This window comes from Actinopolymorpha alba DSM 45243 (genome assembly GCF_000373925.1).
Lineage (GTDB): Bacteria > Actinomycetota > Actinomycetes > Propionibacteriales > Actinopolymorphaceae > Actinopolymorpha > Actinopolymorpha alba.
In genome coordinates, this window is record NZ_KB892760.1 from 1 (window position 1) to 57671 (window position 57671).

Below are 57671 nucleotides of genomic sequence, written 5' to 3' on the forward strand. Positions count from 1 at the left end.
CGTGCCGGCATCGTGCACACTGATCATCGAAGCCCTTGGTGTGATCTTCCGTCTGTCGCAAGAAGGAATGATCAACCAAGGGCTTCATCCATGATCAACAGGGGTCGTGTCCCAACCGCACCTGGTTAAACAACAAGCTAAGGGACTGCCGTGGGTGGCGGACCAGGCGTACAAGTCCGGTTCGTTCGGCTGGGTTGGTACGTCGTCGGTCCTGACGGCCAAGGATTCGGTCGACATCCGTAACACCGACGACGACCCGTTGTACCGCAGCCAGCGCGAGGGTATGGACGCGTACAAGTTCGACGAGCTTCCCGCCGGGAAGTACGAAGTCACCCTCGACTTCGCCGAGCTCGGCCCGTCGCCGAAGGTCAACTGGCGCAAGTTCGACGTCGACATCAATGGCGAGAACGTGCTCGTTGGGTACGACATCGCCCAGCAGGTCGGCGGGCAGGCGGCTGACCGGCGCTCCTACGTCGTCGACCTGCCGGAAGGAGGAACTTTGCAGGTGTCGTTCCACGACCGGCGTTCCTACCGACCCTCGGTCGTGAACGCGGTGCGCGTGGTGCAGCGGCCGGACCTGTGATGGCTGGCGAGGAGTGAACGCCTGGTCAGGTTGATCCGGGCCTGACAAATGGAAACGAGATCGGGGCGGCGTGAATGTCACGCCGCCCCGATTCTCATGCGGTTTTGTGGCTTACCTAAAAAGGGCTTGCTCCCGGGTGGCGGAATTATCCGCCAAAGCAAAACAAACCCCGCTCGACTCCTCCGTATGTCGCCAGGGGGCCTTAATCGTTAGGGACCACCGCTCCTAGGCGTTCCCCGTCACGAAGCAGAGGCTGGCAGTGGAGGAACGGGGGAGCATATGGGTGTCCTGTCGACGCGTGGACGCGTCTTTTGCCGGGCCAAAAGGTCTGGCATTGTTTTATGTCTGGCAATTCTTGGTGTCATTGTCGGTGGATGCGCGGGATCGCGTCCGCTACCGGCCGGCGAGGGTGACCCGGTCGTGACAGCGTCATCGATCGCGTCCAGGGCGCCGAAGAGTTCTGCGCCGACCAGCAGTCCAGATCCGAGTTCCACAAACGCGCCGGGCAGCGTCACCACTGTTCCGCCGGCCTCGCCTGGGATGAGCCCCCCGAACGAAGGTACGCCCGGAACCAATCCCACCTCGACGGTCGCACCCGGCGATCCGACCGCCTCCAACGGTGCCTCGCCGGCTGCCAAGGCGTCACCGCAAGCCAAGGTCGTGTACCTCACCTTCGACGACGGGCCCAGCGAGAAGTGGACGCCGCAGGTCCTCACGATTCTCGCCAAACACAAGGCGAAGGCGACGTTCTTCCAGCTGGGTTCGGAAAGCCGGCGGCTTCCTGACCTGGTGCGCCAGGTGCGCGCCGCCGGGCACACCATCGGTGACCACACGGACGTCCACCGGAACCTGACCAAGCTGTCGTCTGACCGCATCCGGGAGGAGATTCGACGTGGCCCGGCCTCGCGGTGCCTCCGGCCGCCGTACGGTGCCGTCAACTCGCGGGTCCGCAAGGTCGCGGCCGAACTGAAACAGCAGATCGTGCTCTGGGACGGCGACACCCTGGACTGGAGACGCCCCGGAGCCAGCAAGATCACGCAGCGGATCGTGAAACATGCCCAGCCCGGGGCCATCATCCTCATGCATGACGGTGGCGGGAACCGGTCGCAGACGGTCGCCGCTCTCGACCCGGCTTTGACCAAGCTCGCGAAGAAGGGGTACAGCTTCAAGGCCCTGGACTGCTGAGCAACTGCGTCCGTTGGCGGTCAGGGATCCTCGCTCGTCAAGGCACCCTTGCGGCAATCCGGCTCGAACGGAGTGGAGCCCACCTGGCGGAGGTGCGTCGGCAAAGAAGCCGAAGCGCCTCCGCCAAGTCATCGCAACCTCTGTGGGCGCTCTCGCATAGTGAGGAGCTCTCGACCCGGACCAAGATCATTTCGACGAAAGTGGTGTGGCGGGCCCGGGTGCCCATGCTTGTCGAACCTTGCTCCGCTGCCCGCGTTCGACCGGGAGCGAGCTTGCCCGGGTTGTCAGAGGTATCTCGGCTAAGAGACCGAGAAACCTCTGACAACCCGGCACCCCCCACGCGCAGAAGCTTCGGACAAGGCGCGGACGCACTCGCGGGCAGCGGGTTCTCTCACGAACCGGACAGTCAGCACCGGCTCCCGGCTCAATCAGCTCCAGCAGCCTGCCCGGCGCCAGAGGTTTGAATGAGCCCTGCATAAGCCTCGCTGGAGTTCACGACATGATGTCCTGAACCGGCACTTCGTTCAACTTGTGAACGCAGCCTCCACTCGTCCTGGCCGTACCTGGTCACGTCGTACGAACCGCGATGGTCGCGATCGCTTGTAGCGTTCTTCCTTCCCGGTGGAGATCGGTTCTTTCCGGGGCTGGCCCCTCGCCGCCACTTCGGTGGCGACGAGGCCCATGTCAGGCTCCAAGGAGAGTTTCGGCCTGGGAGACACTCCCGAGGAGGTGTGCAAGAGGTGCTGCACGGTGACGGCTTCAGCAGGCGAGGTTTTCTTTACGGCTCCGCTCTCGCCGCGGGTTCGGTCATGCTGGTCGCGTGTTCGAGTTCTGAACCAACCAAAGAATCCGGTGGTCCTGGAAAGCCCAAGGGTAAGCCCGCAGGGGCGGCTCCCAAGGGGTCGGAGACCAAACCCATCACCCCGCCCGCAGAGTTCCAGGAAGCGCCGACGCTGGCCGAGCAGGTCAAGGCCGGAAAGCTGCCGGCGGTCAAGGAACGCCTGCCCGAGTCGCCGTACGTCGTTCCACACCGCTGGACCAAGTCCGGAAACTACGGTGGCCGGCTACGGATGGTGATGGGTAAGAGTAACTCCTCCGCCATCAAGGAATACATGTACGGCCGGTCCTTCCTGCGCTTCCTCAACGACGGCCTCGACATCGGTCCGGGGCTGGTCGAAAGCTGGGAGTCCAACGACGATGCGACGCAATGGGTGTTCCATTTCCGCAAGGGCCTGAAGTGGTCGGACGGTCAACCGTGGAGTACCGACGACATCATGTACTGGTGGGAAGACATGGTGCAGGATGACGCCTACACCGGTCTCAACCCACCTGATGATGTGCGTTCTGGTCGAGACACCGTTGCCAAGGTGACCGCACCAGACAAGACGACGCTCATGCTGAAGTTCGACGCGCCGGCGCCGATCACTCCGGAGCGGTTGGCGGCCTGGGTCAACAGCCCGGGTGAGACCGGGAGCGTCGGGCCGCTATGGATGCAGCCCAAGCACTACATGTCGCAGTTCCATCCGAAGTACAACAAGAAAGTCACCAGGAAAGACTGGTACATCAACCACGACCTCAAGGGCGACTTCGGCATCAACCCCGAATGTCCCACCCTCACAGGATGGCGGTTGAAGACCTACCAGGAGGGCCGCAGCGTTCTCTGGGAACGCAACCCCTTCTACTGGTGCGTCGACAAAGAGGGCAAGCAGCTTCCTTACCTGGACGAGGTCCAGTTCTCCGTGGTGACGGAGGACGAAGTCCAGAAGCTGCAGATGACCGAGGGAAAGGTCGACTACGTCCACGGCGGTCACCACGGACTGGTGCTCGGCGACATCTCCGGATTCAAGCAGTCCGAAGAACGCACCAAGGTGCGGGTGCTCTTGTGGGACAGCGGGTCTGGGACCGGTTCCATCGTGTTCTTGAACTACGACTATCCAAAGAAGAACATGCGGGATCTCATCCGCAATCCCGACTTCCGGCGGGCGTTGTCCCACGGAATCAACCGACCTGATGCTCGCAAGGCGATCTACTACGACACCGGTGAACTCACCACGGGGACGCTCAGCCCCAAGGGCACGATGTTCACCATCAACGACGAGGCGAAGCAGAAGTACGTCGAGTGGCGGGACGCCTACGTCAAGTACGACGTCGAGAAGGCGAAGTCGATGCTCGACGAGCTTGGTGTCGTCGACAGCAACGGCGACGGCAAGCGCGAGCTACCCGACGGGTCCAAGCTCGAGATCCTCCTCGACTACCCGGCCGACGCCAACAACGAGCACATGCAGAAGAACAACCACTACAAGCGGGACTGGGAAGCGATCGGCGTCGCGACCAAGCTCAACCCCATCCCGCCCGCTGAGTTCGGCGACCGCTGGGGACGCGGCGAGCTGATGACCACCACCGCCTGGGAGGTCGGCGACAACAGCCCGCTGGTCTACCCGGGCTGGGTCATCCCTGTCGAGCGGGGCCACTGGGCGCCGCTGCACGGCCAGGCGTTCGTCATGCAGACGGGCGACCCGAAGAAGCTTCAGGAGCAGAAGGACATCTCGCCCTGGAAGCGCACTCCGCCGTGGCTGCTGCCGGAGCCCGGCGACCCGATCGACCAGCTCTGGAAGCTGTACGCGCAGGCGCGGGTCGAGCCCGACCAGATGAAGCGCATCGCGCTCATGTGGGAAGTCCAGAAGATCCACATCGAGCACGGCCCGTTCTTCTACGGCGTGGTCGCGAACTATCCGCGGATCGTGTTGGTACGTGACGGTCTCAAGAACGTCCCGACGCGGGACAACCTCGCGCTGGGCGGCTGGGTGAACCCGTGGATCCTGCCGTCGCCCGCGGTCTACGACCCGGAGACCTACTACTGGGAGAACCCCGCCGAGCACACGTGAGACGGTATCGGTCCCGAGGATCTTCCTCGCAGGCTCCCTTGACGTCTCGTCGAGGAAGATCCTCGGGCCGAACGCCGTGGCACGGGCGGGCCGGCCGGTCGGGGGCGGTTTGTCGGTGGCCGATCGTAGGCTTGTCATCAAGATGAGCGCTCTCTCCGAAGACCAGCTGACGTTGTCCACCCACGACGGTGACAGCCGCACCGAGCGGCCGCCGCGGCGCCGCGACCCCGAGTCCATCCTCGAGGGCCTCAACCCCTCGCAGCGGGCGGCGGTCCTGCATGAGCGCCATCCTCTGCTCGTGGTCGCGGGTGCGGGTTCGGGCAAGACCCGGGTGCTCACCCGGCGGATCGCCTGGCTGCTCGGCGAGCGCAACGCCCGACCCAGCTCGATCCTCGCGATCACCTTCACCAACAAGGCGGCGGGGGAGATGCGGGAGCGCGTGGCCGCACTCGTCGGGGACCGCGCGGCGGCGGCGATGTGGGTGTCGACGTTCCACTCCGCCTGCGTACGCATCCTGCGCCGGGAGATCAAGCGGTTCGGGATGTCCTCGTCGTTCTCGATCTACGACGACGCCGACTCCCGCCGGCTGATGGCCCTCGTCTGCCGCGACCTCGATCTGGACTCCAAGCGCTACAACCCGCGCGCGATCCTCAACTGGGTGTCCAACCTCAAGAACGAGCTGATCGACCACGAAGAGGCCGCGCGGCGGGCCGAAAACCACCTGGAGCGCACGTTCGCGGAGTGCTACGAGCTCTACCAACGCCGGCTCCAGGAGTCGAGCGCGCTCGACTTCGACGACCTCATCATGACGACCGTGCACCTGCTGCAGGCGTTCCCCGAGGTTCGTGAGCACTACCGCCGGCGGTTCGCGCACGTCCTGGTCGACGAGTACCAAGACACCAACCACGCTCAGTACGCCCTCGTCCGCGAGCTCACGGCCCCCGAGTCGGACGGCGGTCCGCACGGCGAGCTCATGGTGGTCGGTGACGCCGACCAGTCGATCTACGGCTTCCGCGGCGCGACCATCCGCAACATCCTGCAGTTCGAGGAGGATTTCCCCGACGCCCGGGTGATCCTGCTGGAGCAGAACTACCGCTCGACCCAGACGATCCTCTCCGCGGCCAACGCCGTCATCAGCCGCAACGCCGGCCGCAAGCCCAAGAATCTTTGGTCCGATTCGGGTGCCGGCGAAGCAATCGTCGGATACGTCGCCGACGGCGAACATGACGAGGCGCAGTTCGTCGCCGAAGAGATCGACCGGCTCGGCGACGAGAGTGGGCTCCAGGCCAGGGACATCGCGGTCTTCTACCGCACCAACGCTCAGAGCCGGGTGTTCGAGGAGATCTTCATCCGGGTGGGGCTGCCGTACAAGGTGGTCGGCGGAGTCCGCTTCTACGAGCGCCGCGAGGTCCGCGACGCGCTCGCCTACCTTCGGCTGCTCGCCAACCCCGAAGACACGGTCTCCCTACGGCGGATCCTCAACGTCCCCAAACGCGGCATCGGCGAGCGGGCCGAAGCCTGTGTGGAGGCGTTCGCGCAGCGGGAACGGATCACCTTCTGGCAGGCGCTGCGCCGGCCTGACGAGGTGCCCGGGCTCGCGACCCGCTCCGCCAACGCCATCCGCGCCTTCGTCGGTTTGATCGACGAGCTGCTGGGCGCCGTCGGCGAAGGTCTGCCGCCGGCCGAGATCCTGGAGCAGGTCCTCACCAAGACCGGCTACCTCCACGAGTTGGAAACCTCCGGCGATCCGCAGGACGAGACCAGGGAGGAAAACCTCTCCGAACTCGTCGCCGTCGCCAGGGAGTTCTCCGAGGCGGCAGAGTCCGAAGGCACCCCCGCGACGCTCGCGGACTTCCTCGAACGCGTGGCCCTGGTCGCCGACTCCGACCAGATCCCTGACCCGGACGGCAACAACGGCGGCGTCGTCACGCTCATGACGCTGCACACGGCGAAGGGGCTGGAGTTTCCGGTGGTCTTCCTCACCGGGCTCGAGGATGGCGTGTTCCCCCACAACCGCTCGCAGAGCGACGTGAAGGAGTTGGAAGAGGAACGCCGTCTCGCCTACGTCGGTATCACCCGGGCCCGGCAGCGCCTCTACGTCTCGCGGGCCGTCGTACGCAGCGCCTGGGGCGCGCCCCAACACAACCCCGCCTCGCGGTTCCTCGACGAGATTCCCACCGAGCTGGTCGAGTGGCGGCGTACCGAAGCCGACCACACCACCTGGAGTTCGCAGTCAGCGTCGACCCGCCGCTCCGAACGCCAGGCCGCTCGTTCCGGCCAGCAGGCGGTGATCTCCCTGTCGCCTGGCGACCGGGTGGTGCACGACAGCTTCGGCATGGGTTCGGTGGTGAGCACCGCCGGCCAGGGCGACAACGCCGAGGCGACCGTCGACTTCGGCTCCGGCGGCGTCAAGCGCTTCCTGCTGAGGTACGCCCCGCTCCAGAAGCTCTGAGCGGGGCCGTCACGAAACAAAGGGCAAGAGGCGCGGGGCCACCCCGAAACAAAGGGGAATGAGGCTCAGATCGGCAGGCCGAGCTGGCGAAGCCACGGGAGCGGATCGATGGGATCGCCGCCGCCTGGGTGGACTTCGAAGTGGAGGTGCGGCCCCGTCGAGTTACCAGTGCTCCCGACGTAACCGATCGTCGTCCCGGCCTTGACGTAACCGCTCCTCAGCGCGTATCGCGACATGTGGCAATACCACGTCTCGGTGCCGTCGTTGTGGCGAAGGACGATGCGGTTGCCATAAGGGCCGTCATAGGAGGCCGAGATGATCTCGCCGTCACCCACCGCCCGGATCGGCGTGCCCATCGGGGAGGCGAAGTCCTGACCCGTGTGATTGGCCGACCACATGGAGCCCGACTGCCCGAATCCGGAGGAGAGCCGGTAGGCGCGTACGGGCAGGACCCAGGCGATCACGCGCTCGAGCACCTGCTCGTCCTTGGCGTCGGCGGCCTTGCGCTCGACGGCCTGCAACTCCTTGTCGCGCTCCCGCTCCCAGGCGGCGCGCTCCCGCTCCGCGGCGAGCTTGGCGGCCCGTGCCTTCGCGGCTTCGGCCTCGGCGTCGCTGCTGTTTGTCGGTGAGGGCGTACGGCGGGATCGGTTGGCTCGGTCTGCCGCCGCCGACCGCGCTTCCTGAAGCTGCCCGGCGTTCAGGGAAATCGAGCGGGGCATGGCCTGCTGCTGATCCGAGGAGAGAGATGCCGGGATGTCCACGGCGTTGAGGGCAACGGCCCCGGAGGCGGCGACCACGAACGTTGCGACGCCGGCGACCGCTGGGGCCGTGGGAAAGGATCGGCCGGTCGTCGCCTTGCGATGCCCGCCGGGCTTCTTGCGTTTGCCCGGCTGTGTCGCGCGCTGCGACGCGACGGAGCCGGCCGCGCGCTGGTTGCCGCCGTTGGACGTGCCGGCACCACGACTGGACTGTCGAGAGCGATCCGCTGGCGCCGTGCCGCCGCGATGCTTCGCGGGCTCAGCCACTGGCGTGAACCTCCCTCGACGAGTGCCACTCGACCGTAGTTTGAGTCGCGGCAGACGATAACGGATCGATCAACCGGTGCCAAATCATTGCGCACAGAACGTGCCGGATCCGGCCTTTGAAATTGCCACTATAACGGACATACCACCCATGGTGACAGCGCAGAGTGACTGAAAGCAGTCGGATCGTTACATTGGTTTCGAACCGAATGTCCCGGTCTCCGGCGTGTCCGCTGGTGGTGTCGCACATAGATCCCGCCTCCTCGCTGAGCGAGATGCCTTAGGTTCGTGGAGTCGAGGCAATGCCTCATCGACCACGGCCACCGCGCGTTGGAGGATCCGGCCATGACAACGCAAGAGACACCCGGACCTGGTCGTGACGCGCCCGCACCGCAGGCGCGGCCTGACCACTCGCCCCCAGAGGGGCGGTCGCCGATCCGGGTGGTGGTCGCCAAACCCGGACTCGACGGCCATGATCGCGGCGCCAAGGTGGTCGCCCGGGCGCTGCGGGACGCCGGCATGGAGGTCATCTACACCGGCCTGCACCAGACGCCGGAGCAGATCGTCGAGACCGCGCTCCAGGAGGACGCCGACGGCATCGGGCTCTCCGTACTCTCGGGCGCGCACATGACGTTGTTCGAGCGCGTCATGGAGCTGCTCCGGGAGCGCGACGCGAGCGACATCGTGGTCTTCGGCGGCGGCATCATCCCGACGGAGGACATCGCCGCCCTGGAGGGCATGGGCGTGGCGAAGGTCTTCACGCCGGGAACGTCGACGCAGGACATCGTGGACTGGGTACGCACGCGTCTCGGCGAACCCGCGGAACCAGCCGCCTCCACATCCGCCCCCTAGACACGCCAGGTCCACCCGCGTACCACGCCATGAGCGCAGAGTGCGCACCCGCTCGCTGCCCTCGCATCGGCCGGGGTTAGGCTCGCCGCGGCTTCCGAGCGGGAGCCAGACACAGCCAGGCGTACGCGAACCGACCAGGAAGAGCGCGCTCGTGGACCTGATGGAGTATCAGGCGAAGGAACTCTTCGCCAAGCACGACGTACCGGTCACACTCGGCCGGGTGGTCGAAACGCCCGAGGACGCCAAGGCTGCTGCCGAGGAGTTCGGTGGGCAGGTGGTCGTCAAGGCCCAGGTCAAGACCGGTGGCCGCGGGAAGGCCGGTGGAGTGAAGCTCGCCGCCAACCCCGACGAGGCGGCGGCCCGGGCCAGCGACATTCTCGGTATGGACATCAAGGGCCATATCGTGCACCGCGTCCTGGTCGCGCCGGCGGCCGAGATCGTGGAGGAGTATTACTTCTCGTTCCTCGTCGACCGGGCGAATCGTTCCTACCTCGCCATCGCCAGCGTGGAGGGCGGTGTCGAGATCGAAGAGGTCGCGCACACCAACCCCGAGGCAGTCGCGAAGGTCGCGATCGACCCCGTGGCCGGCGTCGACGAGGCGAAGGCCCGGGAGATCGTCGAGGCGGCGAAGTTCCCGGCCGAGATCGCTGACGACACGGTCGCCGCGATCATCCGCCTCTGGCAGGCGTTCGTCGCCGAGGACGCGACCCTCGTCGAGGTCAACCCGCTGGTGAAGCGCCCCGACGGGCACGTCGAGGCGCTGGACGGCAAGGTCACCCTCGACGACAACGCCGCCTTCAGGCACCCCGAGCACGCGGCGTTCGAGGACAAGGCGACCACCGACCCGCTGGAGCAGCGGGCCAAGGAGAAGCACCTCAACTACGTCAAGCTGCAGGGGCAGGTCGGCATCATCGGCAACGGCGCGGGTCTTGTGATGAGCACCCTCGACGTCGTGGCCTACGCCGGCGAAGCCTTCGATGGCGTCAAGCCGGCGAACTTCCTCGACATCGGCGGCGGCGCCTCCGCCGAGGTGATGGCGAACGGCCTGGAGATCGTGCTCTCCGACACGGACGTCAGCTCCGTGTTCGTCAACGTCTTCGGTGGGATCACCGCCTGCGACGCGGTGGCCAACGGCATCGTCGCGGCGTTCAAGCTCCTCGAGGAGCGCGGTGAAGCGGTGACCAAGCCTCTCGTCGTACGCCTCGACGGCAACAACGCCGAGCTGGGCCGCCGGATCCTCTCCGACGCCAAGCTGCCGGGCGTCGAGCAGGTCGACACGATGGATGGCGCCGCGCGTCGCGCGGCCGAGCTGGCCGCGGCGCGGTAAGGAGTTCCGGAAACCATGGCGATCTTTCTCACCGAGAACAGCAGGGTCATCGTCCAGGGCATGACCGGCTCCGAGGGCAGCATCCACACCCGCAAGATGCTGCGTGCCGGCACCACCATCGTCGGGGGCACCAACCCCCGCAAGGCCGGGCAGAAGGTCGAGATCGAGGGCGTATCCCTGCCGATCTTCGCGACTGTCGGCGAGGCGATGGCCGAGACCGGTGCCGACGTGAGCGTCGTCTTCGTGCCGCCGGCGTTCACCAAGGACGCCGTCAACGAGGCCATCGACGCCGGCATGCCGCTCGTGGTCGTCATCACCGAAGGCGTACCGGTGCACGACACCGCCGACTTCTTCACCCGGGCGCAGGCGTCGGGACGCACCCGCATCGTCGGGCCGAACTGCCCCGGTGTGGCCTCGCCGGGCAAGTCGTACGCCGGAATCATCCCGGCCGACATCAGCGGCCCGGGCCGGATCGGGCTCGTCTCCAAGTCCGGCACGCTGACGTACCAAATGATGTACGAGCTACGCGACATCGGCTTCTCGACGTCGGTCGGTATCGGCGGCGACCCGATCATCGGGACGACCCACATCGACGCGCTGGCCGCGTTCGAGGCCGACCCGGAGACCGAGGTCATCGTGATGATCGGCGAGATCGGCGGCGACGCCGAGGAACGCGCCGCGGAGTTCATCAAGGCCAACGTCACCAAGCCGGTGGTGGGCTACGTCGCCGGCTTCACCGCGCCCGAGGGTAAGACGATGGGCCACGCCGGAGCGATCGTGTCGGGCTCGTCCGGCACCGCCCAGGCCAAGCGTGAGGCGCTGGAGGCCTGCGGGGTGAAGGTCGGCAAGACCCCGAGCGAGACCGCCCGGCTCGTCCGCGAGGTCGTCGAGAGCCTCGGCTAGGTCGAGAGCCTCGGTTGGAACGTATTGGCCACGGGGCCGTCAACTGCTTCACCGTGAGGCCGGTAATGATCACGTATACGTGGTCATTACCGGCCTCACGGGGCATCGGCACCATGTTAGGCGTGCAATGACCACGTATACGTGATCATTTTCCGTGTACGACTCCCGTCAGGAGCCGGCGTACGACGCCAGGAGGTCGCTCGAGGCCTGCAATGACGGGGCCATCGGGTCGCTGTCGTAGATGAGGTCCTGGCCACCCTGGTGCCAGACGATGACGGACAGGGCCGGGCCGTTGCGTACCAACCCGACAACCTCGATCTCGCCGCTACCGTCGGCCGTCTCGTGCCCGAACCACCACCAGCTCGCGGTGCCGCTGGTGACGGAGCCGTCCGTCGGCCCGTGCTGGCTGCCCCACGTGCACCCACTGAGCGAGTCAGCGTAGGCGTCGTAGGCGGCGCTGGCCTCGTCGGAAGACTTGAAGACGCCCACCACGTTGGTTCCGCTGACCGTGCCGTCGGGGCCCCAGGTGTAGTCGCGGCGCACTGTGTCAACCGCGCCCAGGCTGGTGAGGTCACCAGCCTGGCAGACGGATGCGGGCGTCGAACCCTCGCCATCGCTGGAGTCGATCGTGCTCCAGGTGACCTCGGAGTCGTTGACCTTTGGCATCTGCTCGGGCGCCAGCAGGGCGTCCTGAGAGACCTCGGGCAGGGCGTTGCTCGGTGGTGGTGCCGGGGTCTCGGAGTCGGTGGGCGAGGGAGTGCTGGACGGCGTGCCCGTGGTCGGCGCCGGCGGAGCGGCAGTCGGGCCGCTCGAGGGTGTGCCGGGTTGGGTGGGCGTGCCCGGCGTGCCTGGCACGCCCGGCGACGTGGTCGAGCGGGGCGACGAGGGGGAACGAGGCTGGCCTGGCGCCGACGGCCGGTAGGTCGTACGGGATGGGCTCTCCGGGTGAGCCGACTCTGACGGGCTGACCGGCGGCGTCGAACGCGCCACCGTCGAGCTTCGCGACGGCGACCCCTCGGGAAAGAACTGGTTGACCGGCGAGATGGGGGTGCCCGGAATGCCGACCGCGGCGCTGTAGCCCAGGATGCTGATGCCGGCGGCGACGGCGAGTCCGGTGGTCGCGGTACGCCCCACCTGCCGCCGGGCACCGCGTTGCCGGACCCTCGCATCGTCGGCCCACGTGACCTGGTCGACATCGGAGCGCAGACGCGACAGGTGTTCGGTCACATCAGGCTCGAAGTCAGCGGGCATTCTCGGTCTCCTCTGCGGCGCTCTCGTCCTGCACTTCACCCTCGCGCAGGAGTACGGCGAGGGCGTTGCGCCCCCGGGAGAGCCGGGCCTTGACGGTGCCGCTCGCGACGCCTGTCTCGCGGGCGACCTCCTCCACCGACAGCCCCACCAGGTGATGGAGCACGATCGCGCGGCGCTGCGCCTCCGGGATCTCCTTCAGCGCGGCGACCAGAGCGACGTTGTCCGGGCTGGGTTCCGGGGCGTACCCCGGCGGCCCGTGCCGAGCCATTGCCGCGATTCCGTTCTTGAGCTTGCGCCATCGGCTGGCGGCTATCCGCCAGGCGACGGTGCGGAGCCACGCCTCTGGATTGACGTGCTCCGACACACGGCCCCAGTGCTGCCAGGCCCGTGCGTACGCTTCTTGAACGCAATCTTGAGCATCAGCCAGGTTTCCGGTCATCGCGTACATCTGGTGGAGGAGCCGCTGACGGGTGGCATGGTAGAACGCATCGAACTCGTCGGCATTCCCCATGAGCCCTCCGCCACGGCCGACTCTCACCTCACATGACACGTCACCTGGGCTCGAGGTTGCAGTTTGACCACATCTCAACCCACGACTGGCGGGCGCAGCACCGCAGAAGCCCAGTGTCGGGATGAACCTATCCATACTGGACGGGGTCCCGCTGCGAGCTCCTTCGATTCCGCGGGAAGTTGTGCGAAAAATCGAAGATATTGCGCCCTGCCACGATGGAGTGTAGGCCGAGGGTGGTACGCCTTGCTTAGAGGTCGCGTGGATGCCGGGGGCCCGCGCCACCCCGGCGCCGGCCGCAGATCGGCACAGTCCCTATCCGCACGACCTCTGAGCCGCGGCTCTGGTCGCGGCGTGTCCAGAGCGACCAGATGATGTCCAGGCTGCGAGCATGGCAGCGATGACCGAGCTGCTTGCGCCCACACCTGTGCGTGACCCTGGCCAGCCACCGGAGGGGCAGAGTCCTCGGCCGGCGTTCGTCGGTGGCCTGTTGGCGGCTGGCTGGGCGTTCCTCGCGGGCGCTCTCCCGTGTGCCGCGGTGGCGGTGATCGGGTGGTTCGCCACCAGTGGCGGGACGGCCGCCTGGGCACTGCGCGTGGGCGGTGACGCCTGGCTGCTCGCGCACCGGGTGCCGATCGAGTTGGCGGACGGTGAGATGGGTCTCGCGCCGTTGGGGCTCACGCTGTTGCCGCTGATCCTTCTGTGTCGCGCCGGCGCGTGGATCGGTCGGTCCTGCGCGGTCACCAGGCGGGTGGACGTGCCTGTCGGCGCGGTGGCGTTCGCGGTCGCGTACGGCGGGCTGGCCGCCCTCGTGGCGGTGGTGTCCCGGACCGCGGAGGCGGCGCCCGACGTGTCGCGGGCGTTCATCAACGCGGGGCTGATGGCGGGGGTCGCCGGGGCGGCCGGGATCATCCGGGCGCGCGGGTACGGCGCCACCTTCTGGGGGTCGCTCCCGGAGGAGGTGCACGCGGCGGTCCACGGCGGGGTGACGGGGTTCGTGGCGTTGTTCGCGGGCGGCATCCTGCTCGTCGGGGCGTCGCTGGTCGCGCACGCGGGAACGCTCCTCGACCTCACCAGGGGGCTTGCGCCTGGGCCGGTCGGCCTGGTCCTCCTGCTGTTCATGTGCCTGGCGTACCTGCCGAACGCCGCCGTCTTCGCGGCCGCGTTCGCGCTCGGGCCGGGGTTCGCCGCGGGGACCGGCACCGTCGTGGCGCCGACCGGCGTCGCGCTGGGCCCGCTTCCGGCGTTCCCGCTCCTCGCGGCGCTGCCCGCGGGGGAGGCCCCGCCGGGTTGGGTGATGGGTGTGCTGGTGATGCCGATCCTCGCGGGGGCGGTCGCGGGCGTGGTCGCCGTACGCCGGTATCCCACGTACGGCGTCGACACGTCCGCGCTGCGCGGTGGCCTCGCGGGGGTGGCCGCGGGCCTGATCTTCACCGGGTGCGCCGCAGTCGCCGGGGGCGCTGCGGGGCCGGGCCGGCTCGCCGACGTCGGCCCGTCGGTCCTGCAGGTGGGCGTGGTCGCGGTGAGCACGCTCGGGATCGCCGGTGCGGTCGGTGTCCTCGCCACCCGCGGGTGGCGCTGGGTGCTTGCTCGCCAGCGGGCCACGAGGGCGCGCGACGAGGACGCTAGTCCAGAGTCGCCACGCGCTTGAGGACGCGTTCCTGCAACTGCTGCTGGCAACTCTCCATGGCGGTCAGGGTGTTAGCTCCTGAGGAACACTCCTGCCAGGCGGCGATCTCATTCCAGAAGACCGCCGCGGTCAGTGCAAGGACGCTGGCGAAGACGGTGGCGATGACGCCGAGCACGAGGCCGGGTGCGGCGCCGGGGACGACCAGCCGGACCCGCCGGCCGCCGCGGCGAGCCAGCGTTCCGAGCACGATCGCGACAATCCCCAGGAGCAGACCAAGGGGGAATGCCAGGATGCACGTCAGCAGCGCACCGATCCCGAACACCAGTGCCAGCCGGCCGTGATCGCGGAGGCGTCGCAGCTCGTCCTTCGCGGGCGCGGGAGTTCCGGTCGGGCCGGTGGTTGGTCCGCCATCGGGTCCCGCGCCCGGAGCACCACCTGGCCCGCCACCCGGACCGCCAGCTGTGCCGTCGGTCGGCGGAGTGCCGTTCGCCGGGGTGGTCGTAGTGGAGGAGACGATCCGGGCGAACGCCGACGTGGGGGCCGGCCGGCCGAAGACCCGCTCCGCGTCGGCGGGCGCGCTGGTGCCCTCTGGCGGGATGGGAGCGAGCAGCGGCGTTTCGGGGTCGCGGTCCTCGCCGTCGTCGCTCGCCGAGCGGTCAGACGGCCGGTCGCCGGCTGGTTCGTCGTCCGGCCGGTCACCAGCGGGTCGATCATCAGCTGGCCGGTCGTCGAGGGTGCCGCCGCCTGGACGCTCCTCCGGGCTGCTCACAGGGCCTTCTCCTGTCGTCATGTGCGCTACCGCTATCGTGACGGAACGTCCTACTCGACGTGAACGTGCCCCGGGTAGGTCGCTGATCGTCCATCCGTTCCGCGGCTCTCACCGGCCAGCGAGGAGCTCATCCTGACCGCCCGTCTCGTCGTCCTGGCCTCCGGCTCCGGCACCCTCCTGCAGGCCCTGCTCGAAGCGGCGCGGGATCGGTCGTTCGGTGCGTCGGTGGTGGCGGTTGGGTCTGACCGCCCTGGTGTCGAGGGCCTGGCCCGGGCTGAGCGGGCAGGCGTTCCGACATTCGTTCACAGCGTCAAGGAGTTCGCCACTCGGGAGGAATGGGACGCCGCGCTCACCGAGCGGGTCGCCGCCTACGAGCCGGACCTCGTGGTGTCGGCCGGTTTCCTCAAGCTGGTGGGCAAGTCGTTCCTGGCGAGGTTCGGCGGGCGCTACGTCAACAGCCACAACTCCCTGCTGCCGGCGTTCCCCGGCATGCACGGTCCTCGGGACGCCCTCGCGTACGGCGTCAGGGTCACCGGCGCGACGCTCTTCGTCGTCGACGAGGGAGTGGACGCCGGGCCGATCATCGCCCAGGTCGCCGTACCCGTCGAGGACGACGACACCGTGGAGTCCCTGACCGAACGCATCAAGGTGGCCGAACGCCGGCAGCTCGTCTCCGTGGTCGGTCGGATGGTTCGGGAAGGTTTCACCGTCGAGGGCAGAAAGGTCACCATCCCGTGAACGACTCCGTGAACCAGCCCGCGGGCGAGGGCCGGCGACCGATCCGGCGAGCACTCGTCAGCGTTTATGACAAGACGGGGTTGACCGAACTCGCCCGCGCCCTCGCCGACGCAGGGGTCGAGATCGTGTCGACCGGTACGACCGCGGCGACGATCGAGGCGGCTGGCCACCGGGTGGTCCGGGTCGAGGAGCTCACCGGGTTCCCGGAGTGCCTGGGTGGGCGGGTCAAGACGCTGCACCCGAACGTCCACGCGGGCCTGCTCGCCGACCTGCGCGATCCCGACCACCAGCGCCAACTGGACGACCTCGACATCCCGCCGTTCGACCTGCTGGTCTCCAACCTCTACCCGTTCGCGCAGACCGTCGCGTCCGGCGCCGGGCCCGACGACGTCATCGAGCAGATCGACATCGGCGGGCCGGCCATGACCCGGGCCGCCGCCAAGAACCACGCCAACGTCGCGGTGGTGACCTCTCCTGACAGGTACGCCGACGTCGTGGCGGCGTTGGCCGCCGGCGGCTTCACCCTCGAGCAGCGGCAGCGGCTGGCGGTCGAGGCGTTCGTCCACACGGCGACGTACGACGTGGCGGTCGCGTCGTGGATGGGCACGGTGCTCGCGCCGACCGACGACGGGAGCGGGTTCCCGGCCTGGGCGGGCGCCACGTGGAACCGCGCGGCGATCCTGCGGTACGGCGAGAACCCCCACCAGCCCGCCGCCCTCTACACCGCCGGCTCGGTGGCCACGCCCGGACTCGCCCAGGCCGAGCAGCTGCACGGCAAGGAGATGTCGTACAACAACTACGTCGACGCTGACGCGGCCCGGCGGGCGGCGTACGACTTCGAGGCGCCGGCGGTGGCGATCATCAAGCACGCCAACCCGTGCGGGATCGCCGTGGGTGCCGACGTGGCGGAGGCGCACGCGAAGGCGCACGCCTGCGACCCGGTCTCGGCGTTCGGTGGCGTGATCGCGACGAACCAGCCCGTGTCGGTCGAGATGGCGCGGCAGGTCGCGGAGATCTTCACCGAGGTGGTGGTGGCGCCCGACTACGAGCCCGAGGCGCTGGAGATCCTGTCGCGGAAGAAGAACATCCGTCTGCTCCGCGCGGCTCCGGCGGCGCGCGGTGGCGTCGAATCGCGGCCGATCTCCGGCGGCCTGCTGATGCAGAGCGCGGACGCGGTGGACGCGCCCGGCGACGACCCGGCCACCTGGCGGCTGGTCGCGGGGTCGCCGGTCAGCGACGAGGTGCTGGCTGACCTGGCGTTCGCCTGGCGGGCGGTACGCGCGGTGAAGTCCAACGCGATCCTGCTCGCCTCAGGCGGCGCGACAGTCGGGGTCGGCATGGGGCAGGTCAACCGGGTCGACTCGGCACGGCTCGCCGTCGCGCGGGCGGGGGAGCGGGCGGCGGGGTCCGCGGCGGCTTCTGACGCGTTCTTCCCGTTCGCTGACGGGCTGCAGGTCCTGCTTGACGCGGGCGTGCGCGCGGTGGTGGAGCCTGGTGGTTCGGTGCGGGACGAGGAAGTGATCGCGGCGGCGGAGGCGGCTGGCGTACCCCTCTACTTCACCGGCACCCGCCACTTCTTCCACTGAGCGGGTTAGCGGGTATGACCGGCTCTGCTGGGGCCGGGGGCCGCGGCGTAACAGGAGCCGGGAGCCGAGTTCCGGGACTTGGTGGAGGGGACCTCGGTGAGCCGTCTCGCATAGTGAGCGATCCTCGACTTGACCATGATCAACATGCAGAAAACGACCACGATCCGCGCGGGGCGTGGTCGTTTTCTGCATGTTGATCATGAAACGGTTGCAGCCCGTCCGGTTCGTGAGACGCTGGGGCGAGCCTCCCGCCTGCCCCATTTCGGCTACCCGGCGAAGAGCTTTGAACGTGGGAGCGAAGTTGATCAACGGTCCCGAATTCGGACACCCGCTGCGGGGAATGCCCGAATTGCGGACCGTTGATCAACTTCGCGGAAGCCTGAAGGCGTCGCAATCGATCATCCATCGTCATGCCAGGGGAAGCCGTCAGGGTCCGCGGCTGCGCGGGCATGGAGCGCCGCGTCGTCGTGGCCGCGGATCTGGCGTAGGAACGGGAAGTCCTCCGGCCGCACGCTGAGCTTCGCGGTCGGGCGTACTGGTGCGGCGTTCGCCAGCTGAGGCGAGTGGATCTCGATGCCACGGACTGTGAAGGGCGGCTGGGCTTCGAAGCCGTCCGCGGGGAGCAGGTAGACGGTGCCGGCTCGCCACGGACGATGGTCCAGCGCGGCCCGGCTGATCGAGAAGTAGTAGAAGGATGCGCGACGCGTCCCGTCATTGCCGCCAAGGCGGATGCAGGCGTTACACAACGACATCGGGTACCGGTCGCGGTCGAGGATCGCGTAGTACATCGGCCAGATGCCGTCGGACGGGCATAGACAGCGCTGCGGTTGCCGAAGTCAAGGTGATCGTTGGCCTGGCGTGGTTCGACGCTCGTGATGGTGGGGTCGCCGGTGCCATGGAGCACGAAGTCGCCCCGATCGGCGGCGTACGACAGGAACTCCCACTTCGGCGCGTCGAGTCGATGTCGATCGGATGATCCAGGCCGTCCTCCCTGACCTGGTCCAGCACCTTGTCGAACTCCTCCGACCTCTCAGGCTCAGGGCCGGTCGTCGACGGCGGACGCGGCAGCCAGTACGAGGGGATCTCCACGTGATCAACGTAGCTACGCCTCGCGACGGCGTACATAAGGTGGTCGAGTCCGGTCCGGCGGCCCGGCGGCCCGGCGGCCCGGCGGCTCTGTGGATAAGCGTTTGCGGCGCGGGTGGCGGGCGGCTTCGATGTCGGGCGTGAGTACTACAGAGGTCGAACGGATCGAGACACGGTTGCGGGCGCGCTTCGCGGAGTACGCGTGGACGCCGATCCAGCATGGGATGTCTGGTGCGTCGACGTACCGCCTCACCGACGCCAACCGCCCGACCCTGTACGTCAAGATCGCGGCCGCCTCGAGCCATCCTGACGTGCGTTCGAACCTCGCCACTGAGGCGGAGCGGATCAGCTGGCTGGCTTCGACCGGATTGCCGGTCCCGGAGTTGGTCGACGCGGGCATCGAAGTCGGCCCCGACCCGGAACACGGCAGGGCTGCCGACGGCGGGGCGATGGAATGGCTGGTCATGACGGGGCTTCCCGGCCGGGAGGCGTCCGCAGCCTGGCCGCGGCACCAGCGGATGGCGGTCATGGACGCGCTGGCCGATGCCCTGCGCGCGCTGCATGGCGTACCCGTGGCGACGTGTCCGTTTGACCGGCGCCTCGACGTAATCCTCGGCAACGCGCACACCGCGATCGGCGCCGGCATCGTTGACGACCTGGCCCTGTCGGCTGAGCCGTGGAAAGCGGAGCAGGAGCGGGCGCTGCTCGCCGAGTTGGCGGCGACCCGCCCCGCGCGCGAGGAGGCCGTCGTCTGTCACGGCGACTACTGCCTGCCGAACATGCTGCTCGACCCGGAGACGCTCGAGATCACCGGCCTGATCGACCTGGGTCGGGTCGGCATCGCGGACCGGTACAACGACCTCGGCATCGCGACCCGCAGTATCAGTTCGCCGACCCTGAACCCGCAGTACGGCGAGGAGCACGCGGCCCGCTTCCTCGCGAGGTACGGCGCCGACCCCGAGGACCCGCGGATCGGCTACTACCGCAGGCTCGACGAACTCTTCTGGGAACGCGTGAGGACCGACCGATAGCGGCTCGACGGGCGCCGGGTAGGGATTCGCCGTGAGCCCGGTGGTGCCCGACAACCGACTCGCCGACGGCCAACCTAAGGCCCTTGACCGCCGGCGAGTAGCCTGCGGTTCTGCGAGGAAAGTGAGCACAGCAGCAGGAGGCCGTCGATGGTCGACCAACCTGGCCGCGGCGCGGTGTCCGCGGGTGGTGCCGCCGAGCCCACCGCTGCCAGAGGTGCCCAGGGTGCCGGGACGGCTCAGGTCGAAGGGCGCGTCGCGGGTACGCCAGCCAGCCGCTGGGCGTTCTGGTCGCGCTGGCGCCGGGACCGCAGTCGCCCGCTCCCGCCGATCCGTCCGTGGCCACGACGTCAGTGGCCACTCCTGGTCGTCCTCGTGGGCGTGTTCGTCTCGCTCGTGGTTGTGGTGCTCGTTGACTTCCGCCCAGGGACCGTGCTCCTCGCGGGGTCGGTGTTGCTGGCGGCGGCGTTCCGGCTGGTGCTGACGACGCGCCGCGCCGGGCTGCTGGTGGTGCGTAGCCGGATGGTTGACGTGATGACGCTGACGATCATGGGTGTCGCGACGCTCCTGCTGGCCCTCGCGGTGCCGGACATCCGATGACCCCGGACGGCGGCGGGAGCGGGTGCTCGGCTACGCTCACAACAGATATCTCGACGCCAAGACATCTTCACACCAGCTCGGTCCCGCGGCGGTTCGGGACTTCCAGGAGGCGAGCACACCATGGCGCGTAACGGCAAGGTCGCCGTCGTCGGGGCCGGCTTCTACGGATCCACGACAGCCCTCCGACTCGCGGAATACGACATCTTCGAAGAAGTCGTGATCACCGACATTATCGAGGGCAAGCCTGAAGGCATCGCCCTCGACATGAACCAATCGCGGCCGATCGAAGGCTTCGAGACGAAGGTCACCGGCCAGACCACCGGGCTGGCGGGCGAGGGGTACGAAGTCCTCAGCGGCTCCGACATCGTGGTCATCACCGCCGGTCTGCCCCGTAAGCCCGGCATGAGCCGGATGGACCTCATCGAGACGAACGCGAAGATCGTCCGCCAGGTCTCCGAGAACGTCGCCAAGCACGCACCGAACGCCGTCGTCATCGTCGTGTCCAACCCGCTCGACGAGATGACCGCGCTGACCCAGATCGCGACGGAGTTCCCCAAGAACCGCGTCCTTGGCCAGGCCGGCATGCTCGACACCGCGCGGTTCTCCTACTTCGTGGCCGAGAAGCTCGGCGTCCCCGTCGGCGCGGTCAAGACCCTCACCCTCGGCTCGCACGGCGACACGATGGTGCCGGTCCCGAGCAAGTGCACCGTCGAGGTGGGCGGCACGCCGAAGCCGTTGACCGAGTTGCTCGCGCCGGCCGACGTCGACGCCCTGGTCGACCGCACCCGCAATGGCGGTGCCGAGGTCGTCGCGCTCCTCAAGACCGGCTCCGCCTACTACGCGCCGTCCGCCGCGGCTGCCCAGATGGCCCGCGCGGTCGCCGAGGACTCCGGTGCGGTCATGCCGGTGTGCGCATGGGTCGACGGGGAGTACGGCATCGAGGGTGTCTACCTCGGTGTGCTCGCCGAGCTTGGTCGTGGCGGCGTACGCAAGGTCGTCGAGACCGCGCTCACCGACTCGGAGCTGGCGAGCCTCAAGGAGGCTGCCGCAGCGGTCCGCGCCAAGCAGGCCGACGTACAAAACCTATAAAGCCCTCTCGCGGGATCACGTCCCCCCAAGAACGTCCCCGCCCGCAACTGCCGGAGTACCAGAAAGCCTGGACCACGCAACCTGTCCCCCTGCGGGGCTCCGCCCCGCTCCCGGCCGGAGGAGCCACCCTTGTCCAAGATCACCGTCAAGAACCCCGTCGTCGAACTCGATGGCGACGAGATGACCCGCGTCATCTGGAAAGAGATCAAAGAGCAGCTGATCCTGCCCTATCTCGATGTTCAGCTCGACTACTACGACCTTGGTATCGAGCACCGTGACGCGACCGACGACCAGGTGACCGTCGACGCGGCGAACGCCATCAAGCGACACGGCGTCGGCGTCAAGTGCGCGACGATCACGCCGGACGAGGCACGGGTCGAGGAGTTCGGCCTGAAGAAGATGTGGCGCTCGCCGAACGGCACGATCCGTAACATCCTCGGCGGGGTCGTCTTCCGTGAGCCGATCATCATCGATAACGTCCCCCGGCTCGTGCCCGGCTGGACCAAGCCGATCATCATCGGCCGGCACGCGCACGGCGACCAGTACAAAGCGACCGACTTCGTCGTTCCCGGCCCCGGCACGCTCACCGTCACCTACACCCCGGCGGACGGCAGCGCGCCGATGGAGTTCGAGGTCGCGAAGTACCCCACCGGTGGCGTCGCGATGGCGATGTACAACTACGACGACTCGATCCGCGACTTCGCCCGGGCCTCGCTCAACTACGGCCTCCAGCGCGGATTCCCGGTCTACCTCTCGACGAAGAACACCATCCTCAAGGCGTACGACGGTCGCTTCAAGGACCTCTTCGCCGAGGTGTTCGAGTCGGAGTTCAAGGACAAGTTCGAGCAGGCCGGCATCACCTACGAGCACCGGCTGATCGACGACATGGTGGCGCAGGCCCTCAAGTGGGAGGGCGGGTTCGTCTGGGCGGCCAAGAACTACGACGGTGACGTGCAGTCCGACACCGTGGCGCAGGGTTTCGGCTCGCTCGGGTTGATGACCAGCGTGCTGCTGACGCCCGACGGCAAGACCGTGGAGGCCGAGGCGGCGCACGGCACGGTGACGCGGCACTACCGGCAGTGGCAGAAGGGCCAGAAGACCTCCACCAACCCGATCGCGTCGATCTTCGCGTGGACGCGCGGCCTCGCCCACCGTGGGAAGTTGGACGGTACGCCTGAGGTGAGCGAGTTCGCCCGCACGCTGGAGCAGGTCTGCATCGAGACGGTCGAGTCCGGCAAGATGACGAAGGACCTCGCGTTGCTCGTCGGTGACGACACGCCCTGGCTGACCACCGACGAGTTCCTGGGTGCCCTTGCCGACAACCTCGCCGCCAAGGCGAAGGCCGCCAACTAAGAGGTCGCACGACCTCTGGGCAGCACCCCCGAAATCAGGACCGCGCCCACCGGCTGGGTTTGCGAAGCGCTTCCAAGGCGCCGGTCAGACCCAGCTCGGTGGGCGCGGTCGTACGTGGAGGGGCATGAGTCGACTGCAGGTCGTCCCGTAAGCCATCCAGAATGTGGACGGCTCGATGATCGGGTTCGAGTGTCGCTCACTATGTGAGATCGCTCGCGAGGTTGCCGTGACTTGACGGAGGAGCTTCGGTCCACGAAGTTGATCAACGGTGCTGGTTCGGGCGTTTGCCGCTGAAGGTGTCCGGTTCGACCACCGTTGATCCACTTCGCTCGACGAAGAACCGAACCGTCGCAGCACCGTAGAAGGCGAGCGGCAGCGGTCGTCAGCGGGGGAGGAGTGTCAACGGCGGCCTGCCGGGCACAAGCAAGCCGTCCTTGACATAGCCCTCCGGCCGGTCGCGCAGCTCGTCAACCAGGGCTTGCCGCCACCGCGCCAGGTCGTCGGAGTACGACGGATTGTCAACCAGGTCACGGAGCTCGTGCGGGTCGGCTACCAGGTCGAACAGCTGCTCGCGCCCCGGGCCGGACTGCCAGACGTACTTCTGCCGCCCGTCGGTCAACCACTGCAGCGACTGGCCGAGCAGAGCGTGTTCCCCATGCAGGTAGGGACGCCAGTCGCCCGCCGGCTCACCTGCGGCCAGGCTGAGTACGCTACGCCCCTCGACACCCGGAGGGATCGCGACGCCGGCGCAGTCGAGCAGCGTGGGCATCACGTCTCGGAGCTCGACCACCTCGTCCCGGCGTACGTTCTCACCGGTCCGCGGTCCCGCCAACAGGAACGGGATTCGCGCGGAACCCTCGTAAGGAAAGCCCTTCCGGAAGAGATGGTGGTCGCCGAGCATCTCGCCGTGGTCGGAGACGAAGCAGACGTAGGTGTTGTCGGCCAGCTCGAACTCGGACAGCGCCTCCAGGAAGCGGTTGATCTGCAGGTCGATGTGCGCCATGTGCCCGTAGTAGCCGGCGCGGGCGCGCTGGAGGATCCGCGGCGGGAACTGAGCGACGAACGGGTCGTGGCGGTGGTCCTGCCGATGTTCGGCGTACTGCTCCCACCAGTCGCCGACCGGCGGGTCGTACTGCGGAGCGTCGAGATACTGCTCGAACGCCCATGCTGGCGGGTCGAACGGCGGATGCGGCCGGTGGAACGACAGGTAGAGAAAGAACGGCACCGTAGGGTCGCGGCGGTAGAGCCAGGAGATCGCCTGGGTGCCGAGCCAGCTTGTCGGATGGAGCGCCTCGTCCTTGTCCCAGGGGCGCGCGACGTAGGAGTTGCAGTTGACGCCGTTGTCGACGTAGTCGGCGACCGCGCTCTGACCCGCCTGGGCACGCAGCCAGGGGATGTAGTCGTCGTACGACTCGACGGCCTGCGACCGGCGGCGATTGTGGTGCAGGTAACCGTCGTGGAGGAGTACGTCGTCGAATCCGATGCGGCCACGGACCGGGGAGTAGTGCATCTTCCCGATCGCCTGGGTCTGGTAGCCGTTCGCGCGGAGCACGCCGGGCAGCGTCGTCTCGACGTCGAAGGGCACGCCGTCCTGGTACCCCACCCGGCGGTGGCCGGTCTGCGACAGACCCGTCATCAGGGCCATCCGGGCGGGTACGCACGTGGGCGTTGCGGAATAGGCGCGGGAGAACCGCGCGCCGCGGAGCGCCAGCTGGTCAAGGTGCGGCGTGTGGAGGACCGGGTGCCCCTCGATGGACAGGCAGTCGCCGCGCCACTGGTCGACGCAGATGAGCACGAGGTTCGGCCGGTCGGTGGTCATGGGTTGTGCCTCCTGGCGAAGTGGGAGATGCCATCGAAATCAGGACGAACGGGAACCCCGCGCTCGCCCGGAGCGTTGGGCCGGGCAAGCCGACCTGGCAGCCCGCTGCTCACCGGTCGGCTTTGTCACGTTGGCGCACGCTCGATGTCTGACAAGGAGAGAGACGAGCCTTGGGTGCTGTGGACCTGCTGATGAGCCCTGAGATCTGGATCGCCTTCGCGACCCTGCTGTTGCTCGAGGTCGTCCTCGGCGTCGACAACGTCATCTTCATCTCGATCCTTGCCGGGCGGCTTCCCCAACACCAGCAGGCGAGGGCGCGCACTGTCGGGTTGGTGTTGGCGCTGGTGACCCGGCTGGCGTTGCTCGCCTCATTGTCGTGGGTCATCGGACTCACTGACCCGCTCTTTTCCGTGCTCGGACAGGAGATTTCCGGACGCGACATCATCCTCATCGTCGGTGGGCTCTTCCTGCTCGGCAAGGCCACCTATGAGATCCACGAGAATCTCGAAGGAGGCGAGCACACGAGTGGCCGGCGGGTCGCGTCGTTCGGTGCCGTCATCGCGCAGATCGTCATTCTCGACCTGGTGTTCTCGCTCGACTCGGTGATCACCGCTGTCGGGATGGTGGACGAGCTCGCCGTCATGGTCGCGGCGGTCGTGGTGGCGATGGTCATCATGCTCGCGTCCGCGGGTGCGATCAGTGCCTTCGTCAACCGGCATCCGACCGTCAAGATGCTCGCTCTGGCGTTCCTGCTCCTCATCGGCGGCAGCCTGGTGGCCGAGGGATTCGACCAGCACATCCCCAAGGGGTACGTCTACGGCCCGATCGCCTTCTCGATCTTCGTGGAGTTCCTCAACCTTCGCGTGCGGGCCAAGCGGGCGAGCAAAGCGCCCGTCCACCTCCACCAGAAGTACTCCGCCGAGGACGACGACCGTACGCCCACGAGCGCCGCCACCGAGCGGGGATAGCTCGGCGGCGGCACACGCAAGCATGCAGGCGTGCAGACGGCATCGTCAGGTGGCCGTCGAGACCTCCCGGTGGGCGTTACGCAGGAAGTACGGCGTCACCTCAACACCCCAGCCGGGAGCCGTCGGCACCGGCACGGCACCGTCGACGACTTCGAGGGCGGGCTCGTAGATCCCGCGGGTCCACTGCGTGTCCTCGATGCTCCACTCGTGGTACTGAAAGCAAGCCGGCATTGACGCCGCGAGGTGGAGGGTGAAGACCTGCAGCATCGACTGGTTGGCGCAGTGTGGTGTGCAGGGGATGCCGGCGTCCTCGGCCATCCGGGCGACGCGGCGGGCGCGGGCCACGCCGCCGATGTAGCCGATGTCTGGTTGGACGATATCGACGGCGTTCATCTGGATCATCCGGCGGAACTGCACGAGGGAGTTGTCCTGCTCGCCGCCGGCTACCGGGATGTCGAGCGCCGCGGCCACCTGGGCGGTGTTCTCCAACAACGGGTAAGGGCAGGGTTCCTCGAAGTGGAAGTAGCCGTTGTCCTCGAGGATCCGCCCTACTCGGATCGCCCGGGAGACCGAGAACCCGCTGTTGGCGTCGGCATGGATGTGGAAGTCGTCGCCCATCGCCGTGCGGATGTGTGGAATCAGTTTCTCGGTCCGTCCCGGTGAGGCATCCCGGTCGTCCGCCATCACGTCGCCGATCCTGATCTTCGCGCAGCGAAAACCGTGCTCCTCGCGAAGGCGCAGCAGCCGCTCCGCCTCGGCCTCGGGGGTGATCGACCGGCTCATGCTGGACGCGTACATCGGGACGGCGTCACGGACCTGCCCACCGAGCAGCTTGTAGACCGGCTGGCCCGTCACCTTGCCGAGCAGGTCCCACAGCGCGGTGTCCATCCCGCACAGGGCGCGATAGAGAAACGAGCTGGGAAACTTGTACTCGCCACGAACGCAGCGTTCGACCAGTGCCTCGAGGTCCCACGGATCCTGGCCGAGGAAGTACGCCGCGGCCATCTCGTGCAGCGCCCGGACCGTGAGGCCCGCCCGATAGGGCGAGGTCTGACCGATCCCTTCGGCTCCGTCGTTCGTACGTATCCGTACGATCGCCACTTGGTCGGCAAGGAATGTCTCGATGCTCTCGATCTTCACGGTTGTCCTCACGCACCTTTCCGGGCTTCGTGACCTCGTCGATCCTCGTTGAGTCGCGCGGCGATCGGAAGTGCGGACGTGGCGAGGTGGTGTTGTTCGGGCGCGTTCAAAGGCATCGCCGGCGCCGCGACCGCGGATGAGGTGAGCTGACCGAGTTCGGTCATGACCCACTTGAGGGCGGCTATCGACGCGATCCACTCGGTGCGGCCTGGTATCTGAAGGGCTTGTACGAGGGCGACGATGTCACGTTGATGGGAACGCACCGCCGTCCAGTCCTGACGGGTGGCCGCCTGCCACAAGCCGACGAACGTGTGCGGGATCAGGTTCACCAACGTGCACACCGCTCCGTGTCCCCCGGCGAAAAGGCTCACGTCGACGAGCGACTCCACGCCCATGAAGAAGCGAAACGGTAGGCCCGCGGCATCCACCTGGTGGATGAGGCCGCGGTACCACGAGAAGTCGCCGCCGGTGTCCTTGATGCCGACGGCGGCGCCCTCGTGCGCGAGCCGCAGGACGGTCTCGTGTTCCAGGCCCACCTTCACCATCTGGGGGAGGTTGTAGAGAAGGAGTGGGACGGTCGATGCTCTCGCCAACTCCTGGTAATGGCGGCCGATCTCGATTGGACTGAAGCTCGCGTAATAGGGCGCTACGGCACCGATGTGCGTGGCTCCCGCCGTGACCGCGGCCTCTGCATGGCCGATGGCAAGTCTCGTGGACGTGTCGCCCACATGTGCGACCACTTGGCCGCGGCCACGCACCACGTCGGCGACCTCGCGCACGACGGCCGCGCGTTCGCCGGCCGTGAGGCTGTGTAGCTCGCCGGTCGAGCCGTTCACCCAGATTCCGTTGACGCCGGATTCGAGAATGGAGCTGGTCAGCTCGCGCAGTTTGTCGAAGTCGGCCTCGCCATCCGGGGTCATCGGGAGAACGATCGGAACGAGTATCCCCCGTAGGCCCTCTTCTCCGTCCACCGTTCTTTCCTCTCTGGTTGGGTTGCGATGCGTACGGCCTACGCCTTCAGGCCGGTCGAGGCGAGGCCGGCGATGAAGTAACGCTGGCAGAACACGAAGACCAGCAATACCGGCACGATCGTCACCGTGGCCGCGGCCATCAGCGCACTCACCTGCGTGAAGAACTGTCCCTGGAACAACGCCAGCGCGACCGGAAGAGTCTGGAGTTCCGGGCTGTTGATGAAGATCAACGGGCCAAGGAGGTCGTTCCAGGACTCCACGAAGGTGAAGATGCCGATCGCGGCGAGGGCCGGTTTGGCAAGGGGCAGCATGATGCGCCAATAGACGGTGAAGGTCCCCGCGCCGTCGATCTTCGCCGCGTCCTCCAACTCCTGGGGTAGGGCCTTGAAGAACTGCCGCATCAGGAAGGTCCCGAAGATCGGAGTGAATGCCCGCGGGACCCACAGCGGATACTGCGTGTCAAGCCAGCCGTAGTCCCGAAAGACGATGTACTGCGGGATGAGATAGGCGACATGAGGAATCAACGCGCTGCCGATCAGAACGAGGAAGAGCGCGTCCCGGCCCGGAAACCGCAGGCGGGCAAAGGCATAGCCGGCCAGGGGAGCGGTCACCAGGAGTCCGCCGACGCTGAGAGCCGCGACCTTTACGCTGTTGAGGAAGTACGGCAGGATCACCGGCCAGGCCTGGACGTAGTTGGCGAACGTCACCGTGCTCGGAAGGAACCGCGGCGGAACGGTGAGGATGTCCGCCTCCGGCTTGACGGATGAGCTCACCATCCAGATCAGCGGAAGCAGGAAACCCAGCGCCAGCAGGCTCATCGCGAGGTAGTAGCTGACGGTCGCCGCGCGGTCGAGCACGGACTTCCAGGAGGTGGCCGCGCCGACTGAGCGGCCAGGAGTTGGACCGGTCGTCACCGACATCGCTGGTGTTCTCCCCTCGCCTCACGAGTGGATTCAGTCGTAATGCACCCAGCGGCGCTGGAGCTTCCACTGGAGAAGTGTGCCGGCCGCGATCACGACGAACATGATCCAGGCCATCGCGCTGGCGTAGCCGACCTTCCCGGCCCCGAAGGCCGTTTGGTAGAGATTCAGCATGAACAGGTTGGTGGCGTTGTTGGGCCCGCCCTGTGTCATCACGAAGACGATGCCGAATGCCTGGAAGGAGGCGATGAACTGCGTGATGAGCACAAAGAAGGTCGAGGGTGTGAGCAGGGGCAACGTGACGTGCCAGAGTCGGCGCCAGGCGGATGCCCCGTCGACCTTGGCGGCGGCGTACAACGCTTCGGGAATGGTCTGGAGTCCGGCCAGGAAGACCACCATCGGATATCCGATTCCCTGCCACACACTCGCCACGATGAGTGCGACCATCGCCCATCCGGGCTCGGCCAGCCAGGACACGCCCCTGACACCGACGCCTGCGAGCAGGCCGTTCAGAACGCCGTTGTCCGGTGCGTAGAACCAATACCAGACGAAGCCCACGGCGACGGAGTTGGCGACGAAGGGCACGAAGTACGCCAATCTGAAGACCGCCATACCGCGCAACCTGCGATTGCAGAGCAGCGCCAGAGAGAGCGCGAGGATGGTCGTGAGTGGAATGACACCCAGCATGAAGAGGAGGGTGTTCCCAACGACCTTGTGGAAGCGCTCGTCGCTGAACAGCAGGTTGAGGTAGTTCTGCAACCCGACGAAACGTCGTGCGGAGATGCCGTCCCATTCCGTGAGCGACGTGTAGGTCGTGATCAGGATCGGGTACAGCTGGAACACCGCGATCCCACCGAGGACAGGGGCGATGAAGAGGTAGCCGTACACCGCCTCCCTGCGCGCGGCCAATCCACGCCTGGGCCCGTGCCGGGGCTTCTGGCCAGGTGTCGAGGTGGGGCTCATCATCTGGGCCGTCATGGCGACCCGCTCAGCCGCTTCCACGCATGGCGTTCTCGACCTGCTGGCGCAGCGGGGGGAGTACGTCGGACGCGGCGGCCTTGCAGTTGTAGACGTCGTCGAGTGCTGGCCGGTAGATGTTCTTGGCTCCCTCGGCACCTTTGATCTTGCCGGGAAGGGCGGAGTGTTCGGCGGCGTCCACGAACAATCCGACGTGTGCCGGTGGCTTGTCGTTGGGCTTGAGCAACGCGGCCGCTTCGCGTGCGCCGGGGACGAAGAAGTTGGTCTTCGCGAAGAGCGCGGCTCCTTCGCCTTCGGAAAGGAAACGAAGGAGATCCCAGGCGGCGTCGGGATTGGCGGCGCGTTTCGGGATGCACCAGGTGAGTTGGCTTCCGTAGGTCATCTGCTTCTTGATCGCCGGCACCGGAGCGATATCCCATTCGAAGTTCTTGACGTTCTGGCTCGCGTACGCCGTGAAGGTGGAGGTGGACTCGATCATGGCGAGTTGCCCGCCGACGAACATCTGGTTCGCGCGGTCGGGCTGTTTCAGGGTGGTCCACTGAGGTTGGACACGCTGCTCGCAGCTCAGGTCGGCGACTCGCTGGACCGCCTCGATGGCGGCCGGGTCGGCCAGAGCGAACTTCTTTCCGTCGGCAGAGAAGGGGCCCTCGCCGCCGTTGTTGACCGGATGGATGATCTCGTATCCGGAGTCCTGGAGTAGTGCGGCGCCCCATCGACCGTCCGGCGTGGTGAGCTGCCGGGCGCGGTCCAGGAAGTCGTCCCACGTCCAGCCATCCGCGGTCCAGGTCGTGGGTGGTAGAGGAACCTTCGCCCGCTCGAACATCGTGCGGTTGTAGAAGATCACCCGGGGCTGGATTCCCACGCTCCACGCGGGAAAGCTGCCGTCGGCCTGGCGGCCCATCTCGTAGACGACCGGGAAGTAGGTGCTGGGTTCCAGCTTGTCGCGTTTGAGGTACGTCCTCAGATCCAGCAGCTGGCCGGTCGCGGCGTAGGTGGGAATGTTGTCGTCGTCGACCCGCATGAGGTCGGGCGGGTTTCCCGAACCCAGAAGCGCCCGCGTCTTCGCCCAGTAGTTGGTCATCGTGGGCGTGTACTGAATCTTCACCTGGATGCCGGTCTTTTCGGTGAACCGGTCGAAGGCTTGGTTCCACGGTGTTCCGGTTGGGGGATCCCAGTTGAGGACCGTCAGGTCCTTTGTCGACGAACGATCGCTGCCACCGCAGGCGGTGGCGAATGAGGCCGTGGCCAGCGATCCAGCGAGGAGGGCAAGGTCCTTGAGGACCCGTCGGCGGTTTGGTACTGGCAGTGTCATGGCGACCGTCCCTTGGAGGGTAGGGAGTTCGCTACTGATCCAGAAGTCCCGGCGAGGGCGGGGCGTACCGGGCTATCCGATGCATTCGCATCTCCAGTTTTCGCATATGCGAATGGAATTTCTCTATGCGAATACACGTTGATGGTAAGCATCGGTGTCGACGGCAGGCAAGGGCGCCCCCGTGCGCTCGGGTGGCCGGAGTCGGGCACCATGCCATGACGTGGATCCGGCAGTCAGGTGATGGAGGTGAGTCGTGGCGGCGTTCGACGACGCGTCGGGAGAGAAGGCGTCGGCTTCGCGGTTTCGTCCGGTGAAGTCGGCTGATCGGGTTCTTGCCATCCTCGAATGGCTTGCGGCACAGGGCGGCCGGCAGAGTCTCAGCGAGATCAGTCGCGGGCTTGGCATTCCGGTGAGCAGCTTGCACGCGATCCTGCGGACCATGGAGCGGCGAGGGTGGCTGGAGGCGGATGAGACGGGAATCCGCTTCGGTATCGGAGTCGAGGCCCTCCGGGTCGGTTCGTCGTACGCTCGGACCGACGACGTGCTGGTCCGAGCCGAACCCGTCCTCGACTGGCTCAGCGAAGAGACCGGCGAGACGGTGCACTACGGCCGGCTCGAGGGTGCGCACATCGTCTATCTCGCCAAACGCGAGTCGCGGCACCCGCTGCGTATTTACTCCGCCATCGGGCGCCGGATTCCCGCACACGCGGCCGCTCTTGGCAAGGCGATCCTGGCCGGACACAGCGATGCTGAGGTTCGATCGATCCTGACGGCGCCACTTCTGACGCTGACGAAGCGGACGCGCACCAGCATCGAGGCTCTGTCGAAGGATCTCGCCCGGACGCGGCGCATCGGCTACGCGACGGAAACCGAGGAAAGTGACCAGGGCCTCGGCTGTGTCGCGGTCGCGGTCCCTGATCGCCTGCCGCCGCGGGACGCCATTTCACTCGCGGTTCCCACGGCCCGCCTCAGTGCGGCGCGGACTCGCGAGCTCGCCGAACTCCTCCTTCGGGCGCAACAGATGCTTGCGGAGCGGCTCGCCTCGCCACGGCCAAGTACGGACAGTGGCTTCCTCCGCGATCTGGAGTAGACCTACTCTGACACCGATCCTCAGATAAGAAATGCCTTCACATACATGAAAACGATCCAGTGCCGATGAGCGCTCGCGACGCGATTGTGGAAGGCCATGACAACCGAGGTTCACGTCCCCTCGCGCATCGTGAAGGGGAGTCCGCGTAGCCGCCGCCGAGGCGGGTTCACCGGGTGGTTGTACGTCGGTCCGGTGATCCTGGGTGTGATCGCGTTTCAGTTCCTTCCGGTCTTCATCTCGCTCTACGCGTCGCTCACGGACTGGACCGGCCTCACGCCGCCAAGGTTCGCCGGTGTGTCCAACTACGTCGAGCTTCTGACCAGGGACCCGTTGTTCTGGTTGACCCTCAGGAACACCGCGGTTTTCACTGTGGGCAGCGTCGTTCTCAGCATCGCTGTCGGTCTGGCGCTCGCGGTTCTCGGCAACCAGAAGGTGCCTGGAATCAGCATCTTCAAGGCCGCGTTCTTCGCCCCAGTGGTGACGAACGCGGTCGCGGTGGGATTCGTGTGGTTCTGGCTTTACCAGCCGCAGGAAGGGCTCATCAATGGGTATCTCGCCGAACTCCACATCCAGGGACCTGCCTGGCTGACGAGTAACCGATGGGCGATGGTGGCGGTCATCATTGTCGCCGTGTGGCAGGGCGTGGGCTATCCGATGCTCATCCTGCTGGCTGGTCTGCAGGGAATCCCCGAGTCACTCCACGAGGCGGCAACGGTGGACGGTGCGTCGGCGTGGTCGAGGTTCTGGAAGATCACGCTGCCGCTCCTCACCCCGACGTTGTTCTTCTTGCTGGTCACGCAGTTCATCACGTCGTTCCAGGTGTTCGGGATCATCTTCGTGATGACACATGGAGGCCCGGCGAACGCCACGAACGTCTACATCTACCAGATCTATCAGAGCGCGTTCTCCTACGGACGGCTCGGATATGCCGCGGCGATGGGATGGATTCTCTTCGTCATCGTCGGTGTCGTCACGTTCTTTCAGTGGAAGCTCGAGAAACGCTGGGTGTTCTACGGCGAGTAAGGCTGAGGTCGGATGCTGGAGACCGTGAGCGCGTCCCGGCACGCCGCCGGTGCGGGCACCGGCGGCCGCGGGTCGCCGGCGACAACGCGCAACCGGCGTGTCCGCCGAGCCGCCAGGCGACTGCTTCTGTACGCGGTCCTGCTCGCTCTCGGGTGGGCCTTCGTCCTGCCCATGGTCTGGATGCTCGGCGCCTCGCTCAAGCCTGAGAACGAGGTCATGGTGGTGCCGCCGGATCTGCTTCCGTCGGTCCCGCAGTGGGCCAACTACGTGGCTGCGGCGGACGCGGTGCTGCCCTTCTTCTGGAACAGCGCCAAGCTCGCCCTGCTCAACGTGGCGTTCCTGCTGCTCTTCGCCTCGCTGGCGGGCTTTGGGTTTGCCCGGCTGGAATTCCGTGGCAAGAATGTCGCGTTCGCCGCGCTGCTTGCCACCGCGATGATCCCAGGCATCGTCTACCTGATCCCGCAGTACATCATGTACCGCCAGATCGGCTGGATCGACACACATTACCCGTTGTGGGTGCCGAAGGTTCTGACGCCGGTGTTCGGGACGTTCCTCCTTCGCCAGGCGTTCAGAACAATTCCTCGTGAGCTTGAGGAGGCGGCCGCCATCGACGGTGCCTCGACCTTCACCGTCTATTGGCGCATCATGCTTCCCCAGGTCAAGCCGGCCCTTGCGGCGGTGGGTGTCCTCACGTTCCTGGAGTCGTGGAACGACCTCTTCGGTCCGCTGATCTTCGTCAACTCCCAGCACCTTCAGACTCTCCCCGTCGCACTCGCGCTCTTTCAGGGTGAGTACTTCACCCAGACAAACCTGATGATGGCCGCGGCCACGATCTCGGTCGTTCCGCCGCTGGTGTTGTTCGTGCTCGCGCAGAAGTACTTCGTGCAGGGCGTCACCATGACGGGTCTGCGCGGCTGAAGTCTTCGAGCCAGTCGCTCCATGACGTCGAGAGTGGAGGGGTCATGTTCACACGGCGGAGCTTTCTAAGGACGTCGGCGGCCGTTGCCGCCACCGGGCTCGCCGGTGCCGCGGGATGCGGCGGGGGCGGGTCCACCTCTGCCGACGATGGCATCACGTTTCTCAACTGGGATCCGGTCGAGAAGGGCACGCCGCTGGCCAACGCGGTGAGGGCTTTCCAGAAGGGGTCCGGGGTGAAGGTGGCCATCCAGCCGGCACCGAGCTCCGACTATGACACGAAGCTTCTGACGATCATGGCGTCTGGATCGCCCCCTGACGCGATCAGGATCAACGATGACTTCGTGCTGGGGTACTCCCAGCAGGATCAGCTGCTCGACCTGAACCCCTACATCAAGCGGGACGGGCTGAAGGAGTCCGACTATTTCGAGCATCCCTTCACGTTTCCGATCCAGTCGGACGGCCGGCACACCGCCTGGGCTTCGGGTACGCAGCCGAACATGGTCTTCTACAACGTCGATGCGTTCAGGGAGGCGGGACTCCCGTTGCCGCCGACGACCTGGAGCGACGAGAACTGGCAGTGGGAGGACTTCCTCGCCGCGGCCACGAAGCTGACCATTCCGGGCAAGCGCTGGGGTGTGCTGGTCTTCGACGACACGAGTTCTGAGACGACGTTCACGGTCAACAACGGCACCGACGGGATCTACTCCAAGGACGGTAAGCGATTCACGTTGGCGGATCCTGCTAGTGCCGAAGGAATCCAGTGGCTGGCGGACCTGTCGTTGAAGCACAAGGTCCAGCCGCCCTGGTCGACGATCCAGGCAGGTTCGGGAAATCCCAACTATGCGCTCTCGTTGTTCGCGACGGGCAAGGTCGCGATGATGACGAGGAACTTCGGTGCGGCGTCGTACCTCCGCCAGAACATCAAGGACTTCACCTGGGATCTCGCTCCCATTCCGGCCCGAAAGAGCCAGCAGACGATCAGCACGTTGATCGTCTGGGCCATACCGGCGAAGGCCAAGCATCCTGACCAGGCCTGGAAGCTGTTGCGCTCGTTCACCGACCCGGAGGGTGCGCAGGAACTCGCGGAGCAGCAGAACCTTGTCCCGGCGAGCAGGCAGGCAGCCACGCTGCTGGAGAAGGCGGGAGCGACACCAGAGCATCTCCCGCTCGTGATCGCGGCGACCGAGCACGGTGTCAACGAAAACTTCAGCCCGCATATCCAGCAGGCGCGGGCGATCTACCGGCCTCAGCTGGATCTCATCTATACCGGTCAGAAGTCCGCCGCCGACGCCCTGGGCGAGGTCAGGGACCGGGTGGAGCAAGCGCTGGCCGGGCGCCGCTAGTCAGCGAACCGAAGACATGGAAGGGGAATCATGCGGATCACGCGGGTCGAGTCGATCGTGCTTCTCGGGCGCTTTCAGCTGGTGAGGGTGCACACCGACGAGGGCGTCACGGGAGTCGGTGAGGTCAGCCCGATGAACGTCGCGGTCACGCACACGTTGGTCGAGAAGGCGCTCGCCCCGCTCGTGGTGGGTGAGGACCCGGCAAACATCGAACGGCTATGGCATCTGATGTACCACAAGCCATACAAGCTGGGTCCGATGGGCGCACAGCTGGAGGCCATCGCCGGGATCGACATCGCCCTGTGGGACATCGCCGGCAAGGTCGCGGGCAAACCGGTGTATGACTTGCTGGGTGGGAAGTTCCGCGAGGCGCCGGAGGTCTACGCCAGCTCGATGCGCCGCGACATGACGCCGAAGGAAGAAGCGGCCCGCGCCGTGGGCTTTCAGGAAGAGGGCTATCGGGCGTACAAAATCCACTCGGCCTCGCCCTGGATGTACGACGACGGGTTCGACCAGACTCTCGACACGGTGCGCGAGATGCGGGCGGCGGTGGGAGAGGACTTCGACATCCTGGTGGACGTCAACAACTCCTATTACCCCCACACCGCGACCAGGATCGCGCGGGCCCTCGAGGACTACCGCGTCTGGCATTTCGAGGAGCCACTCGCGGCGCACGACTACGACGGTTACGCCGCACTCGCGGCGGCGGTGGACATCCCGATCGCGGCGGGCGAGCAGGAGTACACCCGGTGGCAGTTCAGGGACCTGATCCTGCGCGCGCAGGTGGACATCCTCCAGCCCGACGTCATCAAGTGCGGCGGTATCACGGAATTCAAGAAGATCGCCGCGCTGGCCCAGACGTTCAACAAGCCCATCACCGTCCACAACACCCAACCCACGATCGGAACGCTGGCACACCTGCATCTGTGGATGAGCACCCCCAACTGCGTTTACCCGCAGGAGTACAACATCGAGCCGCACCCGCTGCGAGACGAGTGGCCGATCTGGCAGGAACCGGTGCTGGTCGAGAATGGTCGCATGCGTGCGCCTGAGCGACCCGGTCTCGGCGTGGACCTGGACGAGGACGTCGTACGCCGGCTCGCGGATGCCAGCGCGTCCTGAACAGCGGGTGAGGCCCGAGTTGTCATAGGTTTCTCGGCTAAGAAGGCGCCTGAAAGGATGAGGAATCTCGTGCACATCAAGGAAGTTCGGGTCGAGTACGCTCGGCGCCCGCACGCGGAGCGCCCGATCCGTGATGCGTTGCAGACGTTGAGCGGCGGCGGCCACGTGGCTGTCGAGGTGATCGCGGATGACGGCCTGGTGGGGCAGGCGACGACGTCGTTCGGTCGCGGTGACGGTGCGCCGCACACACTGGCGGTCCTCATCGAGGAGGAGTTGGCGCCGAAGGTCGTCGGCCAGGACGCCGAGCGGATCGGCCAGATCATCGAGTCGCTCAAGGCGGAGACGGAATACCACGGCACCGATGGGATCGCGACGTTCGGGATCAGCGTGCTCGACGTTGCCCTGTGGGACCTACTCGGGAAGGCGCACGGGGTTCCGACCTACCAGCTCTGGGGCGCCTACCGTGACCGCATCCCGGCGTACGCGATGGTGGGCTGGTCCAACTACTCGGTCGACGAACTCCGTCGCCAGTGTGTCCTGGCAGTGGAGGAAGGCTTCCGGGGCGTGAAGCTCAAGGCAGGTGCGCCGACTCTGGAGGAGGACGTGCACCGGATCGAGAGTGTGCGCGCCGAAATCGGGCCTGACATAAAGATCATGGTCGATGCCAACCAGGTCTTGACAGTCAACGAGGCGCTCCGTCGTGGCGAGGCCTTCGGGGACCTTGGGGTGGGATGGTTCGAAGAACCCCTGCGGGCCGACGACATCGACGGGTACGCCGAGCTGACCCGGCGGCTCCGGATACCGGTCGCGACCGGCGAGAACCTCTACGGAGCAAGGGCATTCCGGCGGTTCTTCGAGCGGCGGGCCATCGGAATCGTGCAGCCGGACCTGCGTCGCGCCGGTGGACCGACGGAGATCCGTGCGATCGGGGCGCTGGCGGCGGCGTTCGACGTTCCGTACGCATCCCACGGCGGCGGTCCCGCCGCGCTGAGCCTCCTGCTGTGCGCGCCCTCTGCGATCTGGCTCGAGACGGGGCTCAGGGCTTCACCGGAGGCATTCCCGAGGCTCGAGGACGGCTGCGCGCTCGCGCCGGCAGGGCCCGGATTCAGTTGGGAGTAGCGGTTGCCGGAAGGTCCGCGGCGCAGCGGAAGCCGGTGTTGCCGGTGGAGCTGTCCGGGGTGTTGCTGGTGCGGGCCGCGACGCGGTACCGGTTGCAGTACGACGCGTGGCACAGGTAGCTGCCGCCGCGCATCACCCGGGCCACACCGGTCGCTGGCCCGGCCGGATCGACCCGTGTCTCGCGACTCTCAGCCACGTGCCAGTCGGTGCTCCACCAGTCCTGGCACCATTCCCAGACGTTCCCGGCCACCTCGTACAACCCGAACCCGTTGGGGGCGAAGGACTTCACGGGTGCGGTCCCGACGTGCCCGTCCTCGGCCGTGTTGACGCGGGGGAACTGGCCCTGCCAGATGTTCGCCCGGAAGCGTCCGCGCGGGGTGAGCTCATCGCCCCAGGCGTACGTCGCGTGCGGGAGGCCACCACGGGCGGCGCGCTCCCACTCCGCCTCGGTGGGCAGCCGCTTGCCGGCCCAGCGGGCGTACGCATAGGCGTCCCGCCAGGAGACGTGGACGACGGGATGCTGGGGACGGGTCGTGACGTCGGACCCCGGGCCCTCCGGCGTACGCCAGGACGCGCCCTCCACCGCGCGCCACCACGGCGCCCCCGGGACCGACGCGTCCATCACGTGCCGTCGCTGGGCTGGACCGATGAAGAGGTGGAACACGAACGACCACCCGAACCGCTCGGCGTCGCTGACCCACCCCGTGGCCCGGACGAACGCCGCGAACTGCCGGTTGGTCACCGCGGTCGCGTCGAGGAGGTACGGCGTGAGCTGGATGGTCCGGACCGGACCCTCGCCGTCCTCGGGGAAGGCGTCGGGATCGTCGCCGCCCATGAGGAAATCCCCGCCCGGGATCGCGACCATGCCGCGGGCCGCTTCGCGTGGGTCCCGGTGGGGCACCTCGAACCCCAGCTCCGGCACCGGATCGGCCCCATGGTCAGCTGGCGCCTCTCGTCCCGCAGACGGTCCACAGCAGCTCGACATCAGCGGCAACCCCCGCGGCCTAGACCAACCGCCGTGCGCCAGCCGAGGCCTGGGCGACGAACGGCGCCGGAGCCGCGAAGCCCGACGCGGCGAAGGTGTCGGCCACCCGGCCCGCGACCACCTCGATGGCGTCGGCCTCGACCAGTGCGATGACGCAGCCACCGAAACCGCCGCCGGTCATCCGCGCGCCCAGGGCACCAGCCGACAGCGCGGCGTCGACGGCGGTGTCGAGTTCGGGCACGGTGACCTCGTAGTCGTCGCGGAGGGACTCGTGCGACGCGGTGAGGAGCGGGCCGATCTCCCGGGTGGAGCCAGCGCGGAGGAGGGTGACGGTCTGCAGGACCCGCGCGTCCTCGGTCACCACATGCCGGACCCGCCGCCGGGCAACCTCGTCAGGGAGCCGGTCGAGGGCGCCCTTGAGATGGTCGGGCTCGATGTCGCGCAGGGCCGGCACCCCGAGCGCTGCGGCGGCCTCCTCGCAGGTACGCCGGCGAGCGGCGTACTCACCGTCGACCAGCCGGTGCGGCGCGCGGGTGTCGATCACGAGGAGCGCCAGGCCGTCGGCGCCGAGGTCCAACGGCACCTGCTCGGTCTGGAGCGTGCGGGTGTCGAGGAAGAGCGCGTGGTCGCGGACGCAGAGGAGCGAGGCGGACTGGTCCATGATGCCGCACGGCATGCCGACGAAGTCGTTCTCTGCCTTCTGGGCAAGGCGGGCGAGCGTGGAGGGTTCGATCGCGAGGTCATGGAGTTCGGTCGCGGCCAGGGCGGTCGAGCACTCCAGCGCGGCTGAGGACGACAGGCCCGCCCCGAGGGGGACGTCCCCGTCGACGAGGATGTCCATCCCGCCGACCTCGTGTCCGGCCGCGCGCAGGGACCACACGGTGCCCGCGACGTACGCCGCCCACCCGGTGACCGAGCCCGGCGTCAGGGTGTCCACGGGCACCTCGATCCGGCCCTCGGCCTGCAGGGAAGCCATCCGCAGCAGACCGTCCGACCGGGTTGACGCGGCGGCGACCACGCCCTGGGGGAGCGCGAGCGGGAGGACGAACCCGTCGTTGTAGTCGGTGTGCTCGCCGATCAGGTTGACCCTGCCGGGCGCCGCCCACACCCCGTCCGGTGCGGTGCCGAACGCCGACTCGAACGCGTCACGGAGGTTCACTGCTGCCCGCCTTCGGAGGTGGCTTTGTTCGTGGAGTCGTTGTACGTGGAGCCAATTCCGGCTCGCCGCTGCCGGAACGCCCAGGCGTCGGCGACCATGCTGTCAAGGGAGCGTTGCGGTGACCAGCCGAGTTCGGTGCGGGCGCGGTCGTACGACGCCACCAGAGACGGCGGGTCACCTGGCCGGCGCGGGCTCTCCACCACCGGGACGGCGTGACCGGTGATCCGGCGTACCGCGTCGAGGACCTCGCGCACCGTCGAACCGGCGCTGGTGCCGAGGTTGCAGACCAGATGCCGGCCCGGCGTTGCCGCGTCCAACGCCCGCAGGTGTGCGTCGGCGAGGTCGACCACGTGCAGGTAGTCGCGGACCGCCGTGCCGTCCCGCGTGGGGTAGTCGGTGCCGAAGACCCGCGCGTGCGGGACCTCCCCAGCCGCGACCGCGAGCAGGTTGGGAATGAGGTGCGTCTCGGGATCATGTCGCTCGCCGTAGCGGCCGTAAGCCCCAGCGACATTGAAATACCGCAGGCTGACCGCCGCCAGATCGTATGCCCGCGCCTCGCCCTCGAGCATCCGGTCGACCGCGAGCTTCGAGGCGCCGTAGGGGTTTGTCGGCACCGGGGGAGTGTCCTCGGTGATCGGCATCGTGGCCGGCGCGCCGTACGTCGCGGCCGTCGAGGAGAACACGATCCGGCGTACGCCGTGCTCCCGCATGGCGTCGAGCAGCGCCAGCGTGCCGCCGACGTTGGTCCGCCAGTAGAGATCCGGCTTCTGGACCGACTCGGCGACCAGTGACTTGGCGGCGAAGTGCAGCACGCCGTCGTACGACCCGTCGAGCACCTCCGCGGCCCTGTCAACCCCGGCTTGCACGAAGCTCGCACCGTCGGGGACGCCGTCGAGGTGCCCGGTCGACAGGTCGTCGAGCACGGTGACGTCGTGGCCCGCCTCGACCAGCAGTGCTCCCACGATGCCACCGATGTAGCCCGCGCCGCCGACGACGAGCAGCTTCATGATCCGCTTCTCCTTCACCGCGGGGCGCCGTCGACGTCGATCGCGTCAACCAGGTCGCGCAGCCGGGCCGCGACGTCCTCGGGGCGTACGTCGTTGATCCAGACACCCATCGCCGACTCCGACCCCGCGAGGTACTTCAGCTTGTTGGCCGCCCGCCGGATCGAGAAGACCTCGAGGTGCAGGGCGGCGAGGTCCCGGCCCACCCGCACCGGCGCCTGATGCCACGCGGAGATGTACGGCAGGGCCACCCCGCCATCGAAGTACCTGTCGCAGGCGCGGAGCAGGCGGAGGTAGAGGGGCCCGAAGTCGTCGCGTTCGGCGTCGGTGAGCGCGGGCAGGTCGGGCACCCGTCGGCGCGGATAGAGGTGGACCTCGACCGGCCACCGGGCGGCCGCCGGGACGAACGCCGTCCAGTACTCCGTCTCCGCCACGACCCGGACTCCGGCGGTCCGCTCAGCCGCCAGGACGTCCTCGAACAGGTTGCGCGACGTCCGGCCCGCGTACGCCTCCGCCGAGGCGAGCATGCGCTGGGTCCGCGGTGTCACGAAGGGGTAGCCGTAGATCTGGCCGTGCGGGTGGTGCAGGGTGACGCCGATCTCCTCGCCGCGGTTCTCGAAGCAGAACACCTGCTCCACGCCGGGCAGGTCGCTGAGCTCGAGGGTGCGGTCGACCCACGCCTCCATCACCGTGCGTACCCGCGACGGCGTGAGCGACCCGAACGACGTGCCGTGGTCAGAGGTGAAGCAGACCACCTCGCAGCGCCCGATGCCGGGTCGCCGGGCGAACAGCTCGGCCCCGTCCACCGTCGGGCCCACCACCGCCGGCGCGTCCATCGACAGCGAGGGGAAGCGGTTCTCGAAGACCGCGACGTCGTACGCGCTCGCCGGGATCTCGGACGGCCGCCCCGGACGGGACGGGCAGAGCGGGCACTGGTCGGCCGGCGGCAGGAAGGTACGCGTCTGCCGGTGCGAGGCGAGCGCCACCCACTCGTCCATCACCGCGTCGTAGCGCAGCTCCGAGCCGCCGGAACGGGCGGGAAGGTCCCGCTCGTCGACCGCGTCGCGCACCACGTCGTCGGCCTCGTCGAAGTAGATCAGCTCGCGCCCGTCGGCCAGTCGAGTCGTCGTCTTCTTCATGCCTGCCCGCAATCTCCCTGCCCGCCAGCCACGCGCCGTGGGACCAGCGACGAGCCGCCCGGACATGCCCGACGCAACCAATCCGGCCGCGCGTACGTCGGAGAAACCCTAGCGTCGCGTCACCGAGCTGGTTCCGGAGCGGTGCGCCGGCCTGAAGGGAGTCGTTAGTCTTGGGCTCATGGCGAAGACCCGCCGTCCTGGTTGGGATACAGGACGCCCGCGCGACCTCTGAGCGGGCGGTGAAACACCCATGAACGACGTTCTGGCCGATATCGGACTGGCCCTGATCTTCGTCCTTATCGGCGGCGTGTTCGCCGCGGCGGAGATGGCGCTCGTCTCGCTGCGGGAGGGCCAGGTCAAGAGCCTCGCCCAGCGCGGCAAGCGCGGGGCCCGGGTCGCGCACCTGACGAGAGACCCCAATCAGTTCCTCTCCTCGGTGCAGATCGGCGTCACCCTGTCCGGCTTCCTCGCCTCCGCGTTCGCCGGCGCCAGCCTGTCGGCGAACCTCGCGCCGGTGCTCCGCGGGCTCGGCGTACCCCGCGGCATCGCCCAGCCGGTCGCGCTGATCCTGATCACGATCGCGGTGTCGTACGTTTCGATCGTCGTGGGTGAGCTGGCGGCGAAGCGGCTCGCGCTGCAGCGGGCCGAGACGTTCTCGCTGGCGCTGGGCCCGCTCGTCGACCGGATCGCCCGGCTGTGCCGACCCATCATCTGGTTCCTGTCGAAGTCGACCAACGTCGTCGTCCGCCTCCTCGGCGGTGATCCCAACCTCGGGCGCGAGCAGATGTCTGATGAGGAGCTGCGTGAGCTCGTCTCAGGCCACGAGACTCTCGGCGTGGAGGAGCGCGCGATCGTCGACGAGGTCTTCCGGGCCGGCAGCCGGCAGCTGCGTGAGGTGATGATGCCGCGGACCGAGGTGGACTTCCTCGACGCGTCGACGCCGGTCTACAAGACCGTGAAGCTGGTCAGCGAGCGGCCGCACTCCCGCTATCCGGTCACTCGGGAGTCGGCTGACGACGTGGTGGGGTTCGTCCACGTCCGCGACCTGCTCGACCCCGACATGGCCACGCGTTCGGTCCGGGTAGGTGACCTGGCCCGCGAGGTGCTGTTCCTGCCGGGCACCAAGCGTGTCCTCCCCGCCCTGTCAGAGATGCGCGCGACCCGCAACCACCTCGCGATCGTGCTCGACGAGTACGGCGGTACGGCTGGCATCGTGACGCTCGAAGACCTGGTGGAGGAGCTGGTCGGCGATATCCAGGACGAGTACGACACGGTGGCGGAGGCGTCGTCGCGGCGGCTTCTGTCCGGCGAGATCGAGGTGGATGGCCGGCTCGGCCTGGACGACTTCGCCGAGGAGACCGGGGTCGCCATTCCTGACGGGCCGTACGAAACCGTGGCCGGCTTCGTGATCGCCCGCCTCGGCCACCTGCCCGCGGTCGGTGAGTACGTCGACGTCGACGGGCACAGGTTCACGATCACCGAGCTGGACGGGCGCCGGGTGGCCCGGTTGCGGTTCGCTCCCCGGCCGCCCGAAGATTCGACAGGGGCCGAGGACACGGCCGCGACACCGGCGGCCGAGCGGGGTCCGGCGGCGTCGCGGGATCCGGTGTCGGAGCCCGATCGGGAGCACCCGGCGACCGCGGGACGACCCGACCCGGGAGCCGATGACGAGGAGGCCCGGTCGGTCGGCCAGCGGTGAGCGAGGTCGCTCGCGGACGGCGCGCCGCCCGGCCCGCCGGAATGATCACGTATACGTGGTCATTACCTGCTTCGCATGGTGCCGATGCCATGTGAGGCATGCAATGACCACGTATACGTGGTCATTTTGGGGCAGCGGCTGTAAGCGGTCGGCGACTGGTCGCGAACGCGCCGTCGGGATCGATCAGTATGCCGCACGCCCCCTCCGTCCGGGAGTGGACGGGCGGTCAACCCGATCTTGTGGGGCTGGCACAATTCACATCATGTCGCGACCGCGCGTGCTCTCGGGCATCCAGCCCACCGCCGACTCGTTCCACCTCGGCAACTACCTGGGTGCCGTCCGGCAGTGGGTCGGGCTCCAGGACACGCATGACACCTTCTACTGCGTGGTCGATCTGCACGCGATCACCGCCGGCCACGACCCGGCTCTGCTGCGGGAACGCAGCCTGCGTTCGGCGGCCCAGCTCCTCGCGGCCGGTCTCGACCCGGAGCGCTGCACGCTCTTCGTGCAGAGCCATGTCGCGGAGCACTCCCAGCTCGCCTGGATCCTCGGCTGCCTGACGGGCTTCGGCGAGGCCAGCCGGATGACGCAGTTCAAGGACAAGGCGCAGAAGCAGGGGGTCGAAGGCGCCACCGTCGGGCTGTTCACGTACCCCGTCCTGATGGCGGCCGACATCCTGCTCTACCAGACCAACGCCGTTCCGGTGGGCGAAGATCAGCGGCAGCACCTGGAGCTGACCCGGGACCTGGCCCAGCGGTTCAACAGCAGGTTCGGTGAGACCTTCGTGGTCCCGGAGCCCTACATCCTCCGCGAGACCGCGAAGATCTACGACCTGCAGGAGCCGCACGCCAAGATGAGCAAGTCGTCGTCGACGCCGGCGGGAATCATCGAGTTGCTCGACGATCCCAAGGTGTCGGCCAAGCGCATCCGCAGCGCGGTCACCGACTCGGGGCGGGAGATCCGCTTCGACGAGAACGAGAAGCCGGGTGTCTCCAACCTGCTCACCATCCTGTCCGCGCTGACCGAGCGCGGCATCGCTGAGCTCGAGGAGTCGTACGCCGGCCGGGGCTACGGCGACCTCAAACGCGACGTCGCCGACGCGGTGGTGGATTTCGTGACGCCGTTCCGCGAACGCACGCTCGCCCTGCTGGAGGATCGGGAGAGCCTCGACAGCATCCTTGCTCGCGGCGCTGACCGCGCCCGGGCGGTGGCGGCTGAGACCCTGCGCGCCGTCAATGACCGTGTCGGCTTCATCTCCGCGAAGCGTTAGGTGGCCGCCGCGTGCGCACGATCGGTGTCGCCATCGCGATTCCCGAGCCGTACGGCGGGGAGCTGCAGCGTTGGCGAGCGGCACTTGGTGATCCGCTGGCTGACGCCATCCCGACCCACGTGACCTTGCTGCCGCCGACCAAGGTGCGTGACGAGGAGATGCTCGCCATCGAGCGGCACCTGCTGGCGGTGGCAGAGTCCTCCCGGCCGTTCCTGATGCGGCTGCACGGCACCGCGACCTTCCGGCCGGTCTCGCCGGTGGTCTTCGTCGCGCTCGCCGAGGGCATCTCCTCCTGCGAACGCCTGGCCGACGGCGTTCGCAGCGGGCCGCTGAACCGGGAGCTGGCGTTCCCCTACCACCCGCATGTCACCATCGCGCACGACCTGCCCGAGCACGTGCTCGACAAGGCGTACGAAGCGCTCGACGGCTACGAATGTGCGTTCAACGTGCAGGCTTTCAGCCTCTTCGAGCACGGTGCCGACTCCGTGTGGCGGCCCCAGCGCGACTTTGCCCTGGGTGGCCCGCTGCCCGGCCCGATGCTCGAGCCGCTCGACATCTGATCCACTCGCTCGGCACCAGAGCCGCGGGTTCACCGGGGCGTGACGAACCCCGACTCGTAGGCGGCGATGACGGCCTGCGTGCGATCCCGGGCGCCGAGCTTGGCCAGGATGTTGCCGACGTGGGTCTTCACCGTCTCCGGACTGACGTACATCCGTCCGGCGATCTCGGCGTTGGACAGGCCCTCGGCCATCAGCCGGAGCGTCTCCGCCTCGCGTCCGGTGAGCGGGTGCGGCGGGCGCGGCGTGCCGTGCCGGGCGGCCAGGCTCCGGATCGCCGCGGGGAACAACAGGGAGTCGCCGCTCGCGACGAGCCGGACCGCCTGCAGTATCTCGGCCGGCCGGGCCCGCTTGAGGAGGAAGCCGCTGGCGCCGGCGCGCAGCGCCTCGTAGACGTATTCGTCGTTCTCGAACGTGGTCACCACGAGGACCTTCGGCGGGTCGGCCACCGTGTCGAGGAGAAGCCGGGTGGCCCGCAGGCCGTCCAGCTCGGGCATGCGGACGTCCATCAGTACGACATCCGGCCGGAGGTTCCGGACCAGCGGGACCACCTCGGCGCCGGTCGCGGCCTCACCCACCACGGGGTGAGCGCCTGGGCGACGAACCCGGTGTAGACGACACCGAACACCCAGGGCCGCACCGGGCTGTCCGGTGACACCGCGGCGTTGCCGGTGGTCGCGACGAACACCCCCGCGAGTGGGCCGACCACGGCGATGGGTGCGAGGAATCCGGTGCCCAACCAGATCGGGAACAACACCAACCACGACGGCAGGCCGACTCGACCGGTGACAACGGGTCCAGCTCTCAACTGACGTCGATGTTGGCCATCATCGCCATGTCCTCGTGCTCGAGGTTGTGGCAGTGCATGACGTACCGGCCGCGGAACCCGTCAAAACGCACCAGGATCTGGACTACCTCATAGGGGCGAACGTCAACCGTGTCCTTCCAGCCGGTGTCCGAGGCACGCGGCGTCCTGCCGTTGCGGCTCAGAACCTGGAAGTGCCCGAGGTGGACATGGACCGGGTGGTGGAAGTCGGAGGTCAACGTCCACAGTTCGGTCGTACCGAGTTCGGGACTGGCCAACGCGCTGGCCGGGTCGAACGGTTGCCCGTTGATCATCCACAGCTTGCCGTGCGGGCCGGGGCCGCTGAGTCTGAAATCGAACCGGCGCCTGCGTACCGCCTGGTCCGCCGAGAGGCGGCGGGCGTCGGCGAGTGTGGCCGGTACGGCGCTGTCGTCCCTGGCGCGGCGAGTGATGTGGAAGCGCATGACATCACGGGTCGTGCCGGCACCGAGATGGTTACGCAGCACCACGTGGGTGCCGACCGGGTATGCCCCGAAGTCGACGATGACGTCGGCGCGTTCGGCGCTCGCGAGCACCAGCCGGTCCAGCGGCTGCGGTCGGGCGAGCAACCCGACATCGCTTCCGATCTGGGTGAACGCCGCTCCCGACGGTGGTGGCGGGTCCAGGCGAAGGTCGAACCGGCGAGCGTTGTTGGCGTTGAGGATCCGCAGCCGGTACCGGACCGCCGCAACCTCGGCTTGCGGCCACGGCGCCCCGTTGACGAGGATCACGTCACCTTCGACACCCTGGTGGTAGGGGCCGGTCACCCCCGGCGTACCCAGCAGTGACGGATCGGCGGACGGGTAGAGCATCGAGCCGTCCTCGCCGAACGCGCGGTCACAGATCAGCAAGGGAATCTCCCGGTCGCCGCGGGGCAACGGCAGTGCGTCCTCGACAGCGTCGCGAACGAGGAACATGCCGGCAAGTCCGCGGTAGACCTGTGGTGCGGTGAAGTCCATCCGGTGGTCGTGGTACCACAAGGTGGCGGCTGGCTGGTCGAGCGGAAACTCGTGCACGAACTCCGCCGGAGTGAGCTTCCACGCCGACGGAGCGTGTGCGGCGTGGGCACCGGAAGGTTCGAATCGCTCGGTCAGCTGAGGCGGAACGACCAGATGGGTGGGATAGCCGTCGAACTCCGGCGGGGTGACGCCGCCGTGCAGGTGCGTCGACGTGGGGACGGGTAGCTTGTTGACGACCCGCACTTTGATCGGCTGCTGACCACGCACATCGAACGTCGGTCCGGGAAACACGCCGTTGTAACCCCAGATTTCGGTACGGGTGCCCGGAATGATCTCCACTCGGGCCGGCTCCTGGACGAATTCGTACGTACCGTCACGGGTGGGTTCGGCGGTCGCGGGGACAGCCAGCGGCACGGTGAACGGCGTTGGGAGCCGGAGCCGACTGGGGAGTGGGACAGCGCTGCGTTCGGTGGTGAGCGACCCGCAGCCGCTCACCCCGACAGCGGCGGTCGCGAGGGCACCGAGAAAGCCGCGCCGGGACAAACGTCGCGACGTCATCGTGCTGCCCCTCGTTTCCGGCTTGGGCGGCGGTGACGCAGACGCGGAGACCACAGCGTGATGAGGAACGCCACCGACAACCCGAACAGCAGGACGCCGAGCGGGATGTGCAGCGCGACGACGCGGGCGTACCCGAGCCCGGCCTGCAGTTCGGCCAGCACGAAGGCGGCCGCACTCGCGGCGATCGGCCAGGCGGGACCCCGACCCGGACGCCACACCAGAATCGCCGCGACGACCTGGAAGAAGAGCAGCGCGACCAGGAACGACGCGGTGGCGCTGTGCAGGTCGAGCATGCCGACGTCGCCAGTGACGAACAGCCCGGCAAAAACCGGTTGCGCGAGGATGAGGAGGGTGACGAGCAGCGCGGGGCCGCGCAACGACCACACTGCCCAGCGGGGTACGAGAGCCACGGATTGTCGTACCAACGCGGTGGTCATGGTGCGTCCCGCGACTTCCGATCGATGATCACGGCGATGACCGCGCCCGCGACGCCCAGGACGGGCATCACCATCCCCAGGAGGATTCCAGCGCTGATCGAGATGTCCCCGCCGCCGGCCACCATCGGTCGGCCGAGGGCCGAGGTCAGCAAGGCGCCAGCGACCAGGCCGATGAACAGACCAAGGATGGCCACCCCAAGTGTTCTCATGATCTGAGAAGGTACGCATGAGCCGGCCGCTGCGTCGTCCCTCCTGAATCAACAATCGGGTGTCGCAGCTTGGGGTATGTGTCTTCGCGGCGAGTACGTCAGCTGTCGACATCAAACCGGCTACCGACGAGATTTCCCAGGACCCGTTGCCGCGTCGACTACGCTGGCTGGGCGTGGGTGTGAGCAGACGACAGGTCGTGCTCGACGCCTGCCTCGGCGGCGTCGTGTCACTGGTCGTCGCGGTCGCGATCACCGCGAACGTCGGTGGGAGCCGTGGACCCGACGTCGGTGCGTACATGTTCGCGGTGGGTCTCGGCCTGTTGATGCTCGTCCGGCGCCACCATCCCTCGCTGGCACTGCTCGCGACTGCCGTGGGACTGACCGGCTACTACATCGCCGACTATCCGCCGATCGGGCTCGCCGTACCCCTCGCCGCCGCGCTCTACTCCGCTGCTGAACACGGCAAGGTCCTGCTGGCCACCAGCACGGCCGTAGTCCTGGTGGCGGCATCGAGTTTCTTCCGACTGCGCGAGGGTACGGCGCTCGGCTACCTGTTCGGCTACGAACTGCCGTGGTCAGTGGCAATCATGGCCGGCGCCATCGCGCTCGGCGACGGCGTACGGAACCGCCAGATCCGCACGGCGCAACAGCGTCAACGCGAGCAGGACCTCCTACGCACGAGCCAGCAGGAAGCCGTCAGGGTCATCACCCAGGAACGCCTGCAGCTCGCTCGCGATCTGCATGACGTGTTGGCTCACACCACGACGATCATCTCGATGCAGGCCGATGTCGCCCGTGAGGCGCTCGACGACCGCGATGTCGACGCCACGCAGGCCGCTCTCGCCGTCATCCGCTCCGCTAGCGGACAGGCCACTCAGGAACTGCGCTCCACGGTCACTCTGCTACGGCAGCCGGCCGAACACACGCCGCGTGCCCCGGTGGGCACCCTGGAACATCTCGACCGTCTGGCCGCCGCCACCACCGACAGTGGGCTGCCCGTCGCCGTTCACCTCGAGGGGCAGCAAGCACCGCTGCCCACCGTCGTCGACGTGACGGCGTACCGCATCGTGCAGGAGGCGCTCACCAATGCCGTACGCCACGCCAACGCGACCCACGTCGATGTGTACCTGCGTTATCGGTCCGACCGTGTCGACATCGCCGTGAAAGACAACGGCCACGGCGGTGGTACGAGCACGGACGGTGGGCACGGGTTGGCCGGCATGCGGGAACGGGCGGAGTTGGTCGGTGGCACACTCACCGCGACGGCGGCCGACGACGGCTTCGAAGTCTCCGCCTCACTGCCGATCGAGGGAGTGCGATGATCCGCGTGGCCATTGTCGATGACCAGCAGCTCGTTCGTGCCGGACTACGTGCGCTGCTGGAACGCGCGCCTGACATCACCGTCGTCGGCGAAGCAGCCGACGGAGAGGACGCGCGGGCACTCTGTCAGGAGCAGCGCCCTGACGTGGTCCTCATGGACATCCGGATGCCCGGAACGGACGGCATCGAGGCGACCCGCCGCATCACCGGTGACGAGCAGCTGGCCAACATCCAGGTCATCATGCTGACCACGTTCGACACCGACGAGCACATCTTCGACGCGATCAGCGCCGGAGCCGCTGGGTTTCTTCTCAAGGACGCACACCCAGACGATCTGCGCCGGGCCATCCACGTCGTCGCCGGCGGCGAGGCCTTGCTGTCGCCTGCTGTGACTCGCCGGGTGATGAACGCCGCCGCTCGCACGGTCGTCCAGCCGCCCCGCACCGACCTGGTCGCCGGGCTCACCGAACGCGAGCGAGAGGTGCTCTATCAGATCGGATGCGGTCGGTCCAACGACGAGGTCGCCGCCGAACTCCACATCACGTCGGCCACCGCGCGCACCTACGTGAGTCGCCTCCTCAGCAAGCTCCACGCCCGCGACCGCTCCCAGCTCGTCGCGCTCGCCTACCAGGCTGGCCTCCCTCAGCTCAGGAACTGACTGGACAAGGGCACCGGGCATCACGTCGAACGGACGGGTCGGCGCCCGAGTCCGCACCCCGTTGTTCCAACTCGGCATCGAGCGCGCCCAGATGGAGGAGGACACCGGCAAGTCCACTCATGTCGGGCGTGACCGGCGGCGGCCCAAAGGCGAAATCGCCTACGGCCTTTGTAGGGGAACCAAGGACGTCAAGATCTTTGGTCGGGTCGCACACTGGGTAGCGGTGATGTCATGCGGGTCAGCCAGATCAAGCAGCGAGTCGAGGCGCTGGTCGGGCGTACCCGCGAACGCTCCCGCCTCCTCGATCACCTCGCGCGGGCTCTGGCGCACTACCAGGCGGTCCTGGGGAGCCAGCTCGCGGCGGCCGCGACGTACTTCGCCTTCCTGTCGTTCTTTCCGCTGATGGCACTGACGTTCGCCGCGGTGGGGTACGTCGTGGTCTACGTGCCGGGCGCCGAACGCCAGGTCACCGCCGCCCTGACCGCCGCCTTCCCCGGCATGATCGGGACGGGCCCGAACCAGATCAACGTCATGGCGATCGCGAGCCAGAAGGCCGGCGTGGGGATCGTGGGTCTGCTGGTGCTGTTGTACTCCGGCCTCGGCTGGATCTCGGCTCTGCGGAGCGCGCTGCAGGCGGTCTTTGAGGCCGTGGCGGTCAAGAAGCGGAACTTCCTTGTGAACAAGGCCCATGACCTGCTCGTCCTGGTTGCCGTCGGGATCATCCTGGTGATCTCTGTCGGGCTAGGTACGTCGGTGACCGGCTTCACCGACACTGTGCTGCGTTTCCTCGGGCTCGCCGGGGCGCCCGGTGTGCGCTGGTTGCTCGTGGCGGCGTCGATCGTGGTCGGGATCGGAGCCAACACGGTGCTGTTCTTCACGCTGTACCGCCTGCTGCCCAGGCACGAGGTGCCGGCGAGGGCGCTGTGGCAGGGCGCGCTCCTTGCCGGTGTGGGGTTCGAGATCCTCAAACAGCTGGCCAGCCTGGTGATCGGGAGCGTCACGAGCAACCCGTTGTACGGCGCGTTCGCGATCATGGTCGCCCTGCTCATCTGGATCAACTACTTCGACCGGCTGGCGGTCCTCGGTGCTGCGTGGGCGGTGACGGCGGCCACCTCGCCGGCCACCTCGACGGAGCACGCGGAGGATGCCAGCGCGGTAGCGACGACGCGCGGCGAGAAAGCGGGAGGGCGCGCGAGGAACGCCGCGACGCACGCGGTGTCGGCGGTGTGTGGAGCGCTGGCTGTCGGCTGGCTCGCGGCCAGGAGGAGGCGGGCCGTGAGCGCTGAGCGCTCCGCGTCCTACGGAACCCGTGCCGCCGGGGCTCGCCGCCGCGTGCGGACGTGAGAGTAGACGCGGAGCCCCGCGAGGACGACGAACGCGGCACCGGTGACCCAGATCCACAGCGGCAGCCGCTGGAGGGTGTCGGGAAGGATAGTCACGCCCGGACGCACCGTGCGCGGGACGGCCCCAGCGGTCGGGGTTTCCTGCGTCTGCGCGGTGGCGCCCGTGGGCGAGTGCGAAGGAGCGCTGGTGGGTCCGGGGGAGGCGGTCTGGGGAGTGAGGTGGGTGGCCGCGGCCAGCGCGACCTCGTTGGCAGTGACGAGGGTGCCGACGGGTTTGGCCTTCTCCGCGACGGTGAAGCCCCAGTCAAGGAGCTTGCCGGCCTTCTCCCAGGACGGCCGGTCGGTGCGCATCAGGGACACCACGAGCCTTCGGCCGCCACGCTCGGCGGCGCCCACGAAGGTGTTGTGTGCCTGGGTGGTGTAGCCGTTCTTGACGCCGATCGCTCCGGGGTAGTTGGCCAGGAGCTTGTTGCCGTTCTGGATCTGGAACGTCTTGCCGCCCCGGCCCGGGAAGTTGTACCGCGGCGTCGTGGCGTACTTGCGGAAGTCCGCGCGGCCCATGCCTTCCCGCGCGAAGAGCGCGAGATCGTACGCCGAGGAGACCTGCTTGGGCTCGTCGAGTCCGCTGCTGTTGACGGCATGGGTGTCGAACGCGCCGAGCCGCTTGGCCTCGGCGTTCATCAGGCGTACGGCGGCCCGCATGCCCCCGCTGGCGTTAGCGAGCGCGTTGGCGGCGTCGTTGCCGGAGGGAAGGAACAAACCGTAGAAGAGTTGGTCGATGGTGTAGATGCTGCCGGCTTCGACGCCGACCTTGCTGCCCTCCATGTTGGCGTCAGCCTGGACCGCGGTGTAGCGGGCACGCTTGTCGAGGCGGGGCAGAAGCGCGATCGCGGTGAGGGTCTTGAGCGTGCTCGCCGGGGGGAGTTGGGCGTGGGCGTTCTTGGCCGCCAGGATCTCGCCGGTGTCCAGGTCAGCCACGACGTACGACGCGACGTCCACGTTGGGCGGGCGCACCGGAGCCTTCGGGTCGACGACGACCGAACCCGTCTGGCCAAGTGCCGCACCGCCGATTGATTCGGTGAACGGGTTGGCCGGGTTGGTGCCGGTGGTGATACCTGGCGTGGGCGTACCCGTTGGGGCCGTCGAGCCAGGGGGTGCCGTCGCTGGTGCTGTCGTGGCCGCCGGACCCGGCTCGAGGGCGAGGCTCTCCGCTCGGGCGGTGCCTGGCGCGCCGACCGGCGCCGTGGGCGGCATGGCGACAAAGCCGAGCATCACAAGCAGGGCAAGGAGGCCGGTTGTCGCCGCCTGCGCGGCGCGGAGACACCCTGGGGGCAGATCCGGGGACATGGTGTCGCACAGACTAGTACGCCAGCGTTGAATGCGTTTTGCAGCGCGCGTGAATAGTGGATAACCGTTGAAACACAGTCAGCAGGACCTCGCCGCAAGGAGAGCGACCAGTGAACGCGACCGATCCCGTTGTGTTACCAAGCGCTACCGATCTGTATACCGCTGCTGCCCGGGTGGGCGGAATTGTCCGGCGTACTCCGGTGTATGAGATTGACGGGCAGGAGTTCGGTGTCGCCGGCGCGCGGGTCATTGTCAAGCTGGAGTTGCTCCAGCACACCGGATCATTCAAGGTGCGCGGCGCACTCAACACCCTGCTCGCGGGACCGGTCCCATCTGACGGCGTCGTCGCGGCCTCGGGCGGCAACCACGGGGCGGCGGTCGCCTGGGCCGCTGCCCGCGTCGGCGTACCCGCGAGGATCTTCGTGCCGTCGACCTCGCCGCCGGTGAAGGCCGCGCGGGTCGCGTCGTACGGCGCTGAGGTGGTCGTCGTCGACGGCTATTACCCGGACGCGTGGGTGGCGAGCCAGAAGTGGGCCGAGGGCCGGGCCGTCGCGCAGATCCATGCGTACGACGCTCCGGAGGTGGTGGCGGGACAGAGCACACTCGGCCTGGAACTCGCCGAACAGGTGCCCGAGGCTTCGACGGTCCTCGTCTCGTGCGGGGGAGGCGGGTTGTTCGCCGGTGTCACCCTGGCGATGGGGGAGACCCTGCCGGACAGTCGGGTGGTGCCGGTCGAGCCGGAGCGTTGCCCGACGCTTCACACTGCCCTGGTGGCCGGCTCGCCCGTCCAGGCGGAGGTGGGAGGCGTCGCGGCCGACAGCATGGGCGCGGCCGCCGCCGGGCGGATCGCCCACGCGGTCGCGAGCCAGCACGGCGTACAACCCGTGCTCGTGCCGGACGACGCGATCGTGGCGGCACGGACGTTCCTGTGGGAACGCTGCCGCATCCTCGCCGAACCCGGTGGTGCGACGGCCTTCGCGGCTCTGCATTCCGGCGCGTTCCGCCCTGAACCCGGCGAGACGGTCGTGGTGGTCATCTCAGGAGCGAACACCACGGAACTGCCCGGGTCCTAGCTAGCGGGAGGCCTGGCTTCCCGTAGTGCTTTCCGGGGCGTTTTCCCGGCCGCGCTCCGCGCGCCAGGCCTTCGCGCCGAGCACGCCGAGACCAGCCGCGATCCCAAGGTTGACGATGATCAACACCGTGTGGGCGACGTAGTAGCCGGTCGGGCGTCCCTCGGTTTTGGCGAGGTTGCGGATGAAAGTGGCGTACGTGATGACGTTCCAGGCCGCGACGCCGAGGAGGAACGCCGCGATCTTCCGAGTGATGCGCACGGCTCCAGTATGTGGGTGACCCACAACCTCGGGACGGGCTGGTGGCGCCGTGTCCCTTTGTGAGTCATCTCAGCGTCGCGAACCCTGCTGACGCACAGGCCCGGAAGGACCTTGAGTTTCGAGGAGATTCCTTCATCGTGAAGGCAGCGGGAGCTGACTTGGCGGAGGTGTCTCGGCTTCTATGCCGAAACTCCTCCGCCAAGGCATCGCAACCTCGGTGGGCGATCTCGCATAGTGAGCAGCTCTCGAATCAGTCCAAGATCCTTTTCTTGAGTGCCGCATCTCAGGATCGTGGAGACTCCGGGGTGCTATGACCCCTGGAGTTTCCACGGTCTTGCTGAAGTGCGGCAGATGTGCGACCGGTTCGGGTCCTCGTGCGCCGAGTCGTCACCGAGCGAGCTGAATTGAGGGTGCTTCGTAGGGAGTTGCCGCGTGAGGTGGCGGTCGTCTCGAATGGCGTACACCTGGTTGTATCAGATAGTGAGAAAGTCAGGCTTTTGTCTCGCATTGTGTACGCCCCTGTAGGGGCCTCACGCGGCAATTCCCCACCTCGCTAGGCGAATTTACCTTGCCTGGTGGGAACTTGCCCCGCCTCGTACCGCAGAAGGTGTACACAATGTGAGACGCCACCCGCGGCACCTCCCCGATTTGGCGAAAGTGCGGCGCCTGATGCAGCAGGCAGCCGATGCGAGTTTGAATAAGCTTTATATGGCGCGTGCTTCGTGGAGGCATGCCGCGTTCGGTCGCGCCCTGGATGGATTACCGGAGCTTCAATCAGATCCAGCACCTTCCCCATCATGGCGGCCGCGCTCAGACGGGATCGCGTGGAGTTCAGGGGAACCTGGCCGCAAGGAACGGTTGACGCCTCTCCTCAGACGGCGTCTGAGAGGGTCTGTCGCGCGTAGCTGGACAGCCGCCACTGAGCCCAGGCGGCTGCTGGGCAAGGCCAGTCAAGTTCGCAGAGGAGGCAGTGCGTGCTCTGAAGGACCGGTCGCGGGATGATCCGCCACCTCCAGCGGACCCCGACCCGCGACCGGTCCGGTCTGTGCGCCACGTCGAGCGCGGCGGCGTAGTTGTCGATCGCGGCCTCGGGCCAGCGCACGGATCCCAACCCTGGAAGGAATGTCAGAGGTAGTTCGGGTGGCTTCACAGCGACTCCCAAAGTTTCACAGGGACTCCCCGAAAGGTGGCTCGACCAGTCGCTTGACCCAGGCGAGGAGGGCCTCCAGGTCGTTCGCGTCGGCGACCGGGCGGCAGCCGGTCTGTCGGAACACCCATCGGCCTTCCCAACGGTCGCAGCGTAGGACGACCGAGAGTTCGGGCAGGGAGGGAAACGGAACCTCCAGGGCGTACTGCTCGCCGTCATGGCCGACACGTGGAAATGCTTGGTAACCGGCGGTCTGAAGGGACAACTCGGCGGCCGCTATCTGGCGTTCCCGCTCTGAGCGATCCGGGTTCGGGTCTTCTGCTGGCATCGTCTGAATGACTTCCTTGTCACGCAAAGGATGTGACGTGCCGACTGCGGCGAGAATCCAGGGCCGTCGTCGGCGAATCAGCTATGGGTGTTGAGTCTCTGGCGCGCGCGTCTGACCTCGCGAGGTCCTACTGAGGGCCTCGTAAGGACATCACGCGGACCTCGCGCGGACCTACGGGGCGCGCGGCTGGAGTTCGGGGGTGGGGCAAGCAAAACTGTCCGCCGTAAGGAGGCGGGATGACGCGCGGACGTTCAGCCATCCCTCGCACCGTCCTGGAGCAGCTGATCTGGCAGCGCGACCAGACCTACGACGAGGTGGCAGCCGAGTTCGAGCAGGTCGCGAGCCAGTGCGGCGAGCGCGGCGCGAGCATGTCGGCACGGCACCTGCGGCGGCTCGCGTCCGGACAGCGGACCGGCACCACACCCATCACCAGACGGGTGCTGCTGAAGATGTTCGGTAGGCCGGCCGCGGAGTTGCTCGTGCCCCCGCAGGCGACCGTAATTACGGCCGCAACCACGGCCGCAACCACGGCCGCAACCTCAACCTCCGCGGCAAGCTCAATCGACCCAGCGACCGCGACCTCCGCTGGCATCTCCGCGGTCGAACGACTCGCTCGGGGCGAGGAGCAGGAGGTGCTGGAGCTCGCCGCCCGGCGGGCCCGCAGGTTCGGGTTGCGGGTGGGCGGAGCCAGTGTCGACGACGAGAGCATCCGGACGGTCCACCACGACGTACGCCACCTCGTCCGCGCCTACCGCCAGCGCCCACTTCCGGAGATTCTCGGACCGCTCGTCGATGCCCAGGGGGCCGTCTTCGAGCTCCTCGAGCAGGGGCCCAAGCCGGCCCACGCGCGCCGGCTGCACTTCCTCGCCGCCGTCCTGTCGGGCATGTTGGCGAAGGTCTCTCACGACCGATCTGACGCACACATGGCGATGACGCACGCCCACACGGCGTTCATCTGCGCCGACCGCGCCGACCATGACGGCCTGCGCGCGTGGGTACGCGGTCTGCAGTCCATCGTCGCGTACTGGACCGGCCGGCCGTACGCCGCGATCAGGTACGCCAAGGCCGGCGCCGCCTTCGCCACCACAGACGGCAACGGCCTCGCCGTCTGGCTCAACGCCAGCAAGGCGCGCGCACTTGCCGCGCTAGCGGCGCTGGCGGACGACGCGACGGCGCGGGCCGCCGCCGAACGAAACGAGCGCGAGCAGGACCAGTCTCTCCTCGACGATCTCAACCAGCTTGGTGAGATCTCCTCGCTCGGCCCGCTGCGCCAGGTGCATTACGTCGCCGACGCGATCGCCTGGCTGCCCCGGGATCTCCAGGAGGAGATCGAGATCCTCACCCTCACCGTCCCCCAAGATCAGCCCGAGAACTCACCCCCGGATGCCAGGGCCGGCGTGCCGCCGCCGGGCGGGTGAGGACCGCTGCCTCGTCGCTCACGGACGCGTGGACCGCGAGCATGGCGTCACACGGCAGCTCGTCTTCCTGCCGGTCGGGATCTGGCGGTCATACGTCCACCACAAGAAGGCTGGCGAGGCTCGCGCACGCCGCGGCTACGGAGATAGACCGGCCTGCCTACTCGGCTTCGATCCACTCGACATTCGTCGGCCTCTGGCCGGTGCGGACGAACTCCCGCGCCGCCTCCCGTGCGGTCTCGACGGGGATGCCGCGACCTGGTGGCCGGTGGCCCCAGTCGTTGCCATACCACCACTCGGTGGGCTTGTCGCTGTCGAGGTCGCCGACAACGTGGGCGTTGTCGAAGTTGAGGAACGAGAAGTCCCGACCGACCCCCAGGGCCAGGACAGGA

54 protein-coding genes (1 of these 54 running past the window's edge) are annotated in these 57671 nt (G+C 67.7%); 29 read left to right on the top strand and 25 right to left on the bottom strand.

Annotated features, from left to right (window positions below; translation table 11 throughout):
- The first annotated feature begins 106 nt into the window (after positions 1 to 106).
- From B141_RS0119730 to pcrA, 4 genes are all read left to right on the top strand, one after another.
- On the top strand, positions 107 to 583 hold the full coding sequence (locus tag B141_RS0119730; RefSeq protein ID WP_084678391.1) for a malectin domain-containing carbohydrate-binding protein: 477 nt from the start codon (positions 107 to 109) through the stop codon (positions 581 to 583).
- Between the two features lie 540 nt (positions 584 to 1123).
- Positions 1124 to 1768 carry a polysaccharide deacetylase family protein gene (locus B141_RS0119735; RefSeq protein WP_020576909.1) on the top strand — a complete coding sequence of 215 codons (645 nt, stop codon included), beginning with the start codon at positions 1124 to 1126 and terminating at the stop codon, positions 1766 to 1768.
- A 731-nt stretch (positions 1769 to 2499) separates the two neighbouring features.
- Positions 2500 to 4653 (top strand): ABC transporter substrate-binding protein, encoded by a 2154-nt coding sequence (locus B141_RS0119740; RefSeq protein WP_020576910.1) that lies wholly within the window; start codon positions 2500 to 2502, stop codon positions 4651 to 4653.
- Between the two features lie 142 nt (positions 4654 to 4795).
- Positions 4796 to 7105 (top strand): DNA helicase PcrA, encoded by a 2310-nt coding sequence (pcrA, locus tag B141_RS0119745; protein ID WP_026257385.1) that lies wholly within the window; start codon positions 4796 to 4798, stop codon positions 7103 to 7105.
- Positions 7106 to 7170: 65 nt separating this feature from the next.
- Here the strand turns inward: pcrA and B141_RS0119750 are convergent, their stop codons facing one another.
- On the bottom strand, positions 7171 to 8130 hold the full coding sequence (locus B141_RS0119750; protein ID WP_020576912.1) for a M23 family metallopeptidase: 960 nt from the start codon (positions 8128 to 8130) through the stop codon (positions 7171 to 7173).
- A gap of 342 nt (positions 8131 to 8472) precedes the next feature.
- Here B141_RS0119750 and B141_RS0119755 point away from each other — a divergent pair, with 342 nt between their 5' ends.
- The 3 genes from B141_RS0119755 to sucD all read left to right on the top strand — a co-directional run bounded on the left by B141_RS0119755 (position 8473) and on the right by sucD (position 11209).
- Positions 8473 to 8979: a cobalamin B12-binding domain-containing protein gene (locus B141_RS0119755; protein WP_157181131.1), complete on the top strand. Its 507-nt coding sequence runs from the start codon at positions 8473 to 8475 to the stop codon at positions 8977 to 8979.
- A 151-nt stretch (positions 8980 to 9130) separates the two neighbouring features.
- A complete protein-coding gene (gene sucC, locus B141_RS0119760; RefSeq protein WP_020576914.1) occupies positions 9131 to 10306 on the top strand; it encodes an ADP-forming succinate--CoA ligase subunit beta in 1176 nt (391 codons plus the stop codon).
- 15 nt (positions 10307 to 10321) lie between these two features.
- Entirely contained in the window at positions 10322 to 11209 is an 888-nt protein-coding gene (sucD, locus tag B141_RS0119765) for a succinate--CoA ligase subunit alpha (RefSeq protein ID WP_020576915.1), read from the top strand.
- A gap of 168 nt (positions 11210 to 11377) precedes the next feature.
- Here sucD and B141_RS0119770 read toward each other — a convergent pair whose 3' ends face one another.
- The gene (locus B141_RS0119770; protein ID WP_026257387.1) at positions 11378 to 12460 is read right to left on the bottom strand and encodes a hypothetical protein; all 1083 of its coding nucleotides are present in this window, start codon (positions 12458 to 12460) and stop codon (positions 11378 to 11380) included.
- Positions 12450 to 12971, bottom strand: coding sequence for a SigE family RNA polymerase sigma factor (locus tag B141_RS0119775; protein WP_020576916.1), 522 nt, complete (start codon positions 12969 to 12971; stop codon positions 12450 to 12452). Before B141_RS0119775 ends, B141_RS0119770 begins: the two co-directional genes overlap by 11 nt.
- A gap of 397 nt (positions 12972 to 13368) precedes the next feature.
- Between B141_RS0119775 and B141_RS41620 the strand changes: the two genes are divergently transcribed.
- Positions 13369 to 14619 (top strand): cell division protein PerM, encoded by a 1251-nt coding sequence (locus tag B141_RS41620; protein ID WP_020576917.1) that lies wholly within the window; start codon positions 13369 to 13371, stop codon positions 14617 to 14619.
- Here the strand turns inward: B141_RS41620 and B141_RS0119785 are convergent.
- Positions 14594 to 15367: a hypothetical protein gene (locus tag B141_RS0119785; RefSeq protein WP_026257388.1), complete on the bottom strand. Its 774-nt coding sequence runs from the start codon at positions 15365 to 15367 to the stop codon at positions 14594 to 14596. The two genes, B141_RS41620 and B141_RS0119785, sit on opposite strands and share 26 nt — an antisense overlap.
- A gap of 132 nt (positions 15368 to 15499) precedes the next feature.
- On the opposite strand from B141_RS0119785, the gene purN reads away from it, so the two are divergent.
- Positions 15500 to 16105, top strand: coding sequence for a phosphoribosylglycinamide formyltransferase (gene purN, locus B141_RS0119790; RefSeq protein WP_026257389.1), 606 nt, complete (start codon positions 15500 to 15502; stop codon positions 16103 to 16105).
- The gene (gene purH / locus B141_RS0119795; protein WP_020576919.1) at positions 16102 to 17691 is read left to right on the top strand and encodes a bifunctional phosphoribosylaminoimidazolecarboxamide formyltransferase/IMP cyclohydrolase; all 1590 of its coding nucleotides are present in this window, start codon (positions 16102 to 16104) and stop codon (positions 17689 to 17691) included. The genes purN and purH overlap by 4 nt, the downstream gene beginning before the upstream one ends.
- A gap of 398 nt (positions 17692 to 18089) precedes the next feature.
- Here the strand turns inward: purH and B141_RS50790 are convergent, their stop codons facing one another.
- Positions 18090 to 18479: a hypothetical protein gene (locus B141_RS50790; protein WP_020576920.1), complete on the bottom strand. Its 390-nt coding sequence runs from the start codon at positions 18477 to 18479 to the stop codon at positions 18090 to 18092.
- A gap of 438 nt (positions 18480 to 18917) precedes the next feature.
- Here B141_RS50790 and B141_RS0119805 point away from each other — a divergent pair, with 438 nt between their 5' ends.
- The 4 genes from B141_RS0119805 to B141_RS0119820 all read left to right on the top strand — a co-directional run bounded on the left by B141_RS0119805 (position 18918) and on the right by B141_RS0119820 (position 22847).
- Positions 18918 to 19808, top strand: a complete 891-nt coding sequence (locus B141_RS0119805; protein WP_157181132.1) for an APH(3') family aminoglycoside O-phosphotransferase — start codon at positions 18918 to 18920, stop codon at positions 19806 to 19808.
- 147 nt (positions 19809 to 19955) lie between these two features.
- On the top strand, positions 19956 to 20405 hold the full coding sequence (locus B141_RS47595; RefSeq protein ID WP_020576923.1) for a DUF3017 domain-containing protein: 450 nt from the start codon (positions 19956 to 19958) through the stop codon (positions 20403 to 20405).
- Between the two features lie 120 nt (positions 20406 to 20525).
- The gene (locus B141_RS0119815) at positions 20526 to 21494 is read left to right on the top strand and encodes a malate dehydrogenase (RefSeq protein WP_020576924.1); all 969 of its coding nucleotides are present in this window, start codon (positions 20526 to 20528) and stop codon (positions 21492 to 21494) included.
- 129 nt (positions 21495 to 21623) lie between these two features.
- On the top strand, positions 21624 to 22847 hold the full coding sequence (locus B141_RS0119820) for an NADP-dependent isocitrate dehydrogenase (protein ID WP_020576925.1): 1224 nt from the start codon (positions 21624 to 21626) through the stop codon (positions 22845 to 22847).
- Positions 22848 to 23229: 382 nt separating this feature from the next.
- On the opposite strand, the gene B141_RS0119825 is transcribed toward B141_RS0119820, so the two are convergent.
- The gene (locus B141_RS0119825) at positions 23230 to 24666 is read right to left on the bottom strand and encodes an arylsulfatase (RefSeq protein ID WP_020576926.1); all 1437 of its coding nucleotides are present in this window, start codon (positions 24664 to 24666) and stop codon (positions 23230 to 23232) included.
- Positions 24667 to 24845: 179 nt separating this feature from the next.
- Here B141_RS0119825 and B141_RS0119830 point away from each other — a divergent pair, with 179 nt between their 5' ends.
- Positions 24846 to 25634, top strand: a complete 789-nt coding sequence (locus B141_RS0119830; RefSeq protein ID WP_020576927.1) for a TerC family protein — start codon at positions 24846 to 24848, stop codon at positions 25632 to 25634.
- Between the two features lie 45 nt (positions 25635 to 25679).
- Here the strand turns inward: B141_RS0119830 and B141_RS0119835 are convergent, their stop codons facing one another.
- Genes B141_RS0119835 through B141_RS0119855 form a run of 5 tightly spaced genes read right to left on the bottom strand, consistent with a single transcriptional unit; the run spans position 25680 to position 30955 of the window.
- Complete coding sequence (locus B141_RS0119835; protein WP_020576928.1) at positions 25680 to 26774, bottom strand: mandelate racemase/muconate lactonizing enzyme family protein; 1095 nt, start codon at positions 26772 to 26774, stop codon at positions 25680 to 25682.
- Between the two features lie 8 nt (positions 26775 to 26782).
- A complete protein-coding gene (locus B141_RS0119840; RefSeq protein ID WP_020576929.1) occupies positions 26783 to 27745 on the bottom strand; it encodes a dihydrodipicolinate synthase family protein in 963 nt (320 codons plus the stop codon).
- 38 nt (positions 27746 to 27783) lie between these two features.
- Positions 27784 to 28665 (bottom strand): carbohydrate ABC transporter permease, encoded by an 882-nt coding sequence (locus B141_RS0119845; protein WP_020576930.1) that lies wholly within the window; start codon positions 28663 to 28665, stop codon positions 27784 to 27786.
- A gap of 33 nt (positions 28666 to 28698) precedes the next feature.
- Complete coding sequence (locus B141_RS0119850) at positions 28699 to 29667, bottom strand: carbohydrate ABC transporter permease (RefSeq protein ID WP_020576931.1); 969 nt, start codon at positions 29665 to 29667, stop codon at positions 28699 to 28701.
- Entirely contained in the window at positions 29654 to 30955 is a 1302-nt protein-coding gene (locus B141_RS0119855; RefSeq protein WP_020576932.1) for an ABC transporter substrate-binding protein, read from the bottom strand. Before B141_RS0119855 ends, B141_RS0119850 begins: the two co-directional genes overlap by 14 nt.
- A gap of 253 nt (positions 30956 to 31208) precedes the next feature.
- Between B141_RS0119855 and B141_RS41635 the strand changes: the two genes are divergently transcribed.
- The 6 genes from B141_RS41635 (at position 31209) to B141_RS41640 (ending at position 37570) form a co-directional block, all read left to right on the top strand.
- Positions 31209 to 32045: an IclR family transcriptional regulator gene (locus tag B141_RS41635; RefSeq protein WP_020576933.1), complete on the top strand. Its 837-nt coding sequence runs from the start codon at positions 31209 to 31211 to the stop codon at positions 32043 to 32045.
- 96 nt (positions 32046 to 32141) lie between these two features.
- Positions 32142 to 33068 (top strand): carbohydrate ABC transporter permease, encoded by a 927-nt coding sequence (locus tag B141_RS0119865; protein ID WP_020576934.1) that lies wholly within the window; start codon positions 32142 to 32144, stop codon positions 33066 to 33068.
- Between the two features lie 12 nt (positions 33069 to 33080).
- Entirely contained in the window at positions 33081 to 33986 is a 906-nt protein-coding gene (locus tag B141_RS0119870) for a carbohydrate ABC transporter permease (protein WP_020576935.1), read from the top strand.
- 44 nt (positions 33987 to 34030) lie between these two features.
- Positions 34031 to 35329, top strand: a complete 1299-nt coding sequence (locus B141_RS0119875) for an ABC transporter substrate-binding protein (protein WP_020576936.1) — start codon at positions 34031 to 34033, stop codon at positions 35327 to 35329.
- A 30-nt stretch (positions 35330 to 35359) separates the two neighbouring features.
- On the top strand, positions 35360 to 36451 hold the full coding sequence (locus B141_RS0119880) for a mandelate racemase/muconate lactonizing enzyme family protein (RefSeq protein ID WP_020576937.1): 1092 nt from the start codon (positions 35360 to 35362) through the stop codon (positions 36449 to 36451).
- Positions 36452 to 36508: 57 nt separating this feature from the next.
- Entirely contained in the window at positions 36509 to 37570 is a 1062-nt protein-coding gene (locus B141_RS41640) for a mandelate racemase/muconate lactonizing enzyme family protein (protein WP_084678392.1), read from the top strand.
- Here the strand turns inward: B141_RS41640 and B141_RS0119890 are convergent.
- From B141_RS0119890 to galT, 4 genes are read right to left on the bottom strand one after another with little or no spacing between them, the layout of a single operon-like run.
- A complete protein-coding gene (locus tag B141_RS0119890; RefSeq protein ID WP_026257394.1) occupies positions 37557 to 38555 on the bottom strand; it encodes a formylglycine-generating enzyme family protein in 999 nt (332 codons plus the stop codon). The two genes, B141_RS41640 and B141_RS0119890, sit on opposite strands and share 14 nt — an antisense overlap.
- Positions 38556 to 38574: 19 nt before the next feature.
- On the bottom strand, positions 38575 to 39714 hold the full coding sequence (gene galK, locus B141_RS0119895) for a galactokinase (protein WP_020576940.1): 1140 nt from the start codon (positions 39712 to 39714) through the stop codon (positions 38575 to 38577).
- The gene (gene galE, locus B141_RS0119900) at positions 39711 to 40721 is read right to left on the bottom strand and encodes a UDP-glucose 4-epimerase GalE (protein ID WP_020576941.1); all 1011 of its coding nucleotides are present in this window, start codon (positions 40719 to 40721) and stop codon (positions 39711 to 39713) included. The genes galK and galE overlap by 4 nt, the downstream gene beginning before the upstream one ends.
- A 14-nt stretch (positions 40722 to 40735) precedes the next feature.
- Positions 40736 to 41857, bottom strand: coding sequence for a galactose-1-phosphate uridylyltransferase (galT, locus tag B141_RS0119905; RefSeq protein WP_020576942.1), 1122 nt, complete (start codon positions 41855 to 41857; stop codon positions 40736 to 40738).
- 250 nt (positions 41858 to 42107) lie between these two features.
- Here galT and B141_RS0119910 point away from each other — a divergent pair, with 250 nt between their 5' ends.
- The 3 genes from B141_RS0119910 (at position 42108) to B141_RS41645 (ending at position 45386) form a co-directional block, all read left to right on the top strand.
- Positions 42108 to 43556 carry a hemolysin family protein gene (locus tag B141_RS0119910; RefSeq protein WP_020576943.1) on the top strand — a complete coding sequence of 483 codons (1449 nt, stop codon included), beginning with the start codon at positions 42108 to 42110 and terminating at the stop codon, positions 43554 to 43556.
- A 262-nt stretch (positions 43557 to 43818) separates the two neighbouring features.
- The gene (gene trpS, locus B141_RS0119915; RefSeq protein WP_026257395.1) at positions 43819 to 44826 is read left to right on the top strand and encodes a tryptophan--tRNA ligase; all 1008 of its coding nucleotides are present in this window, start codon (positions 43819 to 43821) and stop codon (positions 44824 to 44826) included.
- Between the two features lie 11 nt (positions 44827 to 44837).
- Entirely contained in the window at positions 44838 to 45386 is a 549-nt protein-coding gene (locus B141_RS41645) for a 2'-5' RNA ligase family protein (protein ID WP_020576945.1), read from the top strand.
- A 29-nt stretch (positions 45387 to 45415) separates the two neighbouring features.
- Here B141_RS41645 and B141_RS41650 read toward each other — a convergent pair whose 3' ends face one another.
- Genes B141_RS41650 through B141_RS0119940 form a run of 5 tightly spaced genes read right to left on the bottom strand, consistent with a single transcriptional unit; the run spans position 45416 to position 48390 of the window.
- Entirely contained in the window at positions 45416 to 45964 is a 549-nt protein-coding gene (locus B141_RS41650) for a response regulator transcription factor (RefSeq protein WP_337587610.1), read from the bottom strand.
- The gene (locus tag B141_RS47600) at positions 45892 to 46191 is read right to left on the bottom strand and encodes a hypothetical protein (protein WP_157181134.1); all 300 of its coding nucleotides are present in this window, start codon (positions 46189 to 46191) and stop codon (positions 45892 to 45894) included. Before B141_RS47600 ends, B141_RS41650 begins: the two co-directional genes overlap by 73 nt.
- On the bottom strand, positions 46188 to 47744 hold the full coding sequence (locus tag B141_RS0119930) for a multicopper oxidase family protein (protein ID WP_020576948.1): 1557 nt from the start codon (positions 47742 to 47744) through the stop codon (positions 46188 to 46190). Before B141_RS0119930 ends, B141_RS47600 begins: the two co-directional genes overlap by 4 nt.
- Complete coding sequence (locus B141_RS41660; RefSeq protein WP_020576949.1) at positions 47741 to 48181, bottom strand: hypothetical protein; 441 nt, start codon at positions 48179 to 48181, stop codon at positions 47741 to 47743. The genes B141_RS0119930 and B141_RS41660 overlap by 4 nt, the downstream gene beginning before the upstream one ends.
- Positions 48178 to 48390 (bottom strand): hypothetical protein, encoded by a 213-nt coding sequence (locus tag B141_RS0119940; protein ID WP_040421840.1) that lies wholly within the window; start codon positions 48388 to 48390, stop codon positions 48178 to 48180. Before B141_RS0119940 ends, B141_RS41660 begins: the two co-directional genes overlap by 4 nt.
- 179 nt (positions 48391 to 48569) lie before the next feature.
- Here B141_RS0119940 and B141_RS0119945 point away from each other — a divergent pair, with 179 nt between their 5' ends.
- The 3 genes from B141_RS0119945 to B141_RS41665 all read left to right on the top strand — a co-directional run bounded on the left by B141_RS0119945 (position 48570) and on the right by B141_RS41665 (position 51712).
- Positions 48570 to 49712 (top strand): sensor histidine kinase, encoded by a 1143-nt coding sequence (locus tag B141_RS0119945; RefSeq protein WP_202805848.1) that lies wholly within the window; start codon positions 48570 to 48572, stop codon positions 49710 to 49712.
- Positions 49709 to 50368, top strand: coding sequence for a response regulator transcription factor (locus tag B141_RS0119950; RefSeq protein ID WP_020576952.1), 660 nt, complete (start codon positions 49709 to 49711; stop codon positions 50366 to 50368). The genes B141_RS0119945 and B141_RS0119950 overlap by 4 nt, the downstream gene beginning before the upstream one ends.
- Positions 50369 to 50599: 231 nt before the next feature.
- Positions 50600 to 51712 (top strand): YihY/virulence factor BrkB family protein, encoded by a 1113-nt coding sequence (locus tag B141_RS41665; RefSeq protein WP_020576953.1) that lies wholly within the window; start codon positions 50600 to 50602, stop codon positions 51710 to 51712.
- On the opposite strand, the gene B141_RS45875 is transcribed toward B141_RS41665, so the two are convergent.
- On the bottom strand, positions 51667 to 53058 hold the full coding sequence (locus tag B141_RS45875) for a D-alanyl-D-alanine carboxypeptidase family protein (protein ID WP_085944464.1): 1392 nt from the start codon (positions 53056 to 53058) through the stop codon (positions 51667 to 51669). The two genes, B141_RS41665 and B141_RS45875, sit on opposite strands and share 46 nt — an antisense overlap.
- A 110-nt stretch (positions 53059 to 53168) precedes the next feature.
- Between B141_RS45875 and B141_RS41675 the strand changes: the two genes are divergently transcribed.
- Entirely contained in the window at positions 53169 to 54131 is a 963-nt protein-coding gene (locus tag B141_RS41675) for a threonine/serine dehydratase (protein WP_020576955.1), read from the top strand.
- Here B141_RS41675 and B141_RS0119970 read toward each other — a convergent pair whose 3' ends face one another.
- From B141_RS0119970 to B141_RS0119980, 3 genes are all read right to left on the bottom strand, one after another.
- Positions 54132 to 54389, bottom strand: coding sequence for an SCO4848 family membrane protein (locus tag B141_RS0119970; RefSeq protein ID WP_020576956.1), 258 nt, complete (start codon positions 54387 to 54389; stop codon positions 54132 to 54134).
- Positions 54390 to 55260: 871 nt separating this feature from the next.
- A complete protein-coding gene (locus B141_RS0119975; RefSeq protein WP_020576957.1) occupies positions 55261 to 55491 on the bottom strand; it encodes a hypothetical protein in 231 nt (76 codons plus the stop codon).
- Positions 55492 to 55555: 64 nt separating this feature from the next.
- Positions 55556 to 55864, bottom strand: a complete 309-nt coding sequence (locus B141_RS0119980) for a hypothetical protein (RefSeq protein WP_020576958.1) — start codon at positions 55862 to 55864, stop codon at positions 55556 to 55558.
- Between the two features lie 236 nt (positions 55865 to 56100).
- Between B141_RS0119980 and B141_RS45880 the strand changes: the two genes are divergently transcribed.
- Complete coding sequence (locus tag B141_RS45880) at positions 56101 to 57282, top strand: hypothetical protein (RefSeq protein ID WP_020576959.1); 1182 nt, start codon at positions 56101 to 56103, stop codon at positions 57280 to 57282.
- A 157-nt stretch (positions 57283 to 57439) separates the two neighbouring features.
- Here the strand turns inward: B141_RS45880 and B141_RS0119990 are convergent, their stop codons facing one another.
- A protein-coding gene (locus B141_RS0119990) for an Imm1 family immunity protein (protein ID WP_020576960.1) crosses the window boundary here: on the bottom strand, positions 57440 to 57671 show its 3' portion. Its footprint extends 167 nt past the window's final position; the window shows 232 of its 399 coding nt (coding positions 168-399); its start codon lies off the right edge, out of view; its stop codon occupies positions 57440 to 57442.

Coding starts and splice junctions, on each gene's coding strand:
- B141_RS0119735 (WP_020576909.1), top strand. CDS start 1,124: ATGAGCCCCCCGAACGAAGGTACGCCCGGAACCAATCCCACCTCGACG.
- pcrA (WP_026257385.1), top strand. CDS start 4,796: ATGAGCGCTCTCTCCGAAGACCAGCTGACGTTGTCCACCCACGACGGT.
- B141_RS0119755 (WP_157181131.1), top strand. CDS start 8,473: ATGACAACGCAAGAGACACCCGGACCTGGTCGTGACGCGCCCGCACCG.
- sucD (WP_020576915.1), top strand. CDS start 10,322: ATGGCGATCTTTCTCACCGAGAACAGCAGGGTCATCGTCCAGGGCATG.
- B141_RS0119770 (WP_026257387.1), bottom strand. CDS start 12,460: ATGCCCGCTGACTTCGAGCCTGATGTGACCGAACACCTGTCGCGTCTG.
- B141_RS0119775 (WP_020576916.1), bottom strand. CDS start 12,971: ATGGGGAATGCCGACGAGTTCGATGCGTTCTACCATGCCACCCGTCAG.
- B141_RS41620 (WP_020576917.1), top strand. CDS start 13,369: ATGACCGAGCTGCTTGCGCCCACACCTGTGCGTGACCCTGGCCAGCCA.
- B141_RS50790 (WP_020576920.1), bottom strand. CDS start 18,479: ATGTACTACGCGATCCTCGACCGCGACCGGTACCCGATGTCGTTGTGT.
- B141_RS47595 (WP_020576923.1), top strand. CDS start 19,956: ATGGTCGACCAACCTGGCCGCGGCGCGGTGTCCGCGGGTGGTGCCGCC.
- B141_RS0119815 (WP_020576924.1), top strand. CDS start 20,526: ATGGCGCGTAACGGCAAGGTCGCCGTCGTCGGGGCCGGCTTCTACGGA.
- B141_RS0119825 (WP_020576926.1), bottom strand. CDS start 24,666: ATGACCACCGACCGGCCGAACCTCGTGCTCATCTGCGTCGACCAGTGG.
- B141_RS0119845 (WP_020576930.1), bottom strand. CDS start 28,665: ATGTCGGTGACGACCGGTCCAACTCCTGGCCGCTCAGTCGGCGCGGCC.
- B141_RS0119855 (WP_020576932.1), bottom strand. CDS start 30,955: ATGACACTGCCAGTACCAAACCGCCGACGGGTCCTCAAGGACCTTGCC.
- B141_RS0119865 (WP_020576934.1), top strand. CDS start 32,142: ATGACAACCGAGGTTCACGTCCCCTCGCGCATCGTGAAGGGGAGTCCG.
- B141_RS0119870 (WP_020576935.1), top strand. CDS start 33,081: ATGCTGGAGACCGTGAGCGCGTCCCGGCACGCCGCCGGTGCGGGCACC.
- B141_RS0119875 (WP_020576936.1), top strand. CDS start 34,031: ATGTTCACACGGCGGAGCTTTCTAAGGACGTCGGCGGCCGTTGCCGCC.
- B141_RS0119880 (WP_020576937.1), top strand. CDS start 35,360: ATGCGGATCACGCGGGTCGAGTCGATCGTGCTTCTCGGGCGCTTTCAG.
- B141_RS41640 (WP_084678392.1), top strand. CDS start 36,509: ATGAGGAATCTCGTGCACATCAAGGAAGTTCGGGTCGAGTACGCTCGG.
- B141_RS0119890 (WP_026257394.1), bottom strand. CDS start 38,555: ATGTCGAGCTGCTGTGGACCGTCTGCGGGACGAGAGGCGCCAGCTGAC.
- galE (WP_020576941.1), bottom strand. CDS start 40,721: ATGAAGCTGCTCGTCGTCGGCGGCGCGGGCTACATCGGTGGCATCGTG.
- galT (WP_020576942.1), bottom strand. CDS start 41,857: ATGAAGAAGACGACGACTCGACTGGCCGACGGGCGCGAGCTGATCTAC.
- B141_RS0119910 (WP_020576943.1), top strand. CDS start 42,108: ATGAACGACGTTCTGGCCGATATCGGACTGGCCCTGATCTTCGTCCTT.
- trpS (WP_026257395.1), top strand. CDS start 43,819: ATGTCGCGACCGCGCGTGCTCTCGGGCATCCAGCCCACCGCCGACTCG.
- B141_RS0119930 (WP_020576948.1), bottom strand. CDS start 47,744: ATGACGTCGCGACGTTTGTCCCGGCGCGGCTTTCTCGGTGCCCTCGCG.
- B141_RS41660 (WP_020576949.1), bottom strand. CDS start 48,181: ATGACCACCGCGTTGGTACGACAATCCGTGGCTCTCGTACCCCGCTGG.
- B141_RS0119940 (WP_040421840.1), bottom strand. CDS start 48,390: ATGAGAACACTTGGGGTGGCCATCCTTGGTCTGTTCATCGGCCTGGTC.
- B141_RS0119950 (WP_020576952.1), top strand. CDS start 49,709: ATGATCCGCGTGGCCATTGTCGATGACCAGCAGCTCGTTCGTGCCGGA.
- B141_RS41665 (WP_020576953.1), top strand. CDS start 50,600: ATGCGGGTCAGCCAGATCAAGCAGCGAGTCGAGGCGCTGGTCGGGCGT.
- B141_RS45875 (WP_085944464.1), bottom strand. CDS start 53,058: ATGTCCCCGGATCTGCCCCCAGGGTGTCTCCGCGCCGCGCAGGCGGCG.
- B141_RS0119980 (WP_020576958.1), bottom strand. CDS start 55,864: ATGCCAGCAGAAGACCCGAACCCGGATCGCTCAGAGCGGGAACGCCAG.
- B141_RS45880 (WP_020576959.1), top strand. CDS start 56,101: ATGACGCGCGGACGTTCAGCCATCCCTCGCACCGTCCTGGAGCAGCTG.